This window comes from Eggerthia catenaformis OT 569 = DSM 20559 (assembly GCF_000340375.1).
Taxonomy (GTDB): Bacteria; Bacillota_I; Bacilli_A; order Erysipelotrichales; family Coprobacillaceae; genus Eggerthia; species Eggerthia catenaformis.
Genome location: NZ_KB446646.1, coordinates 1 through 56,827 on the forward strand (window position 1 = coordinate 1; position 56,827 = coordinate 56,827).

The 56,827-nt window shown below is 33.5% G+C and carries 62 protein-coding genes, 7 tRNA genes, 3 rRNA genes, 1 other RNA gene and 1 other annotated feature (1 of these 74 cut by a window edge); of the genes, 15 read left to right on the forward strand and 58 right to left on the reverse strand.

Annotated elements, in window-relative coordinates; all coding sequences use genetic code 11:
• Window positions 1–29: 29 nt before the first annotated feature.
• The 6 genes from rrf to metG form a co-directional block, all read right to left on the reverse strand.
• A 5S ribosomal RNA gene (gene rrf, locus HMPREF9943_RS00005) occupies window positions 30–139 on the reverse strand.
• A 56-nt stretch (window positions 140–195) separates the two neighbouring features.
• Window positions 196–3,098, reverse strand: a 23S ribosomal RNA gene (locus HMPREF9943_RS00010).
• Window positions 3,099–3,374: 276 nt separating this feature from the next.
• Window positions 3,375–4,920, reverse strand: a 16S ribosomal RNA gene (locus HMPREF9943_RS00015).
• Together the 16S, 23S and 5S rRNA genes form the textbook arrangement of a ribosomal RNA operon.
• 208 nt (window positions 4,921–5,128) lie before the next feature.
• A complete protein-coding gene (gene nrdD, locus HMPREF9943_RS00020; protein WP_004801012.1) occupies window positions 5,129–6,835 on the reverse strand; it encodes an anaerobic ribonucleoside-triphosphate reductase in 1,707 nt (568 codons plus the stop codon).
• 5 nt (window positions 6,836–6,840) lie between these two features.
• Window positions 6,841–7,968, reverse strand: coding sequence for an anaerobic ribonucleoside-triphosphate reductase activating protein (locus HMPREF9943_RS00025; RefSeq protein WP_004801013.1), 1,128 nt, complete (start codon window positions 7,966–7,968; stop codon window positions 6,841–6,843).
• Between the two features lie 90 nt (window positions 7,969–8,058).
• Window positions 8,059–9,978: a methionine--tRNA ligase gene (gene metG, locus HMPREF9943_RS00030; RefSeq protein WP_004801014.1), complete on the reverse strand. Its 1,920-nt coding sequence runs from the start codon at window positions 9,976–9,978 to the stop codon at window positions 8,059–8,061.
• A 28-nt stretch (window positions 9,979–10,006) separates the two neighbouring features.
• Window positions 10,007–10,196, reverse strand: a binding site (T-box leader).
• Between the two features lie 148 nt (window positions 10,197–10,344).
• Between metG and HMPREF9943_RS00035 the strand changes: the two genes are divergently transcribed.
• Together HMPREF9943_RS00035 and HMPREF9943_RS00040 are read left to right on the forward strand one after the other, a co-directional pair.
• Complete coding sequence (locus HMPREF9943_RS00035; RefSeq protein ID WP_004801016.1) at window positions 10,345–10,779, forward strand: LytTR family DNA-binding domain-containing protein; 435 nt, start codon at window positions 10,345–10,347, stop codon at window positions 10,777–10,779.
• Window positions 10,780–10,790: 11 nt separating this feature from the next.
• Window positions 10,791–11,216 (forward strand): DUF3021 domain-containing protein, encoded by a 426-nt coding sequence (locus HMPREF9943_RS00040; RefSeq protein WP_004801017.1) that lies wholly within the window; start codon window positions 10,791–10,793, stop codon window positions 11,214–11,216.
• A gap of 342 nt (window positions 11,217–11,558) precedes the next feature.
• Here the strand turns inward: HMPREF9943_RS00040 and HMPREF9943_RS00045 are convergent, their stop codons facing one another.
• Together HMPREF9943_RS00045 and HMPREF9943_RS09610 are read right to left on the reverse strand one after the other, a co-directional pair.
• On the reverse strand, window positions 11,559–12,326 hold the full coding sequence (locus HMPREF9943_RS00045) for a metallophosphoesterase (protein WP_155957256.1): 768 nt from the start codon (window positions 12,324–12,326) through the stop codon (window positions 11,559–11,561).
• A gap of 31 nt (window positions 12,327–12,357) precedes the next feature.
• Window positions 12,358–12,573, reverse strand: a complete 216-nt coding sequence (locus tag HMPREF9943_RS09610; RefSeq protein ID WP_004801019.1) for a hypothetical protein — start codon at window positions 12,571–12,573, stop codon at window positions 12,358–12,360.
• A 163-nt stretch (window positions 12,574–12,736) separates the two neighbouring features.
• On the opposite strand from HMPREF9943_RS09610, the gene HMPREF9943_RS00050 reads away from it, so the two are divergent.
• From HMPREF9943_RS00050 to HMPREF9943_RS00060, 3 genes are all read left to right on the forward strand, one after another.
• Complete coding sequence (locus HMPREF9943_RS00050; protein ID WP_004801020.1) at window positions 12,737–12,979, forward strand: hypothetical protein; 243 nt, start codon at window positions 12,737–12,739, stop codon at window positions 12,977–12,979.
• Window positions 12,980–13,117: 138 nt separating this feature from the next.
• Window positions 13,118–14,482, forward strand: a complete 1,365-nt coding sequence (locus HMPREF9943_RS00055) for an aldehyde dehydrogenase (RefSeq protein WP_004801021.1) — start codon at window positions 13,118–13,120, stop codon at window positions 14,480–14,482.
• A 28-nt stretch (window positions 14,483–14,510) separates the two neighbouring features.
• Window positions 14,511–15,293, forward strand: a complete 783-nt coding sequence (locus HMPREF9943_RS00060; RefSeq protein WP_004801022.1) for an Mrp/NBP35 family ATP-binding protein — start codon at window positions 14,511–14,513, stop codon at window positions 15,291–15,293.
• On the opposite strand, the gene HMPREF9943_RS09995 is transcribed toward HMPREF9943_RS00060, so the two are convergent.
• The 3 genes from HMPREF9943_RS09995 to HMPREF9943_RS00070 form a co-directional block, all read right to left on the reverse strand.
• On the reverse strand, window positions 15,258–15,422 hold the full coding sequence (locus tag HMPREF9943_RS09995) for a hypothetical protein (RefSeq protein WP_004801023.1): 165 nt from the start codon (window positions 15,420–15,422) through the stop codon (window positions 15,258–15,260). The genes HMPREF9943_RS00060 and HMPREF9943_RS09995 overlap by 36 nt on opposite strands.
• Before the next feature lie 75 nt (window positions 15,423–15,497).
• Complete coding sequence (locus HMPREF9943_RS00065; protein WP_004801024.1) at window positions 15,498–17,219, reverse strand: ABC transporter ATP-binding protein; 1,722 nt, start codon at window positions 17,217–17,219, stop codon at window positions 15,498–15,500.
• The gene (locus HMPREF9943_RS00070; RefSeq protein ID WP_004801025.1) at window positions 17,219–18,946 is read right to left on the reverse strand and encodes an ABC transporter ATP-binding protein; all 1,728 of its coding nucleotides are present in this window, start codon (window positions 18,944–18,946) and stop codon (window positions 17,219–17,221) included. Before HMPREF9943_RS00070 ends, HMPREF9943_RS00065 begins: the two co-directional genes overlap by 1 nt.
• Before the next feature lie 352 nt (window positions 18,947–19,298).
• Between HMPREF9943_RS00070 and HMPREF9943_RS00075 the strand changes: the two genes are divergently transcribed.
• Window positions 19,299–19,814 carry a hypothetical protein gene (locus HMPREF9943_RS00075; RefSeq protein ID WP_206537109.1) on the forward strand — a complete coding sequence of 172 codons (516 nt, stop codon included), beginning with the start codon at window positions 19,299–19,301 and terminating at the stop codon, window positions 19,812–19,814.
• 15 nt (window positions 19,815–19,829) lie between these two features.
• The gene (locus tag HMPREF9943_RS00080; protein ID WP_004801027.1) at window positions 19,830–20,531 is read left to right on the forward strand and encodes a hypothetical protein; all 702 of its coding nucleotides are present in this window, start codon (window positions 19,830–19,832) and stop codon (window positions 20,529–20,531) included.
• 223 nt (window positions 20,532–20,754) lie between these two features.
• On the opposite strand, the gene HMPREF9943_RS00085 is transcribed toward HMPREF9943_RS00080, so the two are convergent.
• From HMPREF9943_RS00085 to HMPREF9943_RS00110, 7 genes are all read right to left on the reverse strand, one after another.
• A tRNA-Gly gene (locus tag HMPREF9943_RS00085) sits at window positions 20,755–20,828 on the reverse strand.
• A 9-nt stretch (window positions 20,829–20,837) separates the two neighbouring features.
• Window positions 20,838–20,926, reverse strand: a tRNA-Leu gene (locus HMPREF9943_RS00090).
• A gap of 14 nt (window positions 20,927–20,940) precedes the next feature.
• Window positions 20,941–21,024 (reverse strand) — tRNA-Tyr (locus tag HMPREF9943_RS00095).
• A 5-nt stretch (window positions 21,025–21,029) separates the two neighbouring features.
• A tRNA-Thr gene (locus HMPREF9943_RS00100) sits at window positions 21,030–21,105 on the reverse strand.
• Window positions 21,106–21,124: 19 nt separating this feature from the next.
• Window positions 21,125–21,200: transfer RNA gene (locus HMPREF9943_RS00105), tRNA-Val, on the reverse strand.
• 129 nt (window positions 21,201–21,329) lie between these two features.
• Entirely contained in the window at window positions 21,330–21,470 is a 141-nt protein-coding gene (locus HMPREF9943_RS10125; protein WP_196793779.1) for a hypothetical protein, read from the reverse strand.
• A 30-nt stretch (window positions 21,471–21,500) separates the two neighbouring features.
• On the reverse strand, window positions 21,501–22,427 hold the full coding sequence (locus HMPREF9943_RS00110; protein WP_004801029.1) for a cation diffusion facilitator family transporter: 927 nt from the start codon (window positions 22,425–22,427) through the stop codon (window positions 21,501–21,503).
• 203 nt (window positions 22,428–22,630) lie between these two features.
• Here HMPREF9943_RS00110 and HMPREF9943_RS00115 point away from each other — a divergent pair.
• Window positions 22,631–22,707 (forward strand) — tRNA-Asn (locus tag HMPREF9943_RS00115).
• A gap of 2 nt (window positions 22,708–22,709) precedes the next feature.
• Window positions 22,710–22,785, forward strand: a tRNA-Glu gene (locus HMPREF9943_RS00120).
• Between the two features lie 42 nt (window positions 22,786–22,827).
• Here the strand turns inward: HMPREF9943_RS00120 and HMPREF9943_RS00125 are convergent.
• The 10 genes from HMPREF9943_RS00125 to HMPREF9943_RS00165 form a co-directional block, all read right to left on the reverse strand.
• Entirely contained in the window at window positions 22,828–23,385 is a 558-nt protein-coding gene (locus HMPREF9943_RS00125) for a DJ-1 family glyoxalase III (RefSeq protein WP_004801030.1), read from the reverse strand.
• A gap of 48 nt (window positions 23,386–23,433) precedes the next feature.
• Window positions 23,434–24,171, reverse strand: coding sequence for an N-acetylmuramoyl-L-alanine amidase (locus tag HMPREF9943_RS00130; RefSeq protein ID WP_004801031.1), 738 nt, complete (start codon window positions 24,169–24,171; stop codon window positions 23,434–23,436).
• Window positions 24,172–24,280: 109 nt separating this feature from the next.
• A complete protein-coding gene (locus HMPREF9943_RS00135; RefSeq protein ID WP_004801032.1) occupies window positions 24,281–24,394 on the reverse strand; it encodes a rubredoxin-like domain-containing protein in 114 nt (37 codons plus the stop codon).
• A 42-nt stretch (window positions 24,395–24,436) separates the two neighbouring features.
• Window positions 24,437–24,694, reverse strand: coding sequence for an HPr family phosphocarrier protein (locus HMPREF9943_RS00140; protein ID WP_004801033.1), 258 nt, complete (start codon window positions 24,692–24,694; stop codon window positions 24,437–24,439).
• Window positions 24,675–26,405: an alpha-amylase family glycosyl hydrolase gene (locus tag HMPREF9943_RS00145; RefSeq protein WP_004801034.1), complete on the reverse strand. Its 1,731-nt coding sequence runs from the start codon at window positions 26,403–26,405 to the stop codon at window positions 24,675–24,677. Before HMPREF9943_RS00145 ends, HMPREF9943_RS00140 begins: the two co-directional genes overlap by 20 nt.
• Window positions 26,406–26,509: 104 nt before the next feature.
• Window positions 26,510–26,698, reverse strand: coding sequence for a FeoB-associated Cys-rich membrane protein (locus HMPREF9943_RS10000; protein ID WP_004801035.1), 189 nt, complete (start codon window positions 26,696–26,698; stop codon window positions 26,510–26,512).
• 162 nt (window positions 26,699–26,860) lie between these two features.
• Window positions 26,861–27,217, reverse strand: coding sequence for a FeoB-associated Cys-rich membrane protein (locus HMPREF9943_RS00150; protein WP_004801036.1), 357 nt, complete (start codon window positions 27,215–27,217; stop codon window positions 26,861–26,863).
• A gap of 14 nt (window positions 27,218–27,231) precedes the next feature.
• Window positions 27,232–29,340: a ferrous iron transport protein B gene (gene feoB / locus HMPREF9943_RS00155; protein ID WP_004801037.1), complete on the reverse strand. Its 2,109-nt coding sequence runs from the start codon at window positions 29,338–29,340 to the stop codon at window positions 27,232–27,234.
• Between the two features lie 13 nt (window positions 29,341–29,353).
• Entirely contained in the window at window positions 29,354–29,572 is a 219-nt protein-coding gene (locus HMPREF9943_RS00160; RefSeq protein ID WP_004801038.1) for a FeoA family protein, read from the reverse strand.
• A gap of 14 nt (window positions 29,573–29,586) precedes the next feature.
• Entirely contained in the window at window positions 29,587–29,784 is a 198-nt protein-coding gene (locus HMPREF9943_RS00165) for a FeoA family protein (protein WP_238550444.1), read from the reverse strand.
• A 202-nt stretch (window positions 29,785–29,986) separates the two neighbouring features.
• On the opposite strand from HMPREF9943_RS00165, the gene HMPREF9943_RS00170 reads away from it, so the two are divergent.
• Window positions 29,987–30,361 carry a metal-dependent transcriptional regulator gene (locus HMPREF9943_RS00170; RefSeq protein WP_004801040.1) on the forward strand — a complete coding sequence of 125 codons (375 nt, stop codon included), beginning with the start codon at window positions 29,987–29,989 and terminating at the stop codon, window positions 30,359–30,361.
• Here the strand turns inward: HMPREF9943_RS00170 and HMPREF9943_RS00175 are convergent.
• The 9 genes from HMPREF9943_RS00175 to HMPREF9943_RS00215 all read right to left on the reverse strand — a co-directional run bounded on the left by HMPREF9943_RS00175 (window position 30,358) and on the right by HMPREF9943_RS00215 (window position 37,459).
• Entirely contained in the window at window positions 30,358–32,943 is a 2,586-nt protein-coding gene (locus tag HMPREF9943_RS00175; protein ID WP_004801041.1) for a calcium-translocating P-type ATPase, PMCA-type, read from the reverse strand. The two genes, HMPREF9943_RS00170 and HMPREF9943_RS00175, sit on opposite strands and share 4 nt — an antisense overlap.
• Before the next feature lie 116 nt (window positions 32,944–33,059).
• Entirely contained in the window at window positions 33,060–33,635 is a 576-nt protein-coding gene (locus HMPREF9943_RS00180) for a manganese efflux pump MntP (RefSeq protein WP_004801042.1), read from the reverse strand.
• Between the two features lie 220 nt (window positions 33,636–33,855).
• Window positions 33,856–34,317, reverse strand: coding sequence for a COG2426 family protein (locus tag HMPREF9943_RS00185; RefSeq protein WP_004801043.1), 462 nt, complete (start codon window positions 34,315–34,317; stop codon window positions 33,856–33,858).
• Between the two features lie 37 nt (window positions 34,318–34,354).
• A complete protein-coding gene (locus HMPREF9943_RS00190) occupies window positions 34,355–34,843 on the reverse strand; it encodes a DNA-deoxyinosine glycosylase (protein WP_004801044.1) in 489 nt (162 codons plus the stop codon).
• Entirely contained in the window at window positions 34,830–35,582 is a 753-nt protein-coding gene (locus tag HMPREF9943_RS00195) for an SDR family NAD(P)-dependent oxidoreductase (protein WP_004801045.1), read from the reverse strand. Before HMPREF9943_RS00195 ends, HMPREF9943_RS00190 begins: the two co-directional genes overlap by 14 nt.
• 2 nt (window positions 35,583–35,584) lie before the next feature.
• Window positions 35,585–35,854: a barstar family protein gene (locus HMPREF9943_RS00200; protein ID WP_004801046.1), complete on the reverse strand. Its 270-nt coding sequence runs from the start codon at window positions 35,852–35,854 to the stop codon at window positions 35,585–35,587.
• Between the two features lie 2 nt (window positions 35,855–35,856).
• Entirely contained in the window at window positions 35,857–36,264 is a 408-nt protein-coding gene (locus tag HMPREF9943_RS00205; RefSeq protein ID WP_004801047.1) for a ribonuclease domain-containing protein, read from the reverse strand.
• A gap of 11 nt (window positions 36,265–36,275) precedes the next feature.
• Window positions 36,276–36,713: a threonine/serine exporter family protein gene (locus HMPREF9943_RS00210; protein ID WP_004801048.1), complete on the reverse strand. Its 438-nt coding sequence runs from the start codon at window positions 36,711–36,713 to the stop codon at window positions 36,276–36,278.
• Entirely contained in the window at window positions 36,710–37,459 is a 750-nt protein-coding gene (locus tag HMPREF9943_RS00215) for a threonine/serine exporter family protein (RefSeq protein WP_004801049.1), read from the reverse strand. The genes HMPREF9943_RS00210 and HMPREF9943_RS00215 overlap by 4 nt, the downstream gene beginning before the upstream one ends.
• Before the next feature lie 95 nt (window positions 37,460–37,554).
• Here HMPREF9943_RS00215 and HMPREF9943_RS00220 point away from each other — a divergent pair, with 95 nt between their 5' ends.
• Window positions 37,555–38,163, forward strand: coding sequence for a peptidylprolyl isomerase (locus HMPREF9943_RS00220; RefSeq protein ID WP_004801050.1), 609 nt, complete (start codon window positions 37,555–37,557; stop codon window positions 38,161–38,163).
• Window positions 38,164–38,222: 59 nt separating this feature from the next.
• Window positions 38,223–38,540, forward strand: coding sequence for a hypothetical protein (locus tag HMPREF9943_RS00225; protein WP_004801051.1), 318 nt, complete (start codon window positions 38,223–38,225; stop codon window positions 38,538–38,540).
• Here the strand turns inward: HMPREF9943_RS00225 and HMPREF9943_RS00230 are convergent.
• The 10 genes from HMPREF9943_RS00230 to HMPREF9943_RS00265 form a co-directional block, all read right to left on the reverse strand.
• On the reverse strand, window positions 38,537–39,238 hold the full coding sequence (locus HMPREF9943_RS00230; protein ID WP_004801052.1) for a DNA/RNA non-specific endonuclease: 702 nt from the start codon (window positions 39,236–39,238) through the stop codon (window positions 38,537–38,539). The genes HMPREF9943_RS00225 and HMPREF9943_RS00230 overlap by 4 nt on opposite strands.
• A gap of 72 nt (window positions 39,239–39,310) precedes the next feature.
• Window positions 39,311–39,970, reverse strand: a complete 660-nt coding sequence (locus HMPREF9943_RS00235; protein WP_004801053.1) for an alpha/beta hydrolase — start codon at window positions 39,968–39,970, stop codon at window positions 39,311–39,313.
• Between the two features lie 89 nt (window positions 39,971–40,059).
• Window positions 40,060–40,305 (reverse strand): polysaccharide deacetylase family protein, encoded by a 246-nt coding sequence (locus HMPREF9943_RS10210; protein WP_241431568.1) that lies wholly within the window; start codon window positions 40,303–40,305, stop codon window positions 40,060–40,062.
• Between the two features lie 70 nt (window positions 40,306–40,375).
• Window positions 40,376–40,801, reverse strand: coding sequence for a ChbG/HpnK family deacetylase (locus tag HMPREF9943_RS10215; RefSeq protein WP_004801055.1), 426 nt, complete (start codon window positions 40,799–40,801; stop codon window positions 40,376–40,378).
• Between the two features lie 51 nt (window positions 40,802–40,852).
• Window positions 40,853–41,089: a hypothetical protein gene (locus HMPREF9943_RS00245; protein ID WP_004801056.1), complete on the reverse strand. Its 237-nt coding sequence runs from the start codon at window positions 41,087–41,089 to the stop codon at window positions 40,853–40,855.
• A gap of 329 nt (window positions 41,090–41,418) precedes the next feature.
• Window positions 41,419–41,771, reverse strand: a transfer-messenger RNA (tmRNA) gene (ssrA, locus tag HMPREF9943_RS09760).
• Between the two features lie 7 nt (window positions 41,772–41,778).
• Window positions 41,779–42,225 carry an SsrA-binding protein SmpB gene (gene smpB / locus HMPREF9943_RS00250; protein WP_004801057.1) on the reverse strand — a complete coding sequence of 149 codons (447 nt, stop codon included), beginning with the start codon at window positions 42,223–42,225 and terminating at the stop codon, window positions 41,779–41,781.
• 1 nt (window position 42,226) lies between these two features.
• On the reverse strand, window positions 42,227–44,386 hold the full coding sequence (rnr, locus tag HMPREF9943_RS00255; protein ID WP_004801058.1) for a ribonuclease R: 2,160 nt from the start codon (window positions 44,384–44,386) through the stop codon (window positions 42,227–42,229).
• Between the two features lie 48 nt (window positions 44,387–44,434).
• Entirely contained in the window at window positions 44,435–44,656 is a 222-nt protein-coding gene (gene secG, locus HMPREF9943_RS00260) for a preprotein translocase subunit SecG (protein WP_004801059.1), read from the reverse strand.
• Window positions 44,657–44,844: 188 nt separating this feature from the next.
• A complete protein-coding gene (locus HMPREF9943_RS00265; protein ID WP_004801060.1) occupies window positions 44,845–46,548 on the reverse strand; it encodes an MraY family glycosyltransferase in 1,704 nt (567 codons plus the stop codon).
• A 132-nt stretch (window positions 46,549–46,680) separates the two neighbouring features.
• On the opposite strand from HMPREF9943_RS00265, the gene HMPREF9943_RS00270 reads away from it, so the two are divergent.
• Window positions 46,681–47,778 (forward strand): DUF871 domain-containing protein, encoded by a 1,098-nt coding sequence (locus tag HMPREF9943_RS00270; protein WP_004801061.1) that lies wholly within the window; start codon window positions 46,681–46,683, stop codon window positions 47,776–47,778.
• Window positions 47,779–47,787: 9 nt separating this feature from the next.
• On the opposite strand, the gene HMPREF9943_RS00275 is transcribed toward HMPREF9943_RS00270, so the two are convergent.
• The 3 genes from HMPREF9943_RS00275 to HMPREF9943_RS00285 all read right to left on the reverse strand — a co-directional run bounded on the left by HMPREF9943_RS00275 (window position 47,788) and on the right by HMPREF9943_RS00285 (window position 49,848).
• On the reverse strand, window positions 47,788–48,576 hold the full coding sequence (locus HMPREF9943_RS00275) for a Cof-type HAD-IIB family hydrolase (protein WP_004801062.1): 789 nt from the start codon (window positions 48,574–48,576) through the stop codon (window positions 47,788–47,790).
• Between the two features lie 5 nt (window positions 48,577–48,581).
• Window positions 48,582–49,571, reverse strand: a complete 990-nt coding sequence (gene mreB / locus HMPREF9943_RS00280) for a rod shape-determining protein (RefSeq protein WP_004801063.1) — start codon at window positions 49,569–49,571, stop codon at window positions 48,582–48,584.
• Window positions 49,572–49,638: 67 nt separating this feature from the next.
• On the reverse strand, window positions 49,639–49,848 hold the full coding sequence (locus HMPREF9943_RS00285) for a DUF1146 domain-containing protein (protein WP_004801064.1): 210 nt from the start codon (window positions 49,846–49,848) through the stop codon (window positions 49,639–49,641).
• A 67-nt stretch (window positions 49,849–49,915) separates the two neighbouring features.
• On the opposite strand from HMPREF9943_RS00285, the gene HMPREF9943_RS00290 reads away from it, so the two are divergent.
• Window positions 49,916–50,422 (forward strand): GNAT family N-acetyltransferase, encoded by a 507-nt coding sequence (locus HMPREF9943_RS00290; RefSeq protein ID WP_004801065.1) that lies wholly within the window; start codon window positions 49,916–49,918, stop codon window positions 50,420–50,422.
• A gap of 6 nt (window positions 50,423–50,428) precedes the next feature.
• On the opposite strand, the gene HMPREF9943_RS00295 is transcribed toward HMPREF9943_RS00290, so the two are convergent.
• Genes HMPREF9943_RS00295 through tmk form a run of 6 tightly spaced genes read right to left on the reverse strand, consistent with a single transcriptional unit; the run spans window position 50,429 to window position 55,207 of the window.
• Window positions 50,429–51,100 (reverse strand): hypothetical protein, encoded by a 672-nt coding sequence (locus HMPREF9943_RS00295; protein ID WP_004801066.1) that lies wholly within the window; start codon window positions 51,098–51,100, stop codon window positions 50,429–50,431.
• 21 nt (window positions 51,101–51,121) lie between these two features.
• Window positions 51,122–51,970, reverse strand: a complete 849-nt coding sequence (gene rsmI / locus HMPREF9943_RS00300; protein ID WP_004801067.1) for a 16S rRNA (cytidine(1402)-2'-O)-methyltransferase — start codon at window positions 51,968–51,970, stop codon at window positions 51,122–51,124.
• Entirely contained in the window at window positions 51,963–52,694 is a 732-nt protein-coding gene (locus HMPREF9943_RS00305) for a tRNA1(Val) (adenine(37)-N6)-methyltransferase (protein WP_004801068.1), read from the reverse strand. Before HMPREF9943_RS00305 ends, rsmI begins: the two co-directional genes overlap by 8 nt.
• Window positions 52,678–53,619, reverse strand: a complete 942-nt coding sequence (locus HMPREF9943_RS00310; protein WP_004801069.1) for a PSP1 domain-containing protein — start codon at window positions 53,617–53,619, stop codon at window positions 52,678–52,680. The genes HMPREF9943_RS00305 and HMPREF9943_RS00310 overlap by 17 nt, the downstream gene beginning before the upstream one ends.
• Window positions 53,619–54,587, reverse strand: a complete 969-nt coding sequence (locus HMPREF9943_RS00315; protein WP_004801070.1) for a hypothetical protein — start codon at window positions 54,585–54,587, stop codon at window positions 53,619–53,621. The genes HMPREF9943_RS00310 and HMPREF9943_RS00315 overlap by 1 nt, the downstream gene beginning before the upstream one ends.
• Complete coding sequence (gene tmk / locus HMPREF9943_RS00320) at window positions 54,584–55,207, reverse strand: dTMP kinase (RefSeq protein WP_004801071.1); 624 nt, start codon at window positions 55,205–55,207, stop codon at window positions 54,584–54,586. Before tmk ends, HMPREF9943_RS00315 begins: the two co-directional genes overlap by 4 nt.
• Before the next feature lie 116 nt (window positions 55,208–55,323).
• On the opposite strand from tmk, the gene HMPREF9943_RS00325 reads away from it, so the two are divergent.
• Window positions 55,324–56,091: an NlpC/P60 family protein gene (locus HMPREF9943_RS00325; protein WP_004801072.1), complete on the forward strand. Its 768-nt coding sequence runs from the start codon at window positions 55,324–55,326 to the stop codon at window positions 56,089–56,091.
• Between the two features lie 26 nt (window positions 56,092–56,117).
• Here the strand turns inward: HMPREF9943_RS00325 and recR are convergent, their stop codons facing one another.
• Both recR and dnaX read right to left on the reverse strand, forming a co-directional pair.
• Window positions 56,118–56,711 carry a recombination mediator RecR gene (gene recR, locus HMPREF9943_RS00330; protein WP_004801073.1) on the reverse strand — a complete coding sequence of 198 codons (594 nt, stop codon included), beginning with the start codon at window positions 56,709–56,711 and terminating at the stop codon, window positions 56,118–56,120.
• Window positions 56,712–56,723: 12 nt separating this feature from the next.
• Window positions 56,724–56,827, reverse strand: the 3' end of a protein-coding gene (dnaX, locus tag HMPREF9943_RS00335; RefSeq protein WP_004801074.1) for a DNA polymerase III subunit gamma/tau. Its footprint extends 1,600 nt past the window's final position; the window shows 104 of its 1,704 coding nt (coding positions 1,601–1,704); its start codon lies off the right edge, out of view; its stop codon occupies window positions 56,724–56,726.

Here is a 56,827-nt window from a genome sequence, read left to right on the forward strand (position 1 = left end):
ACAAAAAAAGAGGGGGATGCCCTCTCTCTGCCCGGCAGCGTGCTCCTTTCGCCCTCTCGGACTATCTTCGCCGCTGTGATGCTTAACTTCCGTGTTCGGTATGGGCAACGGGTGTGTCCATCACGCCTTCACCACCGGATCTCCCGACGGTCCCTCAAAACCGGATTCCATACTTCTCGCTCTCTGACTCTCTCTCCGGTCAGGTCCTCGGCCTATTAGTGCCGGTCCGCTCAGCACGTCACCGTGCTTGCACTCCCGGTCTATCCACCTCGTCGTCTTCAAGGGGCCTTACCCTTTCGGTGGGAGGTCTCATCTCGGAGGGGGCTTCGCACTTAGATGCCTTCAGCGCTTATCCCTTCCGGACTTGGCTACCCAGCTGTGCCGCTGGCGCGACAACTGGTCCACCATCGGTCCGTCCGCCCCGGTCCTCTCGTACTGGGGACAGCTCTCCTCAGACCTCCTGCGCCCACGACAGATAGGGACCGAACTGTCTCACGACGTTCTGAACCCAGCTCGCGTACCGCTTTAATGGGCGAACAGCCCAACCCTTGGAACCGACTTCAGCTCCAGGATGCGATGAGCCGACATCGAGGTGCCAAACCTCCCCGTCGATGTGAACTCTTGGGGGAGATCAGCCTGTTATCCCCAGGGTAGCTTTTATCCGTTGAGCGACGGCCCTTCCATTCGGCACCGCCGGATCACTAAGCCCGACTTTCGTCCCTGCTCGACCTGTCTGTCTCGCAGTCAGACACCCTTATGCCTTTGCACTCGCTGCATGGTTTCCATCCATGCTGAGGGTATCTTTGGGCGCCTCCGTTACTCTTTAGGAGGCGACCGCCCCAGTCAAACTGCCCGGCTGGCACTGTCCCGTCGCCCGTCTCCGGCGTCCGGTTAGAGCCTAGATGCGCCAAGGGCGGTATCCCAACGTCGGCTCCCCCTGCGCTTGCGCGCCGGGTTCTCTGCCTCCCGCCTATCCTGTACATCACGCACCCAGGTCCAATGCCAACCTGCAGTGAAGCTCCATGGGGTCTTTCCGTCTAGTCGCGGGCAGCCTGCATCTTCACAGGCACTAAGACTTCACCGAGTCTGCAGCCGAGACAGCGCCCAAATCGTTACGCCTTTCGTGCGGGTCAGAACTTACCTGACAAGGAATTTCGCTACCTTAGGACCGTTATAGTTACGGCCGCCGTTTACTGGGGCTTCGGCTCGGAGCTTCGCTTTCGCTCACTCCTCCCCTTAACCTTCCAGCACCGGGCAGGCGTCACCCCCTATACTTCGGCTTGCGCCTTCGCAGAGAGCTGTGTTTTTGGTAAACAGTCGCTTGGGCCATTTTTCTGCGGCTCGCCTCTCAGCGAGCACCCCTTCTCCCTAAGTTACGGGGTCATTTTGCAGAGTTCCTTGGCTGCAGTTCTCTCGCTCACCTCGGGATTCTCTCCCTGCCCATGTGTGTCCATTTTCGGTACGGGCCGTATGTCGTTATTGCTAGAAGCTTTTCCTGGAAGATGCTCCTCGGCTTTCCGTACTTGCCTCAGCTTTCCGTATGCGTCACGCCTTCCCCTTATCAGAAACCGGTTTTCCCTGGTCTCCGGGTCTCTCGCTTACACCGGCTCTTCCGTCCGCCGGCACCGCCTTGCTTCTCCGTCACTCCTTCACCGCCATACGGGTACGGGAATCTCCACCCGTCTTCCATCGGCTGCGCCTCTCGGCCTCACCTTAGGTCCCGACTCTCCCAGGGTGGACGAACCTTCCCCTGGAATCCTTGGGCAATCGGTGTGTGGGATTCTTACCCACATTTCGCTACTCACGCCGGCATTCTCTCTTCCATGCGCTCCAGCCGCCCTTCCGGTCTGCCTTCGCCGCTGCATGGAACGCTCCCCTACCGCAGTCTCCTGCCCAGAGCTTCGGTGTCATGCTTAGCCCCGGTAAATTATCGGCGCGGAGTCATTCGACTAGTGAGCTGTTACGCACTCTTTCAAGGATGGCTGCTTCTGAGCCAACCTCCTAGCTGTCTGCACATCTCCACTTCCTTTTCCACTTAGCATGCACTTTGGGACCTTAGCTGCTGGTCCGGGCTGTTTCCCTCTCGTCTACGGACCTTATCACCCGCAGACTGACTGCCGCGCTTCTCCTCTGGGAACATTCGGAGTTTGATTATGCTCAGTACCGCGGGATGCGGCCATCGCATATTCAGTGCTCTACCTTCCCCAGCCACCGCGCGACGCTAGCCCTAAAGCTATTTCGGGGAGAACCAGCTATCTCCGGGTTCGTTTGGAATTTCACCCCTAGCCACAGGTCATCCGCCAACGTTTCAACGGGGGTCGGTTCGGTCCTCCATCGGGTCTTACCCCGACTTCAACCTGCCCATGGCTAGCTCACCCGGTTTCGGGTCTGCCCCGCGCGACTTCCGCCCTCTTCGGACTCGCTTTCGCTCCGGCTCCGCATCTTCTGCTTAACCTCGCCGCGCACGGCAACTCGCCGGCTCATTCTACAAAAGGCACGCCATCACCCTCTTGCGGGGCTCTGACTTCTTGCAGGCATATGGTTTCAGGTTCTCTTTCACTCCCCTCCCGGGGTTCTTTTCACCTTTCCCTCACGGTACTCGTTCGCTATCGGTCGCGCGCTAGTGTTTAGCCTTTCGGGATGGTCCCCGATGCTTCCGGCAGGATTCCTCGTGTCCCGCCGTACTCAGGATCTCTGCTCGCTTCCTCGCTTGCGCCTTCGGGTACGGGTCTCTCACCCTCTCCGGATGGGCTTCCCTGCCCATTCCCCTGACGCCTTCAATTCCGCTCTTCGCAGCTCCTTCTACCCCGCATCTCTGCGGTTTGGGCTCGTCCGCTTTCGCTCGCCGCTACTTACGGATTCTCTTTTGATTTCTCTTCCTACAGGTACTCAGATGTTTCACTTCCCTGCGTCTCGCTCCTGCGGGGCCCCTTTCGTTCGCCCCGCGGTGCTCCCCTCTTAGAGGAGCGGGTTCCCCCATTCGGATATCGCCGGATCTTTGCCTGCCTGCGGCTCCCCGGCGCATTTCGCCGCTTGCTGCGTCCTTCTTCGCCTTCGCGCGCCTATGGCATCCGCCATACGCCCTTTCTTTCCTGACCTTCTCTTGTCTTTCTTCTATGAGCTTGAGTTCTCTGCTTTTTTTCTTGCTGTTTCTCTTGCTTTTCTCGTTTCTTAGCTTTTTGCCCACAACAGATTTCAGACTCTCTTCTATCATCTCTGATCTCTTCTCTGAATTCTCTGTTATGTGTTTCGCAGAAAGTCTGATCTTCCGATCAGCCTTCCTTCTTGCTTGAAATATGTTATCCGGTTTTCAGGGACCCTCCCTTGAGTGTCTGAACACTCATAACCAAGTAGAAACGCTCTCTTCTCCCTAGAAAGGAGGTGATCCATCCCCACGTTCCCGTAGGGATACCTTGTTACGACTTCACCCCAATCATCAGCCCCGCCTTCGACAGCTCCCTCCCCTTGCGGGGTTGGGCCGCCGGCTTCGGGCGTTGCCGACTCTCATGGTGTGACGGGCGGTGTGTACAAGGCCCGGGAACGTATTCACCGCAGCATGCTGATCTGCGATTACTAGCGATTCCAGCTTCGTGCAGCCGAGTTGCAGGCTGCAGTCCGAACTGTGAACGGGTTTCTGGGCTCCGCTCCGCCTCGCGGCTTCGCCTCCCTCTGCTCCGTCCATTGTAGCACGTGTGTAGCCCAGGCCATAAGGGGCATGATGATTTGACGTCATCCCCGCCTTCCTCCCCCTTACAGGGGCAGTCCCGCCAGAGTCCCCATCCTGAATGCTGGCAACTGGCGGCAGGGGTTGCGCTCGTTGCGGGACTTAACCCAACATCTCACGACACGAGCTGACGACAACCATGCACCACCTGTCTTCTCCTCCTTCCCTTTCGGCAAGGTCTCGCGCGTCTCCGCGCGATCGGATCGATGTCAAGGCCTGGTAAGGTTCTTCGCGTTGCTTCGAATTAAACCACATGCTCCACCGCTTGTGCGGGCCCCCGTCAATTCCTTTGAGTTTCATCCTTGCGGACGTACTACTCAGGCGCGATACTTAATGCGTTGGCTTCGGCACCGGGATGTGACTCCCGACACCTGGTATCGATCGTTTACAGCGTGGACTACTAGGGTATCTAATCCTATTTGCTCCCCACGCTTTCGGGAATGAGCGTCAGTGCCGGACCAGACCGCCGCCTTCGCCACCGGTGTTCCTCCATATATCTACGCATTTCACCGCTACACATGGAATTCCGCGATCCTCTTCCGCACTCCAGGCGCGCGGTTTCCATAGCCGCCCGAAGTTTAGCTTCGGGCTTTTACTACGGACCTTCGCGTCCGCCTGCTCCCTCTTTACGCCCAATGATTCCGGATAACGCTTGCCACCTACGTATTACCGCGGCTGCTGGCACGTAGTTAGCCGTGGCTTTCTCGCAGAGTACCGTCACGAAAAGCGCATTTCCTCGCTCTCCCGTTCTTCCTCTGCAACAGAGCTTTACAGCCCGAAGGCCTTCCTCACTCACGCGGCGTTGCTCGGTCAGGGTTCCCCCCATTGCCGAAAATTCCCTACTGCTGCCTCCCGCAGGAGTCTGGGCCGTGTCTCAGTCCCAGTGTGGCCGTCCGCCCTCTCAGGCCGGCTACGCATCGTCGCCTTGGTGGGCCTTTACCCCGCCAACTGGCTAATGCGCCACAGGTCCATCCGTCAGCTGTCCCCGAAAGGACACTTTAACTCAACGAGGATGCCCTCCTTGAGCCTATGCGGTCTTAGCAGCCGTTTCCAGCTGTTGTCCCCCTCTGACGGGCAGGTTCCCCATGTGCTCCTCACCCGTTCGCCACTGGCTGCCTTATGGCAGCCCGTTCGACTTGCATGTATTAGGCACGCCGCCAGCGTTCATCCTGAGCCAGGATCAAACTCTCCATCTCTTTTTTGATGAAAAGCCTCTCTCGGCTCTCTTCTTTATCTCTTTTCTTTCTGACGCGTTTCTACTCAGTTTTCAGTGTTCCGTCTCCAGCCCGCCTCGCGGACTGCCTGTTTATATTATCAGGTATTCCCTCTCTTGGCAAGTACTTTTTTGAAAAATTTTTCAGCTGCTTTTTACTGTCTAATTATTTTATAAAAAAGAGTTTAAAATCATAAACTCCTTTCCTCATTCTTTATCTTTACTATTGAAAAATGATAGTTATCCATTACTTTTTTTATAAAAGATCTTAAGCTTTTCCATTGCAGATAATTCTCTTTTATAGATATTTCTACTGCATGTTCTAATAAGCATGCATAATCCTCTTCTTTGTCCAATCTTTGAAGCAAATCCTCATTCACAATTTTAGAACAATATGAATTTTTCATATTTGGATACTTTTCTTTATCTTTTCTATAAAACCTAAGGCTAGCCTCTTGATTTGTATGTCCTTCCACCAAATAATTATATTCATAAATCTTTCTATAATCTTTTGCCTTTGATAAGGCATATTTTATTATCTTAATGGTGAAATCATGAATTTCCTCTTCTTTAAGCCATTCTATATTCATAGCCAAATGATCTATTCCTGCCAACGCAATACTACAGCAGCTTTCCTTCTTTTTATGAAAATATCGGCTTAGGGGATAAAGCTCTTGATTAAAAAACTTATCAATAATTTCTCTTTTTATATTTAATCCTCTAGCAGCTATATCCATCAAATGATTAAAACGATTCATAAAATCAGCTTCATTCTTTGAGAGATATGCCAATCTGGCAACATTAATAGAAATTCTACCCACAGAACACTCTATAGAGTCAAGCCTGCTAAAAAAAGGAATTCCTGTCTTTCCTATTAAAGTCATTAACAGCTGCTGATTCTCTTCATGACTATCTAATGCTTTTTGATTATATATAGAAATCGGATATGTCTTCTCCTTCTCTAACATAATTTCTAAAAAAAGACGATTAATTTGTTCCTGTTCTTTCTCACAATCTCCATATGTAAAATCCTGATAATCTCCTAAAAATACTTTTTCATTCTTTACTTTTTGCGGAACATTCCAATCAAACATAAAATATGACTGTGGGCATTCCACACCTTCCCTGGTAGGTAAATTCAATACATCTATTAAAGAAGAAAGACTCTCTCTAATTCTATCTTCACCTAATTGATCCATTCTTATAAAAGGTGCTAAATAAGTATCAATAGATGTCAATATTAATTCCTGTGACCATTCATACTGCATTAATGTATAAAAAGCAGCTAGCTGATCACATATTTCCCATAGATGTTTAGCCGGCGCATAAAATATCTTATGATGTTTATCTTTTAATCCTTTTACTACAATTTCTTTTAAAGAAAGACAATATCTTTCCGGCGTTATTCTATTAAGACTATGTATATAAAAACTTCCATTTTTATGAGCATTAACTATTTCATCATCATAAATTTCAGAAAACCAGTAATTCTTTGTCAGTCTGCCATTATTATTAAGAATGATACAACCAATAGAATCACTCTTAGGCTCTTCTTTATTATCTACATAATTATCCAGCATTGTTTTGTATTTGGTGATAGTATACTTCATACTTCTAGCTTTTTCTCTTTGTCTTCGATAAAGAATATATGCTTTTGCAACATCAGAGTAGCCTGATTGTGAAAGTATATCCTCAACACTATCTTGAATATCCTCAACCGCAATTTTATGATCATATATTTTATTTTCAAAGTGGCTTGTTACCTTTAAAGCCAGCATATCTATTACACTGTTATCATATATACGATTCTGAGATATAAAGGCTTTTTCAATAGCTTTAGAAATTTTTTTAATATTAAAGTCAGTTACTTTTCCATCTCTCTTAATAACCTGATACATATTCCTCACCTGTTTCTTATTCCCACATACTTAATATATTTCTCCAGTATCTTCTGATACTCCTTCATAATCCCTTCATCCTCCGGATGTAAATGAGGATTAATACAATGAGCATTTACATCTAAATACTGAAGATAAAACCTTTCCGCACCTTGTAACCATTTACCAATAGATTCAATACTCTCTTTAGTATGAAATTCTCTTACTATTGTTGAAGTAAACTCACAAGAAACATATCCTTTCATCAGATAATTGATGCTTTCAGATACAGATGCCAATTTTATTCCTTCCATACCACTAGTCTGATTATATAAATCAGAACTGTTTTTAATATCTAAAGCAACATAATCTAATAAATGATCATTTATTAATATTTTTAAACGATCCGGAAATGTTCCATTTGTTTCCAGTTTTATATAAAATCCCATTTCTTTTAATTCTCTAATCGTTTCAATAATACCTTCATGTATCAAAGGCTCTCCGCCGGTAATACAAATAGCTTCTATCATATTCTTTCGTTTAGAAAGATATTGATAGATTTCTTCATTTTCAATTTCCTTTGTAGATTCATCTAAAAAAACCAAATGGCTATATTTACAGAAAGGACATTTCATATTACATCCGCCTGTATATAAGGTACAGGCTGTATAACCGGAATAAGAGGATAATGATAATTTATCCATCTGATAAAAATGCGTCTTAATATTGATATCTGTATAATTCTGCGCTCTTTTTACTATCTCTGTCATCATATCAGAAAATTCTTTGTTTTTATTCTGATCCAATCCTCCGATAAGATGCTGAAACCATTCCTTTCTAATCAGATACATCTTTGTGATTAAATCTTTAGCTTCATCAGTAGTATAAAGAAGCTTAGATCTTTTATCCTGAGGATTATCCAACAAATAAACATACCCTAATAATTCTAACTTACTGATTGCCTTAGTAATAGTTCCTTTATCAAAAGATCCTTTTACTGCCAAATCTTTCATAGTAATTCCTTCATTCTCATAAATCATCATTAAATAAACAACTTGTCCATATCCTACTGAATAAGAAGCCAGCTGCTGATCATAATATTTTTGTGTACAACGGTAAAGAATAGAATTACTCATGATTAAATCTGTTTCCATAAAAGACTCCTTTAGCCGGTTTATCAGCTAATAAAATTTTAACATCCACAAATTTTTTAAGCAAATAAAAAAGGAGATTCTTCTCCTTTTTTAGCTGATCTTTGTTCCATTTGGCAAATTGGTAGAAATAATCTGTAATTGTTTTTTAGTACCTCCGGCTAAAATCATTCCTTGAGATTCAATACCTCTTAATTTAGCTGGCTTTAAATTTTTAACAACTATAACTTTTTTGCCGATCATTTCTTCCGGTGTGTATATATCAGCTATACCGGAAACAATTTGTCTTGTTTCATCACCAATATTGATCTGAGAAACTAATAGCTTATTTGCATCCGGATGTTTTTTACAAGATATAACTTCTCCTACTACAAGTTCAACCTTATTAAAATCATCTATTGTGATAAATTCTTCCTTCTTTTCAACAGATGTCTTTTTAGGACTTAAGGCTTCTGCTTTCTTAGTCACTTCTTTAGGATCCAGTCTTGCAAATAAAACTTCAGGCTTATCCGTTACTTTCGTGCCGGATTGATATAATCCAAATGTATCCAGTTTCAAAAGATCTCTCTGATCAGTATGAATCATATCTAAAATCTTTTGACTTGAAGAAGGAATAATAGACTCTAATGCAATCGCTGCAAAGCGAATAGCTTCTGTTAAATTATAAAGAACTGTCGCTAATCTGTCTTTCTTTGATTCATCCTTAGCAAGTACCCAAGGTTCTGTATCATCAATATATTTATTAGTACGTCTTAATAAAACAAATATTTCATCAATGGCTTTAGATACTTTATATTCATCCATCAGTTTATTAAATTTAATAGGCATTTTTAAAGCTATCTGTTTTAATTCATCATCTACACCTTCATAAGCACCTTTATCTTCAACAATACCATTAAAGTATTTATTGCTCATCGCAAGTGTTCTATTAACTAAATTACCCAATATATTCGCTAAATCACCATTAATTCTTTCAACTAATAAATCCCATGTAATAGATCCGTCATTATCATAAGGTATCTCATGTAATAAATAATATCTAACAGCATCTACACCAAAGATATTCACTAAATCATCAGCATAAATTACATTACCTAAATGCTTACTCATTTTACTATCACCCATTAAAAGCCATGGATGACCAAAGATCTGTTTAGGTAATGGAATATCTAAAGCCATTAATAAAATTGGCCAATAAATAGTATGGAATCTGACAATATCCTTTCCAATCACATGAATATCAGCAGGCCAGAACTCATCATAAAGAACATCATGATGACCATCTGCATCATAGCCAAGACCGGTAATATAATTAATAAGAGCATCAATCCATACATAGACAACATGCTTTGGATCAAAGTCAACAGGAATAGACCATGTAAATGATGTTCTAGATACGCATAAATCCTGTAATCCCGGCTTTAAGAAATTATTAATCATCTCATTCTTTCTAGATTCAGGTTTAATGAAATCGGGATGATCATTATAATATTGTAACAGACGATCCTGATATTTAGATAATTTAAAGAAATAAGCATCTTCTTTGGCGTCATGAACAGGTCCTCCACAGTCAGGGCATCTGCCATCTATTAACTGTGATTCCGTATAGAAAGATTCATCTGCTTCACAATACTTTCCTTCATAATAACCAAGATAAATATCTCCTTTATCGTAAAGCTTCTTAAAAACTTTCTGAACCTGTTTTTCATGATAAGAATCTGTTGTCCTCATAAATCTATCATAAGTCGTATCCATCATATCCCAGATACGCTTAACTTCACCGGCCACTTGATCTACATATTCTTTGGGTTCAATACCCGCTTCTTTTGCTTTATTCTCAATCTTAATACCATGCTCATCAGTTCCTGTCTGAAAACGAACATTATAGCCTTCCTGTCTCTTATGTCTAGCAATAGCATCACTTAAAACAATCTCATATGTATTACCAATATGAGGCTTTCCTGAAGTATAAGTAATCGCTGTTGTCAGATAAAAATTCTTTTTGTCTTTCATAACCTTTCCTCCAAATAAAAACGTCCTATTAAAGGACGAATGACTCGCGGTACCACCTTTATTCCCCTAAGGGCTCTCTCATCTCTTAACGCGAGTATACGTCTGTTCCTGTTAGAAACAGCAGCTCCCAGTTCATTTTCATAAGATTCCTTATCTATTTCCACCATCCATAGATTCTCTATCAATTCCTCTTAATCTCTTCTGTTCATTGCTTTTCATTAAAACATTATCATTAATTATAATTGATGTCAAAGAAATTTAACATATCTCTTATGTAACTTAGTTCTAAATATCTGTAACTTACCATAAAATCATACACATTCTCTTTTTTCTATCTTACAATAGATTCAGGAAGGGGGAGATACCATGAAAGTACATGTCAAAATATCAGAGGAATATTCGGATCCTTATGCTGTTATCTATACTAATCAAATGACTGATGATATCCAAAGACTTATTAAAACAATAGAAGCTGATAAAAAGCATTTATTAGTAGATGATAAAAATAAAATCTCTATTATAAAGATAGAGGATATCTACATGGTTAGAGTAGAGAATGGAGAAACGGTTATCTATGGAGAAGATAAATGTTACTACTCAAGGGAAAGACTCTATGCAGTAAAAGAAAAACTAGGATCGCAGTTCATGCAGATTTCTAAATCTACTCTCATCAATCTTACCCGGATGGATAATATCGAAGCGGGATTCAATGGAACTCTGGTATTAAAACTACAAAATGGCTGTAAAGATTATGTCACAAGAACGTATCTTAAAGATTTTAAATCATATTTAGGATTATAGGAGGAATTATCATGAAAAAAGTATTAAAAAATATTGTACCAAGTTTAATTATTGCCTTAATTATATTTAATCTCTTTGGTTTAATCATGGATGTAGTAAATAAAGATGGTCTGAATATGCAGAAATATCAGTATACTAAAATGCTTATAGGATGTCTATGTATTGGCATCGGATTTGGTCTTCCAGCTATCATCTATGATGTAGAAAGTATTCCTTTATCCATAAAAACAATTGTTCATATGGGTATTGGTATTAGTACTTATATTATTGTTTCTATTATTGTTGGATGGCTCCCTATAAACATTAATATTTATGGTATCATTGCTATCGTGATTGGACAATTTCTTATTTCATTCTTTATCTGGTATTTATTTATGAGGTATCATAGAACTCTTGTAAAGAAAATGAATGAAAGAATAAAAGAATTAAATAAATAAGAATATATACAGAGTCCCTGTAAACTACAAAGTTAAATTTTTTTCGAGACGGCTTTTACCGTCTCAATTTTTATGTGATTAAAATAGAAAAAATCTTCTAAAAAAGCAGTAAACTCTTAATGAAGATTTTTAATTCTATTGTACTTCAAGATAACATGCTGCTTTGTTTATATTTAAATCATTTAATTTTTTAGTAACATATGGCTTTATTATAAATTTCTTCAAGAAATAACACTTAACTGTTTTCTTAATAGCAGCTGTCTGTGTCACATTATTCAGATATGCGTACTTCTTTAATTTTCTTTACAATAATAATTGTATCAAACATATCTTTTATATTCATTATTTTACAGTAATATAAGCATATTCACTGGGAGCTCCCGTCTTAATAGGATAGCCCCATCCGGCTATGCCGCTTGTTGTTACAGTATAGAATTGATCGATCTTCTTTACTCCATATCTCATTGTTCCGGTCGTTATTGCCTGTAATATTCCTAAAGGCCATATCTGTCCTCCGTGAGTATGTCCGGATACTTGAAGATCCGCTTTATTACTTGCATTTTCTTTCATGTCCAAGGGCTGATGATCCAAAACAATGATATAATTCTTTTTATCTACATTTTTCAGCAGTTCTGATGATGATTTTCTGGAAAAAGAAGCATCTTTTCTACCTATTAATGTAATATTACCGATAGTTTTAATCTCATCCTCTAAAACCTGAATATTATGAACCTCACATTCCTTCTTAATATCATCATGATTCCCATATACGTAATAAATACCATTCCGGCTTTTTAATTGTGATAAGGATTTAAAGACTGACCTCATATCAGAAACATCGGTTCTTTCATCTACAATATCTCCCACTAAAAAAACAAAATCAGGTGTTTCTAAACGATTCATTTCATCCACATATTTACTTAATTTTTCAGGCGTAATACTCAGACCCATATGAAGATCGGATATTGCCAACAGCTTAAGGTTATTTACCTTGTGACTGGATACTGTAAAATCTGTCTTTACCACATGATTCATATTATAATATCCCCATCCGATAAATAACCCTACAACAATAACTGATATAAGACCGCTTTGAAAAAACTGTCTCAACTTATCATTTTTAACAAAAAAATAAAGTATTTCAAAAACAGCTGAAAGTCCTAAAAAATAAAAATATCCTACTGAATAAATTAACCGCCGGAAGACTTAATAAAACAGCTAAACCTATAACGAATAACCATAGCCATATATTCATACTTAATCCCATTATTTTTGTAAATATTCTATAAATAAAGAATACCAAATAACTTCCCGCCACTAATACTCCTGTTAATCCTAATCCAAGTAAAACAACCATAAAATCACCTCCTATTAATTTTTATTATACAATTTTTTAACCCCTATAAAATATATTGACTCACTAAATTTAATGTGAAATAATTATATAGAAGGAAGGGGTTGGTTCCCATGCACTATTTAGAATAGTTTATTATATATTATCAGAGGAGATTAATTATGAAATGAAAAAAGATTTAAAATATTGTTTATTTAGTTGTACTTCATTTCTTATTTCAGCACTTATCTTTCTAGTCAGATACCTGATTATCGCAACCTATAATATGAATTATTCAGGTGGAAGGCTTGATGTACTTACAAATAAAGTATTTCAGCCGGTTTATGGTGATTTATTATTCTTGTTGTACGCAAGTATTATACTCTTTATAATAGGAATCATATTTGCTCGATTATCCTTAAAAAGATAAAAAATAATCTACTAATAACCATTGGGAAAAGATCCCAATGGTTATTTTTACAATTATTCATAGTCACAATTCTTTATCGAATAAATTCTTGTAATTATCTCAAACTGATGTATCATGTTCTAATACGAGGTGACTGCTATGAATATTTATAAAGAAGTATTAGAACATCAAAAAAGCTATTATAAAACAAAGATTACTTATAAAAAAGATATTCGTATTAACACATTAAAGAACCTTCGAGCTTGGATTCACTCTCATGACGATCTGATTGTAGAAGCTTTAAATAAAGATCTTGGAAAAAGTGAAGGAGAAGCCTATATGACTGAAATAGGTATGGCTTTATCAAGTATTTCTTTTGCTTTAAAGAATATCAAAAAAATAATACGCAAACATAGAACAAGAACTCCTTTGCATGAATTTTTATCTAAAAGCTATACTCTTTATGAACCTTACGGTAATGTTTTAATAATATCTCCTTGGAATTATCCTTTTCTTCTCTCTATTGAACCTCTTGTAGGAGCAGTAGCAGCAGGAAACTGTATTATTTTAAAACCTAGTGAATACTCTAAGCACACAAGCGCTTTAATCAGACAGATGATTGAAGATGTCTTTGATAGCGGACATGTCTGTGTTATTGAAGGTGATAGTGAAGTTTCAAGTGAATTATTAAAACTCAATTTTGATTATATTTTCTTTACCGGAAATGCGCAGGTAGGACAGCTTGTCTATCAGGCTGCTGCTAAGCATTTAACACCTGTTACATTAGAATTAGGAGGTAAATCACCTTGTATTATCTCTGATAGTATTCCATTAAAAACCACAGTAAAAAGAATAATATTTGGTAAATTCTTGAATGCCGGTCAGACTTGTGTGGCACCTGATTATATTCTTGTACAGGAACAATTGAAATTTTTCTTATATGACTATATAGATCAATTCATACATGAATTTTTTGGTGATAACCCTTTAGAGTCAGAAAATTTATGTAAAATTATTAATCAAAAGCATTTTAATCGTCTTATTCATCTATTAGATAATCAGGATATTATTTTAGGCGGTCATTATGATACTAAAACATTAAAGATTGCACCAACAATCATAGAAAATGTAGATCTTAATAGCCCTATTATGAAAGAAGAAATATTTGGACCCATCCTTCCTATTATTACCTACAAGAATATCGATGAAGTCATAAATTATATAAATAAACAAGATAAACCTTTAGCTCTTTATCTATTCTCTGATAATAAGATTGAACAAACTAGAATTTTAACAGAAACATCTTTTGGAGGAGGATGTATTAACGATACAATCAATCATTTATCTAATCAGAATCTTCCTTTTGGCGGTGTGGGATTATCCGGAATAGGTCATTATCATGGAAAGTATACATATGAGACATTCAGTCATAAGAAATCTATTATGCATAAATCTATTCGTATTGATACTCCTTTGAGGTATTATCCGATAAATTCAAAAATAATGAAAAAATTCTTAAAATAGAATATAATACTAAAGATGAGGTGTAAATATGGATGAAAGAATAAAAGCAAAATTTACAAAGCAGTTAAATAAAAAATCTAAAGTCAAGAAAGTCATTGCAGTCATGAGCGGTAAAGGTGGTGTAGGTAAGTCTTTAGTCACCAGTAAACTGGCTGTAGAAATGACTAGAAGAGGATATAAAGCAGCTATTATGGATGCTGATATTACCGGACCATCTATTCCTCAAGCTTTTAATCTTCATGGACAGATCTATGCTGATGAAAACAAACTGATGTTTCCCTCTATTACTGCATCCGGAATCCAAGTTATTTCAATTAATTTAATGATTGATGATGAAACAAAACCGGTTGTATGGAGAGGACCGATTATTGCTGATATGGTTTCTCAATTTTGGACTGATGTTTATTGGGAGGATGTTGATTATATGTTTGTAGATATGCCTCCCGGAACCGGTGATGTGCCTCTAACAGTCTTTCAGAATCTTCCTGTAGATGGTGTTGTGATTGTTACAAGTCCTCAGGATTTAGTATCAATGATTGTAAGTAAAGCAGTTCATATGGTAGAAACAATGCATCTTCCTATACTGGGAATAGTAGAGAATATGAGTTATTTTAAATGTCCTGAATGTGGTCATATTCATTCTATATTTGGCGAAAGTCATATTGATAACATTGCTTCTAAATATCATATAGATACTATCTCTAAACTCCCTGTAGATCCAAAAATATCACAACTAGTAGATCAGGGAAAAGCTGAAGCATTAGATAATAAAGAATTATATAATCTTATTGATAAAATAGAAACACTCTAAAAAATTATCATAAACGATCATAACTCTTATATGATCCTCAAAAAGCACTGTTATAAAGAAATAGCCACATTCGTCACATATATTCCCTATCTCACCAATACTTCCACCATTAACAACAGATACTTTCATTTCTTAATCTCCTCATTCATTTGATCATTAATAAGCAATATCGTTATACAACAAAAAAGTCTCCTAGGAGACTTTTTAATATACAAAATTATCTGTTAGAATAGATTTCTGTTTTAATCTTTGATAAAGAGGTGACGACTTCATTAATTCATCATGCGTTCCCATAGATTCTATTCTGCCATCTTCCATAACTATAATCTTATCAGCCTGTTCGATAGATTTTAAACGATGAGAAATCACAATAACTGTTTTATTCTTAATTAGCTGATTAAGAGAATGCTGTATCTTCATTTCATTTTCTACATCCAGATTAGCACTTATCTCATCTAAAAGAATAATTGGTGCATTTTTTAAAAATGCTCTTGCGATTGAAAGTCTTTGTCTTTCTCCTCCGGATAACTTACTTCCGTTTTCACCGATCATAGTATCATAGCCATCCGGAAGAGAAAAAATAAATTCCTCACAATTAGCCATTCTGGCTGCCTCTTTAATCTCTTCATCACTGGCAGAAGATCTTCCTATTCTGATATTATCTAAAATAGATGCATTAAATAAAATTACATCCTGAAATACCATAGATACTTTATCAAACAAAGATTCTGTAGCAATCTCTTTAATATCACATGAATCAATTAAGATATTTCCCTGATCATAATCATACAAACGGGAAATCAATCTTAATAATGTTGATTTACCACATCCGCTAGGACCTACAATAGCAGTTACTTCTCCTTGCTTTGCAATAAAGCTGACATGATCTATAACTTTTGTATCTTGATTATATGAAAACTCAACATTCTTCAACTCAATATCAAATGACTGCAAATCCATTAATCGACCTTGCTGTATCTCTGTATTCCTTATTTCTTGTATTCTCTTTACTCTTGCTCCAATATAAAGCAACTCAGCAAAGCCTTCTTCAATCGCCCCAATAGCATCTATTAATCTTATGCCTGCAAGTAAATAACCAATCACGAAAATAATATCAACAGCATTATTCCTCAATAAAGTAGCTGACACAAAAGCAATAGAACCCAATACTAATTTCATAAATGAAGATGATAAAAGTAAAGGTCCTGCCTGTACTATTTCAGATCTCATTCTCATCTTCTCTGATTCATCAAGAGTCTTTGAAACATGATCATAATTTTCTTTTTTAAGACCATAACTTTTAATTTCTCTTTGCAGTTCAATTGTTTCCTGAAATAATTCTACATTCTTTCTGGTCTGCCAGAAATACTTGCTTGTCCATTTTTCCTGTAATGTCTTAGAACAATACATTAATAAGAACCCTATAGCTAATGGAACCACAGTAGCTAAACCTAAATAAATATTATTGATAAGAAGCATAATTCCTATAACAAAAACAAATATCCCATAACCAATACATCTGCTCATAGCATGACTTAAAGCATGCTCTATATCAGACACATCAGTCATAATAGTCTGTGCCATATCACTTAAATCATGTTTTGAAAAATAAGATAATGGAAGTTTCTTTATCTGATCAGCTATTTCCAGTCTTAATTGTGTAGCCTCTGCATATGTTGCATTGTATGTCTTAATATAATCCATATCTACAATAAAATAAACTATCCCAGTCACTATGGCAATAATACCTAAATAAACAGGTAATGAATGAACTTGATTATTTAAAACATTATAAGCAAAATATATTCCTATTGATACAAATGCCATATATCCGATATTTACTAATACAGATATGATAATCGCAGTCTTTAAAGATTTTACTCCGCTTTCTGTCAAACCAAATTTTTTCTTTAAATAGTTATTCATTATTTGATCCTCCATTCATTAGATACTCTATACATATCCTGTAATTCTCGATAACGTCCATTCATATTCATTAACTTATTATGATTTCCTCTTTCGACAATCTTTCCACCTTCAACAACAAGTACTTCATCAACATTCTTTATACTGCTTAAACGATGAGCAATCATAATAACTGTTTTATCCTTAATGAGATGTGATAATGCCTTCTGTAATTCATATTCATTTTCCGGATCAGCTGCAGCACTTGCTTCATCCATTATGATAATAGGAGCATTTTTTAATATTGCCCGGGCAATAGAAATTCTTTGTACTTCTCCTCCAGATAGATGAACACCCTTTGCTCCGATTATAGTATTCTCTCTTGTTTCAAACTTATTTAAAACATCATCACACTGTGCATATTCTAATGCTTCCATAATCTGTTTATGTGATGCCTGCTTATTACCTATTCTGACATTTTCATAAATTGTAGTCTTAAATAGTTTAGTATCCTGAAATACATTTGCAATATAAGAAGCCAGCGTTTCTTGAGTATAAGAAGTAATAGGTAATCCGCCAATAAGAATATCTCCATTATTTAATGGATAAAATCCTGAAATAAGTTTTGCGATTGTTGTTTTACCGCTTCCTGATGAACCTACTAATGCATATGTCTTACCAGGCTGTAATTCAAATGACAGATTCTCAATAACTAAGTGATCCCCATAACCGAATGAAACATCTCTAAATTCTATAGATGGTTTTTCTATCTGTGTTACTGTTCCGCTCTTTAATTGATTCTTTTTCATTTCTTTAATTAAGTTCTCTATTTTTTCAATAGCACTGCTAGATTGAAATGAATACATAAATACATACATAATTTTCATAAAAGCTGCAAATATAACACCATTGAAAACAACATAGAATAAGAACTTTGAAAGAAATACTTTTGAATCCATTGATATAAAGAAGAAAGCTATAATAATAAATATAAATATAGAATTAAATAAAACCTGAAAAAAGACATACCATGTACGACAGCTCATACTATATTTTAAAGCTAAATCAGAATAATCTGTTACTGATTTATAAAAATCTTTAAGAGCTGTAATATTAGTTTTAAATATTTTTAAAACAGGAATGCCTCTTACATATTCTACTGCACCCGCATTCATTTTCTCTAAAGCTTTCATATACTGAGACATGAATATTTCTTCACCCATCATCCTCTTAATTAGATATAGCCCAAAAACTATAGAGAATAAAAATAAGATTCCTAATCTATAATCAATATAAAAATTAAGTATAGTACCAAAAAATGGAATGAATACTGCTGCTGATAAATCAGGAATCAAATGAGCAATACTCATATGTGTTAAAGCAGTATTATCATCAATAACCTTTCTAATACGACCAGATTCATTCTGATCATAAAAAGAAAATGAAGCATTCATTAACTGCTTAATGCCTTCTTTCTTTAAGTTTGTCTCTAATCTAAAAGCCAAATCATGAGTAAAATAAACAGATAAGAAATAAGTGATCGTATTCACTACTAACAGCAGTATTATTCTTAATGCTATTGATAATAATTTATCTGAATTCCCCACAATCACGATTTCTCTAATGAAATGATAAACATAATAATAGCTCAGTACTGAACATAATGATGCAAATAAAACAAGTATAATTGCGATATAAGCATTCATCATTTTTTCCGGAGCATATTCCTTTAGCTTTTTATATATCATTGCACAACCCCCTTTTATTTAGTTAGTTTTACCTAACTATAACATTATTATTATCCTGTTTCAAATAAAATTATAATATAAATAGAACTAGCTTTTTATAGTCCTTTCAAATGCTCTTATTTACATAATAAAAATTGATGACGAGTTTTACCGGTTTTCTGTTAATCCAAGACATTTTAAATCAGAAATATTTTCCAAAAATAATTATTAATAGTAGCAATAATACTGCATTCTTAAATAAGAATATGCTATATTGTAGTTGAGATAAGAACTGATAACCTGATAATAACAATTTAAAAAAAGGAGTCCTACCAATGATAATAATATAAAAAAGTCTCCTGATATAAAGAGTTTGAAATATTTATTGATTTGGAAAAGAACAGCTAACAGAAAAACACAGTGTACCATTCATAATATGGCAGCCATAAATGTAGCAATGGAAAAAGCAGAAAAATCAGGTAAAAAAGTAGTCTTGTTTAATGATGATATAAATATTAAAAGTATCCAGTCGTTCACATCAACCAAAGGTGATTATACTACTTCAAAAAGTCAGGGTGTAGACTTATCAAATAAAGGATCAAACGGTTTATTCTCAATATACCGGTCACTAGGTGATGAGAGTATTGAGCATCAACAAGGCGCAGATGTCTATGCTAATCGCCTGGGTATTAAAAGATATAACAGTGCCGGAACTTTCAAAGCTGACTTGCACATTATCCATGATTTCTATAAACAGCACATGGAAATGGAAGCTCCAAGAATACCTCAGAGTGGAAATTTTGTAAGAATATTATTAGTTCCTTGTACGGGCTCTAAAAGATACCAGTATATTTGCAGAGTCAGTAAAGACTCACTAATAAGCAATTAAGGAGATCTGCACAATATGAAAAAATTAAAATTACTATTAATACTCTCTCTTTTATTACCGGGATATCAGAATCATTCCAATAAACAGACAGCTATTGGTGAAATTAAATATGGAGATACGGCCTATAAGCTTACCTATTACTTGGAGGGCGGAACACTTGTCGGAAATAAAAATCCTCAAAAAATGGATGATGAATTTTACCAACTTCCTACTCTAAAAAAATCAAATTATTTGTTTATAGGATGGCTTTTAGACAATGCCACTGATGATGATAAATATCATCCTTATAAAAAGTTTACCGGCTTTCATTATGAGAAAGCTATCATCTTAAAGCCTGTCTTTGAAAAAATAAGTATGTCTGTCAATTCCGACGTGCTTACAATCGATATTGAAAACATTCAAGATTCCTACTTAGATGAATATATGTTTATTTTCTATTATTCTAAAGATAAACCAAAAATAAAGAATGATGGACACTTGGAAATGTCTATGAGAAATATGAAATTGCCGTATAACAGTCGTTCAGATAAATATGAAATATCCTTTTCTACAAAAGGAATGAAATACAATATTGTGGATTTAACCAAGGGCGATTATTATTATGAATTAATACTCGTTTATAATCCTTCAGAAAAGGGTTCTGAAGAAAAACCTGAGGAGTTTGACTATTATCTGCGTGAACCCATAAAATCCGGAAAATTCAGTGTAAAGAAATAGATTCTTTACGGCAATATTGCCGTATAAAAAAGAAAGGAATGATTCCTCCGTGAATACAGAAAATCATTCCTTTTTATACACAAGAAAAGATTATATACTGATATAAAAAAAGAATCCTGTCCAACAAGGGGCAGAACCGGAAACAAAAACAAATGCTATCACTTTTTAATAAATTTAATATTTTAAAACTTTAAAGATATTCTAAAAGTTCTATTCAACAAAGTGGAGCGGGTGATGGGAATCGAACCCACGTAATCAGCTTGGAAGGCTGGGGTTCTACCATTGAACTACACCCGCATAGGTAGATGGTGCCTCGGGCCGGAGTCGAACCGGCACGGAGTTTGAAGTCCGCAGGATTTTAAGTCCTGTGCGTCTACCAATTTCGCCACCGAGGCATTATTGTATAAGATGGTGGGGAGGGACGGATTCGAACCATCGAACCAAAAGGAACTGAGTTACAGTCAGCCGCGTTTAGCCACTTCGCTACCTCCCCGAAAATGGTGCCGGCTATAGGAATTGAACCCACAACCTACTGATTACAAGTCAGTTGCTCTACCAATTGAGCTAAGCCGGCATATCTTCGTGCATTCTTATGGTGGGAGCTAACGGGCTCGAACCGCTGACCCTCTGCTTGTAAGGCAGACGCTCTCCCAACTGAGCTAAGCTCCCCTCTTGAATGCCTTTTAATATTATCATTTACTCTTTTCTCTGTCAATCTTTAATTCATAATTTCATCTTAATTATATTCAAATGTTTTATCAATTGTTTCAAAATAGTTTACTAAATATGTCTCTATTACTAAGCATCAATATCAAGTACAATAAAAACCTTATAATTTGGATATAGTGTATTTATCTCCTGCTTGAGCGTTTTTAATGCTTCATCATATTCAACATCAAAACTGAGAACAACATCAAAACGAATTTCTTTCTTTTCCATATCCACATAAAATCCATGCATTTGTAAGACCTATTCATGATCAAAAACTTTCTCTTGCATATTATTTCTAATGCTTGCCGATTCATTATCTGATGTATTAAAAGAATAAACACCTACATCTGTTAAGATTACTCCTGTCTTAAGGTATACCTTTGCCTGCACACGACGTGTTAGTAAATCCACTTCATTAACTGTCATTTGATCAGGAAGTTCAAGATGTACGCTGCCATAATTCTTATTAGGTCCATAATTATATAATATTAAATCATATGCTCCACGTACTTCATCTTCTTGACATAAAATAGTTTTTATCTTTTTAATCATATCACTGTTGCTTCGTTTACCCACTATTTCATTTAATGTATCACTCATCATCTCTACTTCTGCTTTAATAATAAAAATAGCAATAATCATGCCAACATAGGCTTCAAGTGATATCTGCCATATAATAAAGATAATCGCAGAAAACAAAACAGACGCAGACAAAACAGCATCAAACGAAGCATCCGAACCGGATGCAATCAATGCCCCTGAATTATGCTTTTCACCTTGTGCTTTAGTATATTTACCTAGCACAAGTTTCACTGCAATCGCAACAGTAATGATAATCAATGAAATTGTACTATACTCAACTTTTTCAGGAGTAATCATTTTCTTTATTGATTCAACAGCTGATGTAATACCTGCATAAAGAACAATTGCTACAACAATCATCGCACTTAAATATTCAATTCTGCCATATCCAAGAGGATGCTTTTTATCCGGTTTTTTAGCACCAAGCTTTGCACCTATAATCGTAATTACAGAAGATAACGCATCTGAAAGATTATTGACAGCATCAAGCCTTATCGCGATAGAATGAGAAATTATTCCAATAACTACCTTAAAAATCGCAAGCAGTATATTTATAACAATTCCAATAATACTAGTCTTTACAATTGCTTTTTCTCTACTCATCAAAAGTGTTTCCATACTTTCATCTGGTATAATCTTATTCTCCTTATATATTTTTCTTTAGTGCTTAACTATATTATCATGATTAATTAAATAAATATATACATTTAATTCCATCCTAAAATGAGTGATTTTCTGTTTTTGTTAAAAAGATATAGACAACTTTCGGTTATCATGATATATTAACTGAGTCTTTAAAAAACACTGCCTCAATAGCTCAGTTGGTTAGAGCATCTGACTGTTAATCAGGGGGTCGTAGGTTCGAGTCCTACTTGAGGCGCCAGTGGCGGATTGGAGAAACGGTTAACTCACATGCCTTTCACGCATGCATTCACGGGTTCGAATCCCGTATCCGTCACCACTTATAAAAGCAAGACAGGTTCAGCTTATGAACCTGTCTTTTTTAATCATTATATTTTCTATAAAGCATCCCTTGTTTTAATGGTGATGGATCTGCTTCTAATAACTCTAACAGCTTATAAGCAAATGCAAATGTTGTTCCCGGTCCTCTGCTGGTAATAAGATGTCCATCTACAACTACACTATCATCATCCTGATAATCACTTTCTTTTAGATATGATTTTGTCTCATCATCCGGATATGAAGTAACTTTCTTATTAACTGCAATCCCGGCTTTTCCTAATGCCATTGGACCCGCACAGATTGCTGCGATATATTTATTTCTACTTGAATAATCCTGCAATAGTTTTATTACTTTTGGATCATCTCTTAAACTGCTTGCGCCTGGAAGTCCGCCAGGTAAAATAATCATGTCATAATCATTCATATCTACAAATAATTTATCAGCAGTTACAATTATCTTTCTTGATGACACAACTGTTAAAATGCTTTTTGTAGAGACAATATCTACATTTATTTGTCCTCTTCTTAATATATCTACTGTCCCCAATGCTTCTATCTCTTCAAATCCATCAGCTAATAATATGGCTGCTTGCTTCATAATAAACACCTCCTGTTATTATTATACACCAAAAAAGCAGGATTTCTCCTACTTTCTTTTCATATAAGCATCAATTCCATCTGACATACCTTGACATAATTTTTTTTGATATTCTGCATTCGCAAGCTTTAAATCTTCCTCTTTATTTGTCATAAATCCCATTTCTATTACTGTCGTAGGAACCTTGGACCAATTTGTCCCTGTCAGTTTATCATTATATTGTAAACCTCTATTTTTAGCACCTGTTGCTTTACATAAATAATTCAATACATCTTTAGATAACTGATTTGATTTTGTAATCATATCCGGATTTAAAAAAGTATTCTTTTTCGTTGGTGCTACTGCTAATGCTCCGGAAGTAGCAGGATTATTGCCGCCGTTACAATGCAATCTAATAAATACATCTCCTTTGGCTTTATTCGCAATTTCAGCTCTTTCTTTATTCGAAATATTCACATTCTGACTTGTACGTACCATCACTACCTTATAATGACGCTTCTCCAATTCTTTTTGAAGCTGTAATCCAATTATCAAATTAATTTCAGCTTCTGTTTTTTTAGACCATTTACCGGCTGTTCCTGAAGTCACCTTTACTTTCTTTTCTTTTGCTCCCGGACCTATAGGTTCTAATTCTGTATTTTGTTTTCCCTGATGACCAGGATCAATAACTACAGTCCCTGCATATTCTGTTTTTTTATCTGTAACGGTTTTAGTTTTCTTTACTTCCTTTGTCCCGGAACATCCTACAAGAACTAAACAAATAATCGCAATTAATAATTTCTTCATAACAAATCTCCTTTCACTCATTATAACAAGTTTATCTGGCTAATTAAATATATTATTAACCAGTTTATATTTTATTAAGTTAAAAAGCACTGAAATAGTGCTTTTTAACTTAATCTTCTTTTGTAAACTGATCTGCTCCAACACCACAGATTGGACATTCAAAATCTTCCGGCAGTTCGTCTCCTTCATAGACATAGCCACACACATCACATACCCAGCTCATCTACATAACCTCCTTTTATATTTCCAATGATTTCTCATTAGATTACAGTACTTCCTGAAAAGCTCTCTGTAAATATTTACAGCACTCTTCTTCTCTAAACCCTTTTATTTCTATCTCTATCAAATCACCTTTTTTTAAACCTGCCCCTAAAACAGGTAATAATTTCTTCAGATTAACTCTTTGATCTTGATAGATTAAATATATGCTCCCACGATAACATTTTGCGATTGATACGAGAGTTCCTGCCGGTGTTGCGTGAAGACCTTCTTCACATTGAATTTTATATTGAAATGTCTTCATTCATTTCATCTTCTTTCTTCATATCAGCTATTAGCCATTTAAAAGAATATGGTTCTAATGGAAATTCTTTAGCAATAGGAATTTCTTTTAGTAAATCATTAAAATCTTCTAGATCCTGTATCTTTACAATCTGTTTATGCTCTGAAAAATTAAAGACTGCCAACAGTTTTTCATCATTAAGATAACGTCCTATTCCTAATACCTGATTACTTCCTGTATCAAAAGTCCACATATCTGCATCATTCTCAAATATATTATAAGATTCTCTTATATGATGAAACTGCTTTAACATGCGATACATCTGAGATTCTTTTGTTTCCGGCTTTTTTCTAAGAGAAACTTTACTTTCATCAAACATACCTGTATCAGTATATCCCAGTTCATCTCCACCTAAAATAACGGGTATGCCTCTTAATGTAAAGATAAAAGCATGTAACATCATATCTAACTGCATTGAAAGTTTCAATTTAAATGCATTCTTTTGTATAACAGCTAATTCTAACCCACATAAAGAAGCTACAGAACCTTTAATACAATCCCCCTCACACATTACTCCACAGGCATTAGAATCCCATGTAGAGCCTGTAAAATAGCGATTTAAATATGAAATATGAGCTTCTTTACTCATGCCCTCTTTTTCTAATTCTTCAAAGTCAAGTGTCCATATAAGTGATTCATGTCCTCTCAAGTAATTCACAAAAGTATACTGTTTAGGAAGCTGGTGTATATGATCTAGCTGATATCTTAAAAGTCTTGTATCTCTTGTTGCAACAGTATGCCAAATAGAGCGATTAATAGCTATATTATAAAGCACATGACATTCAGGTTTTTCTACTGTTCCAAAATAAGGAGCAATATTTCTTGGATTAGTCATTGTATCAGCTAATAATAATGTTCCGGGACAGACAACATCAATTATTATTCTTAATACTCTGGCAATACTATGTACCTGACTAAGATTTTCACAGTCTGATCCCAATCTTTTATAGATATATGGTAAATCTTCTAAATGAATAATATCTGCTCCCTTATTACATAAAGAAAGCAAATCTTTTACCATATCATTAAAAACTTTCGGATTATTATAATTTAAATCCCACTGATCATTATTATATCTAGTCATAATAACTTTCTGAAGTTCATTATTCCAAGTAAAATTTCCCGGTGAACTTTCCGGCATAAATTCTTTTAAATTTTTTTCAAATTCTCTAGGAATTTTCCAATTATCAAACATAAAGTATCTCTTCTGATAATCCTTATTTCCATTTTTAGCTTTTAAAGCCCAAGGATGATTACTTGAAGTATAATTAATCTGATAATCAATACTTAAACAAATCCCTTTATCATGAAGCTTATTAATAAGTAAATCTAGAGAATCAGAAATATTATAATCTGTATGAAGATGAAAACAATTAACACCAAGCTCTTTCAGATAAGATATAAAATTATCCAATGACTTTATCTTATCTAAAAACGTTGCCTGAATACTATAAGCAAACATTTCATTACCGCTATACCAGTCATAAACCTGCATACGTGCCCGATCCCAACTTTTTAGTTTCTCACTTCTATTGTCATATGCCTGTGAAAGTATATCACAAAGATCATGAAATGAATAATCATCAAGATTATATAATTCCCCATATACCCAATGCAATTCATCTAAATATCTTGCCAGTCTGATTTTAAATTCATTTGTATTATCTCGCATGATCTTTCACCTCATATTTATTTTATCATTGATACATTAAAACGCAAGGTATTTAACTAAACAAAGCTTTGTATTTAAAAAAACCAGCCAAAGCTGGTTTTCCATTATTTAGATAAATGTGCCTGTTTGTTCTTTTTATATTCATCATAGAGATCCAAATGACATATTGAAGAACTGCCGCACGAACCACAGGATCCGCTATCACAGCCTCCTGTAATCTTGCCATGCACACTCCTATATAAAATTCTTATTACATAAATAATAATGGCTGTTAAAATAATATAAGTCCACATTTTAATCACCTCTATTTAAATATAGTATATCTCTATGATAGACCATCCCATGGTTATGTATGAAAAGGTTTTAAGAATATATCGGTGTGTGTGTAAATTATTATGAGGTGGTCTATCATAGAGGTCTCCTCCTAAAGAGGAGACTCCTACACTTATTTAATTTTAAGAAATCAGCTTTGAATGATAACCTATAGTTCTAATAGATTCTTCCATAGCTTTAATATCAGGAGACTGTTTAGTTAATACCTTAACTTCTCCTTTTGAAAGATTAGCACTGGCATATGTATCTTCCTGACTATTTAAAGCATTCTCTACTTTTGTAGCACAGTTAGAACAATGCATATCAGAAACTTTAAATATAGTCGTATACTGATAATGACTCTTATTTCTATCTTTCACTTTTATTTTATCTATTGTGCACCCGCCGGAACAGCAGCCTTCTTTTGATTCTTTAAAAAGACGACTTATACCATAAACAAATGCAACAGCTATAATAGCTCCTATAATAATAGTTGCCATCAAATCACTTCCTTCTATGCTTTTACTGTATTTCCTACAGGTTCTTTATAAGCAGGTCTTACAATAAAGTATACTATTACTGCACTTAAGATAAGAGCAACAATCTGTCCAATACCAAATGATGCTCCAAAGAACAGCCAGCTTCCTAACTGATAGCCAATTAATGCAATTACATATCCTAATATTAACTGATAAGAAATCGCAAAGATTGCCCAGAATTTAGAATCCATTTCTCTCCAAATGGTACCCATTGCAGCAATACATGGAGGATTAAATAAATTCAATAATAAATATGAGAAACCTCCCATTACGCTAAAGAGTGAAGCAACTCCTGCTTTACCGGCTAAAACGGTTACTGTTGAAGCAGCCAGTTCTTTTGCAGATAAAGCAATTAATACAGAAACTCCTCCCTGCCAGTTACCAAATCCTAAAGGCTGGAAAATCGGAGAAATAAACTCACCAATATATCTTAAAATAGATTTAGAAACTTCTGCTGATTCAGGATCAATATAAGCAAATGATGGAGTAAATGACTTCAAGAACCAAGTAATGACTGCTACTGCAAAGATAATCGTACCGGCTTTAATAATAAAGTGCTTTCCTCTTTCAAATACTCTCATTAATACAGTTTTAACCTGTGGTAAATGATAAGCAGGTAATTCCATTACAAATGGAGCAGTTTCACCCGCAAAGAACTTTGTTTTCTTCAAAGCAATACCGGAGAAAATAATAACTGCCAGTGATAAGAAATACATAGAAGCAGCTAATATTGAATTCCCTTTAAAGAATACTGATGAGATCATAGCTATAATCTCTGTTTTTGCAGCACATGGAATAAATGTGCATAACATAATAGTCATTCTTCTATCTTTTTCATTTTCAATAGTACGTGCTGCCATAATACCCGGAACACCGCATCCTGTACCAATCAGAATAGGAATAAATGATTTACCGGAAAGACCAAACTTTCTAAATAATCTATCCATGATAAAGGCAATACGAGCCATATATCCACAATCTTCTAATACTGATAAGAATACAAAGATTAATAGAATCTGCGGTACAAATCCTAATACCGTACCAACACCACCAATAATACCATCAACAATTAAGTTAATAAGCCATTCAGCTACACCAATTGAACCAAGGAATCCTGATATTGCAGGAGGAATAATATCTCCAAATAAAACATCATTTGTCCAGTCAGTCATCCATGTACCTAATGTTGAAACTGATACATAATACATAAACCAGATAATTAATGCAAAGATTGGTAAAGCCAAAAATCTATTTGTAACAATCTTATCAATCTTATCTGATAACGACAGTTCTCCTTGAGCTTTTTTAGAAACAACAGTTTCCTTTATTATATGAGAAATAAATGCATAACGAGCAGATGTAATAATTGATTCTGCATCATCTTCTTCTTTATCCTCTACTGCTTTAATAATAGGTTCCGCCTGATCTATAATAGTTTTTGTAATATGTCCATCTTCAATGGCTTTCTGATCTCTTTCAAAAACTTTAACCGCAAACCATCTGAGCATTGACTCATCAACTGAATCTCTCAATAAATCTTCTATCTGTTTAATAGCTTTTAAAGTATCACCCTCAAAGATTTCAGGTCTATTACTTACTTTAGTATGAGCTATTTTTATAGCTTCTAAAGCAGTTTCTTTAGTTCCTTTACCTTTTAATGCAGATAAAGTAACAGCTTTAACACCTAATAGTTTTTCTAATTTAGCTACATCAACATGATCTCCATTCTTTTCAATCAAATCCACCATATTAATTGCAACTACTATCGGTAATCCTAATTCTAATAACTGTGTTGTCAAATATAAATTTCTTTCAATATTTGTACCATCAACAATATTAATAACTGAATCAGGCTTTTCATTAACTAAATATCTCCTAGAAACAACTTCTTCCAGTGTATAAGGCGATAATGAATATATACCAGGTAAATCCTGAATTATAACATCTTTATTTCCCTTTAATTTACCATCTTTCTTTTCTACCGTAACACCGGGCCAGTTTCCAACATACTGACTGCTGCCGGTTAAATCATTAAATAGAGTTGTCTTTCCGCTATTCGGATTTCCTGCTAAACCAATCTTCACTTGAATTTCCCCCTTACTCCACTTCAATCAATTCTGCTTCACTTTTTCTGATAGATAACTCATAACCTTTAACAGTTAATTCAATTGGATCACCAAGCGGAGCAACCTTACGCACGAGTACATCAACACCTTTAATAATACCCATATCCATAATTCTGCGTTTTGTAGCACCTTCGCCAACTAATTTCTTGACTTTGACAGTCTGTCCTACTTTTACTTGTCGTAAATTCATTTTATTCCTCCCTCTTAAATCATAATTCTGTTTGCCATTGAATTATCAATCGCTATACGACTTTCTTTGACTTGAAGAATAAAATTTTTTCCAACCTTATTAACTATCATGACCTCTGAGTCCGGGATAAATCCTAGTTCAGCAAGATGTATCTTTATTTCATCTCTGCCATTAATACGTTTAATAACGACTTTCTCACCTATATTTGCCATACTAAGGGGCATCATAAAGGCACCTTCTTTCCACATATTCTTCACACCAAAAATTAGGTTACCCTAACTTCACTAGTTAGTCTATAATAACATTTAATGTTTGTCAATATTTTTAGTAAAAAAAGTTAGTATCTTCTAATTTTTGTCAAATTATTTGCTTTATTATTTTTTTCGGTTATTATTTAATTAATGAGGTGAGATTATGAGTGAATCTATAGAAATGTATTTGGAAACAATTCAATTATTACAAGAGCGTTTAGGTGTCGTCAGATCTATTGATATCGCAAATGAAATGAACTTTTCTAAGCCTACTATTTCCCAGCAGATCAGAAGATTGAAAGAAAAGAGGTTAGTTACTATTGACCATGAGGGTCATATTCATCTAACCAAAGATGGTGAAAGTATTTCTACAAAGATATTAGAGCGTCACCATGTCTTAACTGATTTCTTTATTGATTTAGGCATTGATCCTACAATTGCTGAAGAAGATGCCTGTCGTGTTGAACATTATATTTCTGATGAAACATTTGAAGCATTAAAAACACATATAAAAACATTAAAGCCTAGCAGTCGCTAGGCTTTATTCTTAGCTATTAATTTGCTTATTTCAACAATGGGAATAACTGCCAGTGCACAGACTAAAGCAATTAAAAGACATTCTATATTTAATACTTCAAGCTTAAATATTTTGGAAAGAGGAGTAATGATTATTATCGCCTGTAACAATATCCCGGCAATAGCGCTGGCCCATAAATATTTATTATTAAAAACCGTTTTATTAAATATTGTATGATGACTCTTGACATTAAAGCTATGAGCAATCTGCGATCCTGATAAGGTAATAAAAGCCATTGTTTGTCCTGCTGCATGCGATATTCCTAAACCGAATGAATAAGAAAGTAAGGTAAGAGTGCCTACCATACAGCCCTGTAATAATATTTTTATCAGTAAGCCATGCGAGAAAAAACTTTCCTTCTTTTCTCTTGGCTTTCTTTTCATAATATCTTTCTCTACCGGTTCTAAGCCTAAAGCAAAAGCAGGTAAGGTATCAGTAATCAGATTAACCCAGAGTAAATGTATCGGCAGTAAAGGTACACCATATCCTAAAGATGGATTCATTAAAGCAATGAATGAAGCTATAAAAATTGTTAGTACTTCACCAACATTACTTGATAATAAGTACTGAACATCTTTCTGTATATTATCAAATATCCCACGCCCTTGCCTAATTGCAGATATAATAGTTGCAAAATTATCATCTGTTAAAATCATTGTAGCTGCATTTTTAGAGACATCTGTTCCGGTAATTCCCATAGCACAGCCAATATCAGCTGTTTTTAAAGCCGGTGCATCATTAACACCATCTCCTGTCATAGCAACAATTTTATCTTTTGATTGCCATGCTTTCACTATTCTTACCTTATGTTCAGGTGCCACCCTCGCATAAACCGAATAGTCTTCAATATGATTTTCCAAATCTTCCTGGCTCATCTCTGATAATTCCATACCGGAAATAACCTTTTCTTTTTCATGAAGAATACCTAAGTCTTTTGCGATAGCACTGGCAGTTGTTTTATGATCTCCGGTAATCATTATTGTACGAACACCGGCTAAAGAAGCCAATGCAATAGCATCTTTAGCTTCCGGACGACTTGGATCTATCATACCTATAAAGCCAACAAATGTCATATGCTCTTCTATTTCGTCTGCCCTCACCGATGATGGAAAATCATCGTATTGCTTAATAGCTACAGCCAGTACTCTTAAAGCCTTATTAGCCATCTGGTCATTAATAGCCATTGCCTTACTAATATCAACATTAATACAATGACTTAATACAACATCAGGTCCTCCTTTAGTGATGGAAAGGAACCCTTGATCATTCTTAACAATCACACTCATCATTTTACGATCACTATCAAAAGCTATCTCCTCTATCCTTGGATAATTATGATCGAGCTGTCTGCGATAATATCCTGCTTTCATACTTGCTTCTACCAAAGCAATTTCTGTCGGATCACCTATTTCTTTACCATCCTCTATCTTTGCATCACTGCATAAAGTAAAATAATTCAGCATTTCATTTGTCTTAGGATCATCTGTAGAAAAATCTTTAATATCCTCGCCATTTAAACAGGTTTTTACAACAGTCATTTTATTTTGTGTTAATGTTCCTGTTTTATCAGAACATACAATTGAGGTGCTTCCTAGTGTTTCTACTGCCGGAAGTTTTCTTATAATAGCATTTTGCTTAACCAATTTGGTAACAGATAACGCTAATACAATAGTAACTGTTGCTGATAATCCTTCAGGAATGGCAGCAACTGCTAAAGCAATTGCTGTTTCAAATGATTGTAAAGGACTCTCATGATTCATAACTTCCATAATAAAGACTAGTATGCAGATAAGAATACATAATACTCCTATAACTTTTCCTATTTCATCTAGTTTTACCTGTAAAGGTGTTTTCTCTTTCTTATGAGACAACAACATATCAGCTATTTTACCAACCTGATTGTCCATACCAATACTGGTAACTACAGCTTTTCCTCTTCCATAAGTACAGACAGTTGATGAAAAAAGCATATTCGTCCAATCACCAATAACTGCTTCATGATTAATACAATCCGTTGTTTTTTCTACAGGTAATGATTCTCCTGTAAGTGATGACTCATCTGTTTTTAGATTATAAGCTTCTAATAATCTTGCATCACTTGGGATCATATCTCCGGCTTCTATAAGAATAATATCCCCTATTGTTAGTTCTCTTGATGGTATAATCTTTGTCGTATGATCCCTGATAACCTTACATTGTGGAGCTGATAACTTATTTAATGAATCTAATGACTTTTCTGCCTGTGATTCCATAGCTAGTCCAATCACGGCATTTAATATAACTACAATAAAAATAATAAAAGAATCAATCCAGTCTGTAGGATCAGTAATAATACTGACTATTGCAGCTACAATTAAAATAATAATCATTAAATCTTTAAACTGATTAATAAAGCGTAAAAAGAAAGACTCCTTTTTAACTTGTTCCAATTCATTATAACCATATAATTCCTGTCTTTTTTTTACTTGCGAACTAGTTAATCCTTGTTCATTTACTTCTAATAAATCAAGTGTTTCTTGTATGGTTTTATTATAATACATCATATATTCTCCTTTAATAAACAAACATATCTGCATCTTACTAATCGTATATGATACTGATGATTCATTTTTCTAAAGATAACGCTTTTAATAAATATTATTTTAATAGTTTATGATTTTTAAATCAATGATCTGACAAATATTTCTATACCTAAAAATATAAGTATAATCCCTCCTATAAATATTGCTTTATTTGGTAATTGTTCTCCTGCTTTTTTCCCTATTATCAATCCTACTACACAAATAAGGAATGTCATAATTCCTATAATCAAGGTAGCTAAAAAAGCTTTTCCTAATAAATAAGAAGAAATAGTAAATCCTACTGATAAAGCATCTATAGAAGTAGCAATTGCCTGTAATAACAGTGTAGATAAGGTAAGAACACCACAAGTGCCCGTTGTAATATCACATATTTTTGCTTCACGAATCATCTTTATACCCATATAAACAAGCAAAAATAATGCTATAAAAGGAACGGCTTTATCAAATATTTCAAAATAATGACTAATAGTATGTACACACAGCCAGCCGACAAGAGGCATAATCATCTGAAATACACCAAATGTCCCCGCTATAATAACTGTTTTTCTTATTGACATTTTTGTTTCTTTTAATCCATTTGCTAAGGAAACCGAGAAAGCATCCATAGCTAAACCAAATCCCATTAATATACTATTAAATAAAAACATTATCATAAAAAGCCTCCAAATAAATAAACCGGATATAGACTATACCCGGTTTATTTATAAATGATATTTATCCCATGTATAGCCTTTAATTGTTATACATGAGTCTCGCAAATTAAGATAAGCCAGATCTATTGATCAGTATGTTGACTTATCACACAAGAAGGTGCTTGCTACTCCCTCATTACTATGAATCTATCATTTCAACATACAATTAGTCAATACGAACTTAAATGAGATTAAATCCAAGAAAACTTGCTGTCATCATGATGATTCCCGCCAGCAAAACACCACCCATAACCGCAATAACGGTTTCTTTAAAATCCATATCTAAAATACTGGCTGCTAAAGTCCCTGTCCAGGCTCCCGTTCCCGGAAGAGGTATGCCTACAAAAAGAAGTAAAGCAAGAAATGTTCCTCGTCCCGCTTTTTCAGTCAGCTTCTTGCCGCCCTTTTCTCCTTTTTCAAGACACCATGTAAAAAATTTTCCGGTATATCTTTTATCCTTTCCCCATTCCAATAACCTTCTGGCAAACAAATAAATAAAAGGTACTGGTATCATATTACCAATAATACATATAATATAAGATGAAATAATAGGAAGACCTAGTCCCTGTGAAATAGGAATAGCTCCTCTTAGTTCTATAATAGGTACCATTGATACCAAAAAGATAGCTAAATATTTTAACATTACTTAATCTCCTGTTCTTTACTATCATATAGAATTTCTAAATGTTTTCAAGGATTTTCTCCCATATTTTTAATAATCTTTCTAACGAATATGAAGCATTCGCAGGTGAAGTAGAAGGAAGGCATATGATAGGCAGTTCAATATCTGATTGATACTTTTTAAACAGCTGATAAGCTGTTTTTCCATTTGTATAAATATGTGTAACCTTTGTTTCTTTGATTAAAGAGCTAATGTCATTACATCTTACTTCTTTAATAGAAGCATCACTGCTTCCATTAATGCGGCAGCTTTCAATAACATCCCACAAAGCGATATGATGCCTAAGCATCATATCTTTCTTTTCCTTAACCGTTCGTGATTCCTCATGTAATAAAAAATTCATTATTGTCCAGAATCTATTTTGCAAGTGAGCATAATAAAATAAAAAATCTCTCGATTTTACTGATGGAAAACTTCCTAATATGAGTATTTTAGAATTTTTATCTTTAATTGGTTCTAAAGGATGATGTATTCTATCTTCTTCCATTCACTAATCCAACTCCTTTTAATATAATTCTCCTTGGTAAAATCCTGACTGCAACATTCAGTAAATACCCTGATAGTCCGATAAACTTTACTGTATGATGATTATTAACTATTTTTTTAGCTACTGTTTTACTATCTAATGGCTTAAAATATTTAAACATCATTGAATCTTTAAGTCCTGCTCTTTCCATAAAACCAGTCCTTATAGGACCGGGACAAATACAGTTTACTTCTATATGATAAGGCTTCATTTCCAAAGCAACAGCTTCACTGAATGATAAGACAAAAGACTTGGAAGCATAATAAATAGACATATAAGGTCCTGAGACCAGACCGGCAATAGATGCAATATTAATAATTCTGCCTTTTCCTTTTTGTTTCATATCATGACCATAAAGATAAGTTAATTCCATTAGAGAAAGAATGTTAAGCTTTACCATTTCTTCCTGTACAGAATAATCACTATTCAGATATTCTCCATGATCACCAAAGCCGGCATTATTAACTAGAATATCCACATTTTTAAAACGATTATAAACATTTTTAATATTCTCTTTAACAGTCAGATCATAGGAACCTATTTCTATATCTCTTTGATATACATTTTCTATTTCTTCTTTCAATGATTCTAATTTTTCTTTATCTCTGCCTACAGCTACAATATCATATCCTTTTTTTGCAAATAGTAAGGCTGATGCTCTCCCTATTCCATTTGAAGCACCGGTAATTAAAACTTTCACAATTAATCTCCTTCACAAAAGAATATCTCAATATTTCCATTTGTTTTTGTCACATCATCACACATATTTAAAAATAAAGATACAAATTCTTCATTCTTTTTTTTAAACAGGCAACTATTTATAAAAATGATTTTAACCGGATTATCATAGCTTGTCATAACATCATATAAAGCATCTAAATTATTTCCATAATAATCAGGTAAAGGTATAGTAAGTGCCTGATGAAACTCTTTCTCATCACAAACATTTTTTAAATCAACAATATAATCCATAATTATTCTCCATATAATAATTTAAAACTCTGATAATGATCATCTGTATAATAAATCTTAAACTCTTTAGAATACACAAGTCTCTTAGCACCTCTTGATGACTGATGTAAAGTATCTATATCACATTCATGATAAGTTGTTCCGGTCGGAAGTTTTCTAGAATAATTACCAAAAATATCCCCTCCGATACAATATCCCTTCTTATAATGATCCAATCCGCCACCTTTCCAGCCTAATTTTTTTGCTTCATTTTTAGTAATAAAATTCTTAGGCAATGAATGATAGGTGTGAAGATAAAGACTTACATCCTCTTTTGTAGTATAGATTCCATTTTTATCAATAGCCTCTGCTTTTTTATAACATCCCGCCAAAAGAAATAACGATAGTAATAATGCTGCGACTTTCTTCATGTTAAACTCCCTTATGCTGATATTTTTCGACAATATGAAAACAGCTTTTGAGGTATTGCCAATGCAAATATAATACCAAACGTAATAGATAAAGCAATTTTAATCGTTTCTAATCCATTATATACAAAAAGACTCATATTATTCATAAAAAAATAATAAGCCGTCTGATAAATACCTGCCCCCGGTACAATCGGAAATATCCCCGGTATTAAATACATTGTCACAGGATTCTTCATAATAACCGCAAATATCCTTGATAATAAGGTTAATACAAAAGCTGATGTGAATGCATATATAATTGACGAATAGCCAAAATTCTTCAAAGACAAATAGATAATCCAGCCAATAGCTCCTGTTATCGCAGCTAATAATAAAGTTTTCTTAGGTGCATAAAATAAGACCGCAAACGATGCTGTTGCTATCATAGCTACAAAAAACTGTATAATCATAAAGCCCTCCATAACATCATCATGCTCCCTACTCCCGCCGCAATACATAATCCCGTTAATATCGCATCCAAGAGATGAATAGTTCCGGAAAGATAATCTCCATGAAACAAATCTCTAATGGCTGTTGTAAAAGCTATACCGGGTACCAAAGGCATAATACATCCAATGATAATCTTATCTGTATTAAGATTTTTAAATATTAACTTACTCAGTGTGATCGCACACAATGTGACCATTGCAGACCCAAATATTTGTTTAATAAATTTAGACTGCATTTTTCTAGACAAGAATACTTCTAAAATGAAGCCTACTATAAATGAAAAGAATGCATCTAAAACAGTTCCTCCAAAAATATAAGTAAAGCTCCCACATCCCAGTCCGCAAGCAATCATTAAAAATAAAATAGGGATATCTTCTTTTTTCTTAACCTCTTCTAAAATTTTTAAAGCCTGCTGTTCATCAATAACTCCTGCTTCCAATTGTCTGGATAATTGATTTAATTGAGCAATCTTCCCTAAATTCATTGCTCCTAAAGTACAATTGCGGATAATGCTGCAAGCATCTTCCTTACTTTCATGTGCACTCGCAAATATTCCATTAGATAATACATAAACATCACATTCTATGATATTTAAAGTATGAAGAATACGAAGAATTGTCTCTTCAACACGATAGACTTCTCCACCATTCTTTAACATTGTTTCTCCTATTTCTACTGCAAATGTTAATTTCTCTTTTGTATTCATAACAATCTTTTAATATTTAATCTCCCGTATCTATTATACTTTAATATTGGATATTTACTAATATTTTCTTTATAATAAAGTCAAGGAGGTTCTCTATGAAGAAAATATGTGCATTACTTCTTGCTTTTATCCTGATCATAGCTTTAGCAGGATGTAAAAATCAGAAGAATAAGGAAGAGAAAACAATTAAAGAAGAAAAAACAGAAATTGTAAAAGATTACAATATTGTAATTAAAATTAAAGATTATGGAACTATTGAAGCCACTTTAGATGGTAAAGCCGCACCCATCACCGTTAAAAATTTTGTTTCTTTAATTAACGAAAAATTTTATGATGGCTTAACTTTTCATCGTATTATTAAAGGATTTATGATTCAAGGCGGTGATCCGATGGGCAATGGAACAGGAGGATCTGATAATAATATTAAAGGAGAATTTAAAGCTAACGGATACAATAATCCTATCTCTCATCAAAGAGGTGTTCTTTCAATGGCACGTTCACAAGATTATAACAGTGCTTCATCACAATTCTTTATTATGCAAAAAGATAATACAAGCCTAGATGGACAATATGCCGCTTTTGGAAAAGTCACTAAAGGCATCGAAATAGTTGATAAGATATGTGATAATGTAAAGGTTGAAGATAATAACGGTACAGTTAAAGACAAAAACCAGCCTATAATTACAAGTATTAGAATAAAATAATAGATTTTCTTTCATTATTTATTAAATAGGATTACAATGAGTATAAAGGAGCAAATATTATGAAAAACAGTAATGATTTATCATATGAAATTTTATTAAGTATTAATAATAAGCTGATCAACGAAAGTAAAATTTTTCATAAAGTTAAAAATGATGAAATATTTACTTCTAATGATGTTGCTCAGTATGCACTTTCTCAGGTACAAACAAAGAAAGATGAATTAGAATTATATAAGGTGTTGAAAAAAGATTATATTGATAATGATTACATGCCCGATGTCAAAAAAATTCAAACCTTCAACAATCTAATTGAAGGTGCTCAATTAAACATTGATTTTTATACTTTAATGGCTCAGGAATTTAGCAAGAAAGATTAAATCTCCTTGGCTTTTCCTGTCGCATAATCTATTTTTATGCCAGGTTGAACATTATAACAGTATACACAAAATTGAAGATTATTATCTTCTATTGATTGTGTCTCTATTAATACACCATGTGCTAAAAGATTATTTCCTTTATAAATAGGAGTAACTCGATAAAGTACATGGTGTTTTGTTTTTCTAATATATTGAGTCACTTTATTTTCAAAAGGAAGCATTCCTTCAACATTAAGATATCTAGTTCCGGTAATCAGATTTCTTCTATCTCCTTGATCCCCTGATAATTCATAAGCGATCAAATGACAGCGATTATACAGATAACCTAAATTAGATTGAAAAGAAGTAGTACTCTCATATTTCTTCACTGCATCAAACCTATAGGTATGCCATCCGGCCGGTTTAATAACAGATAAAGATGGTCTTTTTTCTTTCGACAATGTTTTAATAGACAAACAGGAAGATGCCTTCCCGCATCTTTTTAAACCATCTAAAGATGAGTAGCTGATAAACTCTTTTACCTTTAAATCAGAAGATTTAAAATAAGGTTTATTATTATGAATATATGAATAAGCCTCATTCTTATATTCCGGTAAAGACTCTGAATCTATCTGAATATCTGTAATTTTCTTATAATAATTATGAAAACAAACAGATACTAAAACTATTATCATTCCTAAAATAAAAATTTTTTTCATTAATAATTTATCCTCTACTTATATATACTGTAAAAAAAGGAGTTTTTCTTACTTTTATTTCCTAGGAAATAATTATTGTGCTAAAAGCCAAATAAATCCTTCTGCCATTCTTTTCTCACTGTCTTGAAAATGATTACCATCATTCCATTCTAAAACCATATTTTTATACTTTAGCATTTCTTGCTGATATTTAATATTTTCTTCTACCTTAGAAATAAGAGGATGTCCGGTTTTTGATTCCTTTCTTCCTAAACTCAAATAAACGTTTTCCGGTTTCATATCATTAGTATTAATATAATCTATCCATCCTTTATACCATACTGATGGTGAACAGGCTGCAATTCCTTTAAATATGTTTGTTTGATAACCACAATATAAAGCAAATAATCCCGCCAAAGAATATCCTCCCAGATAATATACTAAATTTTTTCCATATTTATTTTCTAGATAAGGAATTAGTTCTTTTAGAAGAAAACTTAAAGTTTTATCTGCTCCATTACCAAAAGCTTCCTTTCCATAAACTGCCGGTGCATTCCATGGTGTCAGCTCCTGATTCCATGCCTTTACTTTTACTGCAATAAAAGTAAATAGCCGTCCTGATTTTTTAATTAAAGATATTTCCCTATCAAGTGTTTCTAAATCATGATCATCAACAAACTGTATCAATATTCTTTGCGAATCTCCTTCTTCATAAATATAGCATTCCTTATTTTCAATATCTATCTTATTCATTTTTTAATTCTCCTTAAAACAATTATACTGCTGAATAATAAAGCCGTAAGGAAAAAAATCCTGATTCCTCACGGCTATACATGATCAATCTATTTATAATTTCTAAAATCAACCAATTCAATTTTATTATCTTTTATAAAGTTTTTTAACCATTCACTACATAAGAATTCACATTCCATTGCTCTTATGTGAGTAAATGATGAATGAGTTAAAATATAATTATCCAAATAGCCGGGGTGAAAGATTGCTACAGAACAAGGGTGACTCTTTATTTTATCCAGACATTCTGTATAATACTCCTTTGGATTATACATATTATCAGGTGTCAATTGCATGAAGCCTAATCCATAAATACCATTTTCTTCTTCCCATTTTTTATCTAAGTCGGGTATGCAGTAAAATAAGTTATGCTTTTTTGCAACATTTTTTAATGTTGTAAAAAAAATTCTCAGAAAAAACGGCATGTCCTTCAAAATAATCAGGCATTCTTCCTGTAATTTCAATAAACCTCTTTAATTGTGCTTCAGTTTCTATCTCACATTCTTTAACATCTATAGTGTCTTCTTGACGTTCTCTTATTTCTTTGCTTGTACAAAAGCTGCCATCCTCTCTAACTAAAGATGGTATCAGCTTAGGATCAGTTAGAGGCTTTCCGGCACAAATATTAGTATGCTGTCCTAAAGCAATATTCTCATCTTTGATAAGTGAATAGCCATGCTCGGCATAAACCATATTCGGCATTATACCTACACTATTTATTAATCCGTCTTTTACTGATTTTAATATGCCTAAATTGACTGCTTCACTAAAACTCAGATCATCTGCACGCATTATTAATTTTATATTAATTTTCTCCTTTTATTTTCTGATTAATGTAGTCAATCATTTTTTGACCATTAAATGAAGCAAAAATATTTCTATCCGGTGAACAAATAATCGTATTTTATTCGCCACTTTATTCTTAATTGAATTTAGTTCATATTTGATTTGTGGATCTATTAAGATAATTGTAGTTTGTTCATCATCTGTAAACTCATCTATAACTTGAGTTGTTATAAACCAGTTTTTGTTATTATTCTTTAGTTTTTTCCTCATATCTAAAGTTATTAAATTAGACATCATACCACCTTTAGTATGTACAAACTTCACTCTTACTTTAAACTAATATATCTATTGAGTATTCTATATTCCTCTCTCTAAGTGTACTATATTTCCATCAGGATATTCAATTTTATAATTTTATGGAAATATATAAGAGACAAGAATTAGGTCATCGGGAAGCAAACATTGATATTAGTAGAAAATAGAAAGTCAGAAAATGTAACACCAGCAATAAGTGATACTTTAAAAAATTTCTCAATTACAACAGATATATACACATTTAATAAAAAATAGAAAAATGTTCCCACAAAATAAAAAACCTTGATCTAATCAAGGTAATTTTCTCTTGGTGGAGATGAGGGGGTTCGAACCCCTGTCCAAAGATGGTCCCATATGAAACATCTACAGTTTATCTTGTCGAATAAATTTAAGTAAGCTACGATCCACAAGCAGTCTTTCACTTACCGATCCTCAATATTTTCGTGAATTAAGATGAGACAATCTTAATCCCTTATCTTACAAGGTTATGTTACCAGATCTCACTTATATAAGCGTAAGTAAGCCGGCATTCGCAAGTCTATGTCGACTATTAAGCGAAAGCGTAATTTGTTCTGTTTCCAGATATTTGTTTGTGAGTTTAACGTACTCCTACGACTGCCATTCCATTCAAACTCATCCCTGTCGAATCCAAGTCATCCCCATTCATATCAATATCTATTCTTCATAGCTTTATCAATATCTCTTTGCATTGCTTTTTCTTTAAGATCATTTCTTTTATCAAAAAGCTTCTTTCCTTTCACTAAAGCAATTTCCAGCTTTGCCTTAGATGTATTAAAGTATAGCTTAGTCGGTACAATTGTCAATCCCTGTTCTTGTATACTCTTTTCTAATTTTCTTATTTCTTTCTTATGAAGAAGAAGCTTTCTTAATCTTCTAGGCTCATGATTAAAGATATTTCCCTGATCATAAGGAGCAATATGCATATTCTCTACAAAAGCTTCTCCATTTTTTATTCGTATAAAAGAATCCTTTAAATTAACTGAACCATTCCGAATACTTTTAATTTCAGTACCCTGTAATTCAATTCCTGCTTCATATGTATCAATAATAAAATAATCATGATATGCTTTTTTATTATTTGCGATCACTTTCATATTAAGCCCTCTTTCTATGTCTCTTGCTACGTTTATAACTATTCGTTTTCTTTGAAAACTTTCTAAATGATTTTCCGGTACTCGCAGCATCTAAAAAATCAATCTGTTTCTCAACCTTATTGGCACCTTTGACAATAACTGTTATAGGATCTGATAATTTATAAATCTTCTTTGTACGCTCTCCTACCAAAATTAATCTTTCTTCATTAAAAGCATAATAATCATCTGTTAAATCAGTAATATGCACTAATCCTTCTATTGTATTCTCTAATTCTACAAAAAAACCGAAATGAGTTACTGAAGAAATAACACCTTTGAATTTCTCTCCAATATGATAAGACATATACTCTGCCTTTTTCATATCTTCTACTTCTCTTTCTATATCAATAGCTTTTCTTTCACATTCAGAAGATCTTTCAGCTAAGTCAGGTATAACCTCCTCAAAATGATTTATCTGATTATACTGTTCATTAAATAAATATGTTCTTATCAAACGATGAACAAGTAAATCAGGATATCTTCTAATAGGTGAAGTAAAATGAGTATAAAAATCATCAGCTAAACCAAAATGTCCTAAGCATTCTCTATCATATCTGGCTTTTTGCATACTTCTTAATAATAATGTAGAAATAATAGGATGCTCCGGTCTCCCTTTTGATTTATTAATAATCTTTGATAACTCTTTAGGTCTAATATGATCTAACGATCCATGAATCGTATATCCTAAAGGCTTTGCGATAGCTAAAAACTGCTGTAGTTTTTTAGTTTTTGGTGTTTCATGAATACGATAAATAAAAGGAAGATCCATCCATTTAAAATGTTCAGCTACTGTTTCATTAGCTGCTAACATAAACGATTCTATAATTCGTTCACTTTCTCCTCTTTCTCTCAATACTACATCTAGAGGCTTACCTTTATTATCAACGATTATTTCCGCTTCCTGTGTATCAAAATCAATAGCTCCTCTAATATTTCTCTTCTTGGTAAGAATATCTGATAATTCTTTCATTGTCTCAAACAATTCAATACTATCATCATACTCTTTTCTGACTTTTTTATCTCCGGCTAATATCTTATTGACATTGGTATAAGTCATTCGATGATTACTATTAATGACTGTAGGCAATATTTTATGATCAACTACTTTTCCTTGCTGATCTATTTCCATAAAACATGATATTGTATAACGATCTGCACCTTCATTTAATGAGCATATGCCATTAGATAGTTTATGAGGGAGCATCGGTATAACTCTATCTACTAAATAAATAGATGTTCCTCTCTCAATAGCTTCATCATCTAATGGAGAGCCTTCGGTTACATAATAAGAAACATCAGCAATATGAACACCCAACTCATAATGATGATTATTTAAAACTCTTAGGCTAACAGCATCATCTAAATCTTTAGCAGTTTCTCCATCAATAGTAACAGTTAATAAATCCCTTAAATCAGTTCTTCCCTTCATTCCCTGTAAATCAATAGTATCTCCAATATTTTCTATCTGCTTATACACATTATCAGGAAAATCAATATGTGCTCCATGTTCATGAACAACTGATAAAATATCAACACCCGGATCATTTTTATGCCCTATGATCTTAATAACAGTTCCTCTTACTTTAGGCTCATAGTCTTTAATCTCTGCTAATACCTTATGACCGACAGCCGCTCCATGAAGATCTCTTTTTTCTATAAAAATATCCGGTCTTGTATGATCATCCGGAAAAACATGATATTTCCCTTTAACTTCTTTAACCAATCCTACACAGGTATTCTTTCCTCTTTCTAACACATTAATAATAATACCTTCATCATTCTGTGGATCCTTTGTTTTCTTTTTTAAAAGAACAATATCTCCATCATAAGCATTTTTCATATCTGTCTTAGAAACATAAAATTCTGTATCATCAGTTTTAACAAATCCAAATCCCTTTTTATTAACAGATAATACTCCTTTATAATAATCTTTCTGATTAATCATATAATATCTATTAAAATCATCTCTAATAATCTCTCCGGAATCTTCGAGATTATTTAATTCTTTCATTAAAGATATAAAGTCCTTTGTTTCACCATAGCCTAAAGCTTGTGCAATCTCCTTGGCACATCTTTGTTTGTTTTTATCATTTTTTAAATATTCAATAATTTCATCTTTCATGAGTTTTCTCCTAAAAGCAAAATAAAAAGGGCACATAGTGCCCTATTTCTATGCTTTCATTCTAATCAAGATTGCCAGTACGAAAAAAGCAATACCTAAAACAATAGTAATCCTTGTTAGTACTAAATCTGCTCCTCTTTCTTTCTGATTAGCAAACAGGTTAGAATTCTGACCTGATAAAGCATTAACAATACCATCTGTTTTACCTGACTGTAATAAACATACGATAATAAGGGCTACAGAAACAACAATTAAAATAATCTCTAACATGTTTTTTAGCCTCCTTTTCTACTTTGCCTTAGTATCGTATCATAAAGTATACTTAAATTCAATACTTTTTATACTTTAATAATCTCTCTATTGATAAAATAGAATCGGTAAATGTTAAAAACTATTCTCTTTCTTTATAGCCTTCTTCTAAAATGATCTTTATTTTGAGAATAATAAATAATATACAATCAAGAAAGATTAGCATTAATTTCATAAGCTGTAATACTATAATGCTTGTTTTTATCAATTAATGTTATGGTAACTTCAATAGATCTGCTTAATAATATCGGATTATCCTGATTGAAAGTTAAAGTTAAATTAACATCATAATAATTATAATCTTCTAATCCGCTTAGTCTTTTATTACTAGTTTCAATATGGTTAAGCTTATATTTTATAACTTCTATGTTATTCTCTTTTTTCTCTATTAATTCATTAGATGTTTTATAATAATCTGTTTTAGCATATGATTTAAAATTATTGATATTCTTTGAATAATAATAGGATGTTCCTCCTATTTCATCTTTATTCTTATTTGATAATGAATAATAATCAGCTGCAAAATAAGCTGCTACATACTCTCTTTCTTCTTTTTTTTGCCTACTTTTAACTACTTTTTCTATATTGCTATAAATTGTCTTCATTAATGAAGTAGGATTAGATGCTTCCTGATACTGTACTTTAATATCACGATATTTTCTATTATTATGAATAAAGATCAGCGATATAATAAGTGCTGTAGCTAATGGTAAGATAATATACCTTTTCTTCCCTTTTAATTTTCTAACAACAGTACTATAAACTCCTGATTCCTTTAATTTAGGTAAATCATCTCTTTTTAATACCAGATTAACCAATGTAAGTATAGGCTTATACTTACGAGATATCATATCTGTTATCTCAACAAATAACTCAAATACAATAAGCAATAAGATAAATAATAAGAATGCTGCTACTTTATGATTAAGATATAAATAAGAACATAATGAGAATAAAGCAGTAGCACCATAAAGAATAAGAACTGATTTTGTTTGTCCTAATTCTAATGAGAACATCAGTTTATGATGTAAATGACCTTTATCAGCTTCATCAAATCGTTTATGATGTATTTTTCTTCTTACAATCGCAATAAGCGTATCCATAATAGGAACAGCCAAAACAACAATAGGTGCCCCTAATGTAAAAAAGGTTGAACCTTTATAGCCAAATCCCAAAAGAGAAATAACAGCCATCATAAAACCTATAAATAAAGCCCCACAGTCTCCCATAAAGATTTTAGCCGGATGAAAATTATATACCAGAAAACCTGCAATTGAACCAATTAGAAGCATACTCAATGAAGCAATATCTAATCTTCCTGTTGCAAGTGATGTAATAGATATAGTAAACAATACAATAATAGAAATACCTGCACATAATCCATCTAATCCATCAATCAGATTAATCGCATTTGTAATACCGATAATCCATCCAATTGTAATAATAATGGCAATTATATGAGAAATATAAGAAGGAATAAATGGTAGCGTAAAATCTTTTAGAGAAATACCACCATATATAATCACAACCAAAGCAGCAGCTATCTGACCTAGCATTTTTAATTTAGGAGATAAATCATGTATATCATCATACAATCCTACTAAAAAGATTATTAAGCCTCCTATCATCATAGAATTAATCTGATTATCAGTCTTTAAAAAAAGCATTGCTCCTATTAAGAAAGCTATATAAATACCATAACCGCCTGTTCTTGGTATGATTCCTTTATGAATAGTTCTGGAATTTGTATGTGCAATAATTCCCATCCTTTTTGTAACTTTTCCAATCCATGGAACAATTAAAAGAGAAAGAAGGAAAGTTACTATGAAAGATAATATGTTTTCTCTTGTCATAAAATTCTAATCTCCTATCTTTCCAACATTATATACTAATATCAATTAAATTTATAGACTATTTCTTTTATTATTGTCTTAGTCATGTTAAAATACTTATACATACTTATATATATTATAAAGGAGGCTTTTATGCATAAGATAGGTATTTCTGTATATCCTGAAAAATCATCACAAAAAGAAGTTTATGATTATTTAGAACTGGCAAGTCATTATGGTTTTACAAGAATCTTTACATGTCTTTTATCAGTAAACAGTCCTAAAGAAGTCATTATAGAAGAATTTGGAGCTTTTCTTCAAAAAGCTCATTCCTTAGGCTATGAAGTAGCTGTAGATACAAATCCAGATGTTTTTAAGCATTTAGATGCTACACCAAGCGATTTAAGTATATTTAAAAAAATGGGTGTAGATATTATTCGTTTAGATGGCTCTTTCGGTACTTTATCTGATATTGAAATCACTAGAAATCCTTATGATATTAAAATTGAATTTAATGGATCCTTTGATCAGGGAGTAGAACTATTATTGAAGAATGGTGCCAATAAAGATCAGGTCACTATTTGTCATAATTTCTACCCGGAAAGATATTCCGGCTTAGACTGGGAATTATTTAAATCTATTAATAAGCACTGGAAATCTTTAAATCTCCGTACCGCAGCTTTTGTTTCTAGTAATGCCGATAATACTCACGGTCCTTGGAATGTCTTTTGTGGACTTCCCACAGTTGAAGAGATGAGAGGTCTTCCTATTGATTTACAGGCTCGCTACTACTTAGCAACTGGTGATATTGATGATATTATTATCGGCAATGCTTATGCTGATGAAGAAGAACTGAAGGCTTTAAGTGAATTAAATTATCAATCACTTACTATTAAAATGAATGAAGCGGAAGATATTACTCAAATAGAAAAAGACATTGCTTATAACTTTATTCCTCATTGGGATCGTTTTGATCATTCCTCTTATTTCTTAAGATCTTCTATGTCCAGATTAAACTATAAGAATACATCTATTCCTTACCACCCTTATCCTAAAGATCATTTCAAAAAGGGAGATGTCTTAATTGTGAATGATAACCTTGCCCATTATCGTGGAGAATTGGAAATAGCTTTAAGAGATATTCCTAATGATAAAGAAAGAAACTGTATAGGGCATATCGATAAAGATGAATTAGGTCTATTAGATCTTATTAAGCCCGGTTTTCATTTCAATATAAAACCTAAACATTAAAAAACAGAGTTAAACTCTGTTTTTAAACATTTTTTCTAATTCTTTAGCTACACCATCATTGATACATGTATCAATGATTTTTTCTGCTTTCTCTTTTATATCATCAATCGCATTTCCCATAGCAATAGGATGTCCTACCGTTTCAAACATAGTCATATCGTTTAGGGCATCTCCAAAACAGTAACTCTCTTCTAACGGGATATTCAGTGCTGTTAAAACATTAAGAATAGCACTTCCTTTTGATATATCAGGAAGACTTATTTCAGCGACTTTGCTATTATCCTGAGGTAATACAAAGAAGTCCTTAAATAATTCATCAAACTCCTTTAATATCTGATCATTTATAAAATGCAACTCTACTTTAATAATACGATGCAATACTTCATCTAGATCATATTCTGATCTAAATTGATCAGCATTGACATTACATGACTGATAGAATTGATGTAAATAATGAAAATGATCTTTTAAATAAGCATGTGACTGAGAAAGAAGAATATACTCTAAATGTTTTTTCTCAGCTAAATCTATTATCTGTTTTATATGATGATAAGGCAGATATTTTACTGAAATAGACTTATTTTTATACTGAATATTCGCACCATTTGCTAGTATATATCCATCAAAACCTATCTCTTTTACATTATCAGCAATAAAACTATATGGCCTTCCGCTGCATATAAAACATAAATTATTTTTACTCTGAGCTAGATGTATAGCTTCTATTGTTCGTGGTGTTATATGTCCGATAGAGCTGTCAAATAATGTTCCATCTATATCAAAAAATAAAACTTTCATCTAACTTACTGTAAATATTGTGTGTGTTCCAGCATTACACCGCATCCTTTAGCTACACAGTCTAAAGGCTCTTCAGCAATAAATACAGGGACTAATAATTCAGATTCAAGATATTTATCCAAGTTCTTTAACATTGCTCCTCCACCAGTTAAGAAGACTCCTTTATTAACTATATCAGCTGATAATTCAGGAGGTGTCTGTTCAAGAACCTGCTTGGCAGAAATTAAAATAGTTTCACATACTTCATGTAAAGCTTTTTGTGTTTCTATTTCACTTATAGTTATTGTTTTTGGAAGTCCTGTTACCATATCTCTTCCACGTACATCAATAGTATTTTCAGGATCCGGATCAATAGCACAACCAATAGTATTTTTAACTTCTTCAGCTGTTGTATCACCAATTAATAATTTATACTTATCTTTTATATATTTAATAATCTGACTATCCATTCTATCACCGGCAACCTTTAATGATTTGCTTGTAACAATATCTCCTAATGAAAGAACAGCAATATCAGTAGTTCCTCCGCCAATATCAATAACCATATTACCGGATGGCTTAGATATATCTAAACCGGCTCCAATAGCTGCTACTTTAGGTTCTTCCTCAATATAAACTTTCTTTGCTCCACATCTTAAAGCGACATCCTGAATAGCACTCTTTTCAATAGAAGTAATATTACTTGGACAGCAGATTAAAATAGTTGGTCTGGAAAAAATACCCTTTAAATTTAACTTATTAATAAAATGTGTAATTAAAATTTCAGTAATCTGAAAGTCAGCAATAACTCCATCTTTTAAAGGACGAATTGCCTTTAATTTACCTGGAGTCTTTCCAAGCATCTGCCTTGCCTCTTCACCTACAGCTACCGGTCTATTTGTTTCTGTATTAATTGTTACTACTGACGGCTCATTAACTACAATACCGGCTTTTTTAACATAAATAAGAATATTAGCAGTACCTAAGTCAATACCTATCTCTTTTGAAAATGCCATTTTATTTCCTCCTTTAAAGCATAACTATTGTATCTTTTTTTTATTTTATAATCAAGATAATTTCTTTTTATAAAAGATGAAAGGTTAAGGTTACGAAATTTAATATAAAGCCGGCAAATAAATAACCTAAAGCTACACTTGTAACCATATAAAATATATAGAACTCATTTGTTTTCCCTTTTCTTAAAAAGCGATCAAAATGAAAACATGATAATCCATACATAGCTAATAATATAGATAATATATAAACAACAATATTAACAGTTCTATAAAACATAATAAATGCTCCTTTTCTTTAAATTCACTATGCCTTATAATATACCCTAAAAAGGAGACATAAACAAATGAAAGTTGTTAAAGCAAAGCAGAAACATATCCGGCAGATTAATAAACTATTTAATCAGGCAAAAATTTATTTTCAGTTAAATCATATTGATCAATGGCAGGACGGCTATCCTGATACCGAATCATTATATGAAGATATCAAGGAAGATTCCGGATATGTTTTATTAGATAATAAGAATGTTATAGGATATATGTTTTTAGCTGTATATGATGAGCCTTCATATCACACACTAAAAAACGGATCTTGGATTACTAATAAGGAATATGGTGTTATTCATCGTATTGTAATTGATTCAAATAGAAAAGGACAGTCACTTGCTGCCATACTTTTAAACTATGCTGAAGATAATATGAAAGACAAACATATTTCTTCTATTCGTATTGATACTCATAAAGATAATTTATCTATGCAGAATTTTTTAAAAAAATATCATTTTAAATATTGTGGTCAAATTACTCTTTCTGATGGATCTTCTCGTATTGCTTTTGAAAAAATTCTTTCTTAAATTAATTTACAAATATATCTTAGAAAGAGTAAATTGACTTGCCTGATCCTGATATTCTATCAGATATTCAATATGTGGACTAAAATAAATTATTTTTTCTTTTCGTTTCTTTTCTGACAAATAAGCCGGTCCTCTCATACGATAGGTTCTTGTATATGCGGCTAATTCTAAAGTATGTGTTCCTGTGGTAATAAGTATTTTTTTCTTAGCTTTAAAAAGTGAAGTCATAATAATATCTTTGCTTTCTGCTTCCGGTATCTTATCTACCGATAAAATCACTACGCCTCTATCACCAAAAAAACCTGCACTTCCTTGTAGATAAACGACTGCATAATTCCGATGCCTTTCTTTCCACCTTTTTATTTTATACTTCCTTACGGATATTGCTATTAATATTACTATTAAAATTATAGCTGTAATAATTACCGATGGAAACATTACTGAATAAGGATCATAATTATGGGTAACTATAAAATACCTAATCAACTGAGCACATCCTATAATAATCAAATCAATAATAAATCCACTGACTAATAATATAATAAACAGCTTTTTTTTATTTATCGATTTACTGTAATTCGATTTTATCATACATAGTAAATTGACCAATATTGATGCACATAAAACTAATGGCATAATAATTAGTACAAATATAGGAATACCAAACAACTCTTTCATTTTCTACTCCTTTGATTGCTCTCATTTTTTATGATACTCATTATAAATATCATTTTTTCTAAGCTTTCTTATTCTTGCAGTTTCCTTGATAGCGTCTTTAACAGACATTCCTTTTTCTATGAACATATTGATTTGTTCATCAATTGTTTGTTCAAATTCTTCCTCTTTCACAACTTCAGAAGCTCCTTCTACAATAATAACCATTTCTCCTCTCAGTTCATCATTAATAGTCAAAACTTCTGAAATATATCCTCTTATAATTTCTTCATGTTTTTTTGTTAGTTCTCGACATAAAGCTATCTGTCTGTCTCCTAAGATTGACAGCATATAATTTAATGTTTTTTTAATACGATGCGGAGCTTCATAGAAAACGATAGTAGTTAAATGATTTTTTAAACCTTCTAATTCTTTTTTCTTTATCTTATCATCATGTGGCAAGAAACCATAAAACAAGAAAGGCTGTGGTGTTATTCCTGAAACAACAAGGGCATCAAGACAGGCATTACATCCTGATACAGGAATAACATTAAAGCCTTCTTCTATAGCTTTCTTTACCAGCTCATAACCCGGATCACTAATAGCCGGATAACCGGCATCACTAACTAAAGCAATATTCTTGCCTTCTTTTAATAAAGAAATAAGTTTAGGAACTGCTGTCATAATATTATGCTCATGATGTGAAATCATAGAAGTTTTAATATCAAAATAATTTAAAATCTTAATCGTATGTCTTGTATCTTCTGCAGCAATATAATCACATTCTTTTAAAATTTCTATAGCTCTTGGAGTCATTTCACCTAAATTACCGATAGGTGTCGGAATAAGATATAAAGATGAATTCTTATTTTCAAAACTTTTCTGTCTAATCATTAATATTCTCCCCAAAATATTTTCTTACTTCATCACTATATGAACCATCTTCATTATGTGCATAAAGAGGAGATTCTATTTTTATGCCGCTTCTTCCCTCTTTAACACCCTCTATTAAAAATACATTAGCTTCTTTACAATGCTTAGGATAAACAAATCTTAATCTTTTAGGTTCAATATGAAATCTCTTCATACATTCAATAATCTCAATCATTCTCTCCGGTCTATGAACCATTGCCAGCTTACCTCCAAAGTCCAGCAAAGAAGAGGCACTATATATAATCTCCTCCAGTTGAATCATTATCTCATGACGGGCAATAGTTAAATATTCTGATTCATTTAAATGACTCTCTTCTCCTACCTTAAAAAAAGGCGGATTACAAAGAACTAATTTTGTATGTGGTGCTTTTAAAACATATTTCTTAATATCATCATGAATAATTGAAATCTGATGATCTAAATGATTCATAGAAACATTCTTTAAAGCAATATCAACCGCTTCTTTCTGAACCTCTATTCCTCTAATAGGCTTATTTGTACGCTTTGATAATAATAAAGGAATAGCAGCATTATTTGTTCCAAAATCAACAATATCTTTTACATCCTTAGTGATAGAACAAAAATTTGCAAGCAAAACAGTATCCAAAGAAAAGTTAAACATATCCTTTCTTTGAATAATCTTTAAATCATCATAAGCCAATAAATAATTAATGACTTCTTGCATTCTTTTTCTTTCCTTTTTTCGTACTATTATGTTTTCTAACTGTTTTTCTTTCTTTCTGAGAATCTCTATTTGTATTAAATATCTCCGTATTCACTTCTTCTATTTGCCTTCTCTCTTTTATCTCCTCTTTTGGTTTGCCTGTTTTTAATTCTGCCAATGTAATAAAACTAATACCACTATCATCTTCTATTTTTACAAGATCATTAATAACATTTAAACCGACAACTTTTACCTGCTTACCATCAAAAAATAATCTTGTACCAATTTTCGGGAACTTCTTTTTTACTTCCGTATAAGCTTCATCTTCATATTTTAGACAGCATAAAAGTCTGCCACAGGCACCTGATATTTTATCTATATTAATCGCAAGAAGCTGATTTTTTGCCATGTTAATTGATACACCATCAAATTCTCCTAAAAAAGAATTACAGCATAAGGGCAATCCACAGTTTCCAATGCCTCCTACTATTTTAGCTTTATCCCTTGGACCAATCTGCCTTAATTCTATACGACATTTAAAAATACTCGCAAGTTTCTTTAATAGCTCTCTAAAGTCCACTCTTTCATCAGCTGTATACATAAAAATAACTTTTGAAGCATCTAATGTATACTCACAATTGACCAATTTCATGTCAAGACCCATTTCTTTTACTATTTCTTTACATATTTTAAATGATTCTTCTGCTTTAATCTTATTGATTTCGTAAACCTCTATATCTGCACTATTTGCGATACGTTTTACAGGCTTTAATTCTGTATCAAGATCAAATTCAGACATATCTTTTAAATCTGAAATAATCTGTCCCAATTCTAATCCTCTTATTGTTTCAACAACAACTTTATCTCCTTTTTTTAGATCAAATACTGAAGAAAAATAATAAGGTTTTGATGTGTTATTAAAGCGAACTGCCGCTAATTTTTCCATTATTGAACTCCTTTCATCAGCTTATAGCACATACTGTCTATTAATAAAGCTATATTTGCATTAGTATCTATTAAATAGATAGTATTTAATATGGTTTCTATTTTATCAAGCAGCTGTTTGTCTTCCGGCAGCTGTTTAAATAAATCTTTATGCATCATAAATATAGGTGTTAAGGAATGTTTCACGTGAAACATATCTCTGAGACCTAATATAATCATATTTAAATAAATCTTCATCATATCTTTATCAGACTTATATTTTTTTACAATATGAATCTGCTGATTAATCAATAAATTCATAGGATTTAGATAAAGATCCTCAATAAAATTAAGAACCTGAAGCTTAATTTCTCTATAATCATCAGTTAATCCAAATTCATAAGCAGCTTCATAACTACTAAATAGCTGAGATAAAACATAGCTATCCTCTTCTTCAACTTTTTGATGAAAAAGTTCCAATTGTATGCTTTCTTTTGACTCAGGAAGAAGCTGAACAATCTGACATCGGGATTGTATTGTAGGTAATACTTTATTAATGTTTTTTGTAGTTAATATAGCATAGACACCTTCTACAGGCTCTTCAAGGAATTTCAAAAGACTATTCATCGCAACAGTTGATGAATTCTCAATATTCTTTAGAAGATAGATTTTAGCTCCCCCTTCTAAAGACGATTTAGAAAACTGTTTCTGAATGTATTCAATATCTTCTTTTTTTATTGATCGTTCATTACCGTCTATAAGAATAAAATCAGAGTAATTGTTTTCTTTAATACGTCTGCATTCATTACAGTCCTCACAGGCAAGAAGATCATTTTCACAAATAAAACTTTGTGCCATAAATATTGCTGCATTACCGGTGTTTGTTCCTATCAGTAAATAGGCATGTGACTGTTTCTCATCTTTAAAACTTTGTTTTAATATACGATAAAGTGTAGGTTGTGTTTTTTTTAAGATTTCCTTTGTTTTCATAATTCCAATTTTATCTGCTGATAGATTGTTTTAAAAACTTCTTTAATGCTTCCGGATGCATCAATTGAAACAATACGATCTTTATATCGCTGAGCTATCAAACAATATCCTTCATATACTTTCTGATGAAATTCTAAAGATTCAAGATCTAATCTATTAACCTCTCTACTTTCATCTGTTTTTAATCTTTTAAGTGCAATTTCCGGCTTAATATTAAAAAAGAATGTTTTATCCGGCATAATCCCTTCTGTAGCAAATAAATTCATTTGGTAAACCTTATCTATTCCTAAATTTCTGCCTATTCCTTGATAAACAAGTGAGCTATCAATAAAACGATCGCATATGACTATTCCACCATGATCCAATACAGGCTTTACCTTTTCAATAAGATGCTGTCTTCTACTTGCAGCAAATAATAAAGCCTCTGTTTTAGGATCAATACAGCTGTTCTTTTCATCAACAATAATATTTCTGATTTCTTCAGCAATCTTAACTCCTCCAGGTTCTCTGGTAAGCAAAACCTGATATCCATCCTGATTTAATGCTTCTTCTATCATTTTTGCAACTGTTGTCTTACCGCTGCCTTCTCCACCTTCAAATGTAATAAATTTACCTGACATAAGCATACCTCACTTATCTTATTATACTTAAAAAAGAGCAGTATATAAAGAAATTTTTATATTTCACTTTTATCTTGAACTATTAATATGTATAATACAGTCAAAGGAGCAGAATAATGAAAAAATTATTAATAATCATAATAACAATTTGTTTTGCCACATCAGGTTGTTCTTCTAAAAAAGAAATTTCTAAGATTACTGTAAACACCTCTTATATCTATGTAGCAGTAGGTGAAACAGATAACTCTCTTATAATAAATACATCACCTGATAAAAACGGAGAACTCAATTATGAAATTGAGAATCCTTCAATCGCTTCAGTAAGCGAAGATGGAGCCGTCAAAGGAAAAAAACAAGGCTCTACGGTCATGAAGATCTCTGCTAAAGACAATAACAAAGTCCGGACTTCTGTCAAGATTTACACTTATCCATTAAAGGTACTCAACAAGAACCCGTATAAGATACAGTGGCAGTGGAAAGCAGCTTATCGTGTCAATGACTTTGCTGCCAAGAAAACAGGTAAATCAAGCCAATCCATCAGGGATGATATTATTCAGAAAAGTTTTAGTTATCTCGGCAAAGGCTATTCTCAAGTCAAGCGCTATGGACCTACATATGACTGCTCCAGTCTAATTGCGGAGCTTTATAAAAAGAATTATTCTGTTGATATCGGTACATATACAAGAGCACAAATTACTGTACTGAAAGATTACAAGATTGACTTTTCAAAAAAGCAGATAGGCGATATTATTTTCGGAACAGATGGAACAGATAATCATGTTGGTATCTATCTAGGAAACAATCGTATGCTTCACAGTGCCAACTCTCTAAAAGGTGTTTCTGTTTCTTCTATCTATTATGGACCTTTTGCTTCGGTTAAGTAAAAAGATGTTTCACGTGAAACATCTTTTTATAATTTTTTTCTTCCTTCAAAAGATCTCAATAGAGTTAATTCATCTGCATAATCCAAAGAGCTTCCTATAGGAAGACCATTAGCAATTCTAGTAACATTAACATTTTTCTTTTCTAAAAGTTTAGCTAGAAAAAGAGCTGTTGTTTCACCTTCTCTTGTAGGATTAGTGGCAATAATAACTTCTTCTATCTGATCATCAGCTTTCTCTAACAATGTCTTGATATTCAAATCATCAATGGTTGTACCATCCATAATAGAAATAGTTCCACCAAGAACATGATAAAGTCCATGATATTCTTTTAATTTTTCCATCGCAAATACATCTTTTGGTGATTCCACAACACAAATCTGTTTTTGATTTCTAGATGTATCTTTACATATATCACAGTAATCATCTTCACAGATATGTCCACATTTCTTACAGTAATGAATCTTTTTCTTAAAGGAAATCATTGCATTGCTGAAGCGTGTTACCTGACCGACATCCATTTCGAGAAGATGATAAACCATTCTTTCTGCTCCTTTATTTCCAATACCGGGAAGCATTTTAAAACATTCTATTAATTCTTCAAATGAATCTGGATAATTCATGATATGTCCTTTCTATTCTTCAGTAAATTCAACAATATCTTCACCAAATAAATCTATTGCATATTTTTCTGCTTCTGTTTTGTTTTCTTCTTCTAAATCATACTGATCAATATGAG

Coding starts and splice junctions, on each gene's coding strand:
- nrdD (WP_004801012.1), bottom strand. CDS start 6,835: ATGTATCAGGTTATTAAGAGAGATGGAAAAGTAACTGACTTTAATATT.
- HMPREF9943_RS00025 (WP_004801013.1), bottom strand. CDS start 7,968: ATGGAAACAGATTTAATCATGAGTAATTCTATTCTTTACCGTTGTACA.
- metG (WP_004801014.1), bottom strand. CDS start 9,978: ATGAAAGACAAAAAGAATTTTTATCTGACAACAGCGATTACTTATACT.
- HMPREF9943_RS00035 (WP_004801016.1), top strand. CDS start 10,345: ATGAAAGTACATGTCAAAATATCAGAGGAATATTCGGATCCTTATGCT.
- HMPREF9943_RS00040 (WP_004801017.1), top strand. CDS start 10,791: ATGAAAAAAGTATTAAAAAATATTGTACCAAGTTTAATTATTGCCTTA.
- HMPREF9943_RS09610 (WP_004801019.1), bottom strand. CDS start 12,573: ATGGTTGTTTTACTTGGATTAGGATTAACAGGAGTATTAGTGGCGGGA.
- HMPREF9943_RS00050 (WP_004801020.1), top strand. CDS start 12,737: ATGAAAAAAGATTTAAAATATTGTTTATTTAGTTGTACTTCATTTCTT.
- HMPREF9943_RS00055 (WP_004801021.1), top strand. CDS start 13,118: ATGAATATTTATAAAGAAGTATTAGAACATCAAAAAAGCTATTATAAA.
- HMPREF9943_RS00060 (WP_004801022.1), top strand. CDS start 14,511: ATGGATGAAAGAATAAAAGCAAAATTTACAAAGCAGTTAAATAAAAAA.
- HMPREF9943_RS09995 (WP_004801023.1), bottom strand. CDS start 15,422: ATGAAAGTATCTGTTGTTAATGGTGGAAGTATTGGTGAGATAGGGAAT.
- HMPREF9943_RS00065 (WP_004801024.1), bottom strand. CDS start 17,219: ATGAATAACTATTTAAAGAAAAAATTTGGTTTGACAGAAAGCGGAGTA.
- HMPREF9943_RS00070 (WP_004801025.1), bottom strand. CDS start 18,946: ATGATATATAAAAAGCTAAAGGAATATGCTCCGGAAAAAATGATGAAT.
- HMPREF9943_RS00080 (WP_004801027.1), top strand. CDS start 19,830: ATGAAAAAATTAAAATTACTATTAATACTCTCTCTTTTATTACCGGGA.
- HMPREF9943_RS10125 (WP_196793779.1), bottom strand. CDS start 21,470: ATGGAAAAGAAAGAAATTCGTTTTGATGTTGTTCTCAGTTTTGATGTT.
- HMPREF9943_RS00110 (WP_004801029.1), bottom strand. CDS start 22,427: ATGAGTAGAGAAAAAGCAATTGTAAAGACTAGTATTATTGGAATTGTT.
- HMPREF9943_RS00125 (WP_004801030.1), bottom strand. CDS start 23,385: ATGAAGCAAGCAGCCATATTATTAGCTGATGGATTTGAAGAGATAGAA.
- HMPREF9943_RS00130 (WP_004801031.1), bottom strand. CDS start 24,171: ATGAAGAAATTATTAATTGCGATTATTTGTTTAGTTCTTGTAGGATGT.
- HMPREF9943_RS00135 (WP_004801032.1), bottom strand. CDS start 24,394: ATGAGCTGGGTATGTGATGTGTGTGGCTATGTCTATGAAGGAGACGAA.
- HMPREF9943_RS00140 (WP_004801033.1), bottom strand. CDS start 24,694: ATGAAGACATTTCAATATAAAATTCAATGTGAAGAAGGTCTTCACGCA.
- HMPREF9943_RS00145 (WP_004801034.1), bottom strand. CDS start 26,405: ATGCGAGATAATACAAATGAATTTAAAATCAGACTGGCAAGATATTTA.
- HMPREF9943_RS10000 (WP_004801035.1), bottom strand. CDS start 26,698: ATGTGGACTTATATTATTTTAACAGCCATTATTATTTATGTAATAAGA.
- HMPREF9943_RS00150 (WP_004801036.1), bottom strand. CDS start 27,217: ATGGCAACTATTATTATAGGAGCTATTATAGCTGTTGCATTTGTTTAT.
- HMPREF9943_RS00160 (WP_004801038.1), bottom strand. CDS start 29,572: ATGAATTTACGACAAGTAAAAGTAGGACAGACTGTCAAAGTCAAGAAA.
- HMPREF9943_RS00165 (WP_238550444.1), bottom strand. CDS start 29,784: ATGGCAAATATAGGTGAGAAAGTCGTTATTAAACGTATTAATGGCAGA.
- HMPREF9943_RS00170 (WP_004801040.1), top strand. CDS start 29,987: ATGAGTGAATCTATAGAAATGTATTTGGAAACAATTCAATTATTACAA.
- HMPREF9943_RS00175 (WP_004801041.1), bottom strand. CDS start 32,943: ATGATGTATTATAATAAAACCATACAAGAAACACTTGATTTATTAGAA.
- HMPREF9943_RS00180 (WP_004801042.1), bottom strand. CDS start 33,635: ATGATAATGTTTTTATTTAATAGTATATTAATGGGATTTGGTTTAGCT.
- HMPREF9943_RS00185 (WP_004801043.1), bottom strand. CDS start 34,317: ATGTTAAAATATTTAGCTATCTTTTTGGTATCAATGGTACCTATTATA.
- HMPREF9943_RS00190 (WP_004801044.1), bottom strand. CDS start 34,843: ATGGAAGAAGATAGAATACATCATCCTTTAGAACCAATTAAAGATAAA.
- HMPREF9943_RS00200 (WP_004801046.1), bottom strand. CDS start 35,854: ATGGATTATATTGTTGATTTAAAAAATGTTTGTGATGAGAAAGAGTTT.
- HMPREF9943_RS00205 (WP_004801047.1), bottom strand. CDS start 36,264: ATGAAGAAAGTCGCAGCATTATTACTATCGTTATTTCTTTTGGCGGGA.
- HMPREF9943_RS00210 (WP_004801048.1), bottom strand. CDS start 36,713: ATGATTATACAGTTTTTTGTAGCTATGATAGCAACAGCATCGTTTGCG.
- HMPREF9943_RS00215 (WP_004801049.1), bottom strand. CDS start 37,459: ATGAATACAAAAGAGAAATTAACATTTGCAGTAGAAATAGGAGAAACA.
- HMPREF9943_RS00220 (WP_004801050.1), top strand. CDS start 37,555: ATGAAGAAAATATGTGCATTACTTCTTGCTTTTATCCTGATCATAGCT.
- HMPREF9943_RS00225 (WP_004801051.1), top strand. CDS start 38,223: ATGAAAAACAGTAATGATTTATCATATGAAATTTTATTAAGTATTAAT.
- HMPREF9943_RS00230 (WP_004801052.1), bottom strand. CDS start 39,238: ATGAAAAAAATTTTTATTTTAGGAATGATAATAGTTTTAGTATCTGTT.
- HMPREF9943_RS00235 (WP_004801053.1), bottom strand. CDS start 39,970: ATGAATAAGATAGATATTGAAAATAAGGAATGCTATATTTATGAAGAA.
- HMPREF9943_RS10210 (WP_241431568.1), bottom strand. CDS start 40,305: ATGCAATTGACACCTGATAATATGTATAATCCAAAGGAGTATTATACA.
- HMPREF9943_RS10215 (WP_004801055.1), bottom strand. CDS start 40,801: ATGCGTGCAGATGATCTGAGTTTTAGTGAAGCAGTCAATTTAGGCATA.
- HMPREF9943_RS00245 (WP_004801056.1), bottom strand. CDS start 41,089: ATGTCTAATTTAATAACTTTAGATATGAGGAAAAAACTAAAGAATAAT.
- smpB (WP_004801057.1), bottom strand. CDS start 42,225: ATGAAAGTGATCGCAAATAATAAAAAAGCATATCATGATTATTTTATT.
- rnr (WP_004801058.1), bottom strand. CDS start 44,386: ATGAAAGATGAAATTATTGAATATTTAAAAAATGATAAAAACAAACAA.
- secG (WP_004801059.1), bottom strand. CDS start 44,656: ATGTTAGAGATTATTTTAATTGTTGTTTCTGTAGCCCTTATTATCGTA.
- HMPREF9943_RS00265 (WP_004801060.1), bottom strand. CDS start 46,548: ATGACAAGAGAAAACATATTATCTTTCATAGTAACTTTCCTTCTTTCT.
- HMPREF9943_RS00270 (WP_004801061.1), top strand. CDS start 46,681: ATGCATAAGATAGGTATTTCTGTATATCCTGAAAAATCATCACAAAAA.
- HMPREF9943_RS00275 (WP_004801062.1), bottom strand. CDS start 48,576: ATGAAAGTTTTATTTTTTGATATAGATGGAACATTATTTGACAGCTCT.
- mreB (WP_004801063.1), bottom strand. CDS start 49,571: ATGGCATTTTCAAAAGAGATAGGTATTGACTTAGGTACTGCTAATATT.
- HMPREF9943_RS00285 (WP_004801064.1), bottom strand. CDS start 49,848: ATGTTTTATAGAACTGTTAATATTGTTGTTTATATATTATCTATATTA.
- HMPREF9943_RS00290 (WP_004801065.1), top strand. CDS start 49,916: ATGAAAGTTGTTAAAGCAAAGCAGAAACATATCCGGCAGATTAATAAA.
- HMPREF9943_RS00295 (WP_004801066.1), bottom strand. CDS start 51,100: ATGAAAGAGTTGTTTGGTATTCCTATATTTGTACTAATTATTATGCCA.
- rsmI (WP_004801067.1), bottom strand. CDS start 51,970: ATGATTAGACAGAAAAGTTTTGAAAATAAGAATTCATCTTTATATCTT.
- HMPREF9943_RS00305 (WP_004801068.1), bottom strand. CDS start 52,694: ATGCAAGAAGTCATTAATTATTTATTGGCTTATGATGATTTAAAGATT.
- HMPREF9943_RS00310 (WP_004801069.1), bottom strand. CDS start 53,619: ATGGAAAAATTAGCGGCAGTTCGCTTTAATAACACATCAAAACCTTAT.
- HMPREF9943_RS00315 (WP_004801070.1), bottom strand. CDS start 54,587: ATGAAAACAAAGGAAATCTTAAAAAAAACACAACCTACACTTTATCGT.
- tmk (WP_004801071.1), bottom strand. CDS start 55,207: ATGTCAGGTAAATTTATTACATTTGAAGGTGGAGAAGGCAGCGGTAAG.
- HMPREF9943_RS00325 (WP_004801072.1), top strand. CDS start 55,324: ATGAAAAAATTATTAATAATCATAATAACAATTTGTTTTGCCACATCA.
- recR (WP_004801073.1), bottom strand. CDS start 56,711: ATGAATTATCCAGATTCATTTGAAGAATTAATAGAATGTTTTAAAATG.